The sequence below is a fragment of the Dyella sp. 2YAF14 genome (assembly GCF_052114725.1).
Classification (GTDB): domain Bacteria; phylum Pseudomonadota; class Gammaproteobacteria; order Xanthomonadales; family Rhodanobacteraceae; genus Dyella.
In genome coordinates, this window is sequence record NZ_JBFRFH010000001.1 from 1 (window position 1) to 55,986 (window position 55,986).

54 protein-coding genes and 1 tRNA gene (1 of these 55 only partly in view) are annotated in these 55,986 nt (G+C 64.7%); 14 read left to right on the forward strand and 41 right to left on the reverse strand.

Features of this window, described 5'->3' with window-relative positions:
- Nucleotides 1-232: 232 nt before the first annotated feature.
- The 12 genes from truD to cyoA all read right to left on the reverse strand — a co-directional run bounded on the left by truD (nt 233) and on the right by cyoA (nt 12,484).
- Entirely contained in the window at nt 233-1,249 is a 1,017-nt protein-coding gene (gene truD, locus AB4Y82_RS00005) for a tRNA pseudouridine(13) synthase TruD (protein WP_441603367.1), read from the reverse strand.
- Between the two features lie 52 nt (nt 1,250-1,301).
- Nucleotides 1,302-2,720, reverse strand: coding sequence for a magnesium transporter (gene mgtE / locus AB4Y82_RS00010; protein ID WP_441603368.1), 1,419 nt, complete (start codon nt 2,718-2,720; stop codon nt 1,302-1,304).
- The gene (gene ispF / locus AB4Y82_RS00015) at nt 2,717-3,190 is read right to left on the reverse strand and encodes a 2-C-methyl-D-erythritol 2,4-cyclodiphosphate synthase (RefSeq protein ID WP_441603575.1); all 474 of its coding nucleotides are present in this window, start codon (nt 3,188-3,190) and stop codon (nt 2,717-2,719) included. Before ispF ends, mgtE begins: the two co-directional genes overlap by 4 nt.
- A 28-nt stretch (nt 3,191-3,218) precedes the next feature.
- Nucleotides 3,219-3,911, reverse strand: coding sequence for a 2-C-methyl-D-erythritol 4-phosphate cytidylyltransferase (ispD, locus tag AB4Y82_RS00020; protein ID WP_441603369.1), 693 nt, complete (start codon nt 3,909-3,911; stop codon nt 3,219-3,221).
- Nucleotides 3,908-4,234: a cell division protein FtsB gene (ftsB, locus tag AB4Y82_RS00025; RefSeq protein WP_204635621.1), complete on the reverse strand. Its 327-nt coding sequence runs from the start codon at nt 4,232-4,234 to the stop codon at nt 3,908-3,910. The genes ispD and ftsB overlap by 4 nt, the downstream gene beginning before the upstream one ends.
- 18 nt (nt 4,235-4,252) lie before the next feature.
- Nucleotides 4,253-5,566, reverse strand: a complete 1,314-nt coding sequence (gene eno, locus AB4Y82_RS00030) for a phosphopyruvate hydratase (protein ID WP_441603370.1) — start codon at nt 5,564-5,566, stop codon at nt 4,253-4,255.
- A 102-nt stretch (nt 5,567-5,668) separates the two neighbouring features.
- Complete coding sequence (gene kdsA, locus AB4Y82_RS00035) at nt 5,669-6,502, reverse strand: 3-deoxy-8-phosphooctulonate synthase (protein ID WP_441603371.1); 834 nt, start codon at nt 6,500-6,502, stop codon at nt 5,669-5,671.
- Nucleotides 6,499-8,169 (reverse strand): CTP synthase, encoded by a 1,671-nt coding sequence (locus AB4Y82_RS00040; RefSeq protein ID WP_441603372.1) that lies wholly within the window; start codon nt 8,167-8,169, stop codon nt 6,499-6,501. The genes kdsA and AB4Y82_RS00040 overlap by 4 nt, the downstream gene beginning before the upstream one ends.
- Nucleotides 8,170-8,453: 284 nt before the next feature.
- Nucleotides 8,454-8,822, reverse strand: coding sequence for a cytochrome o ubiquinol oxidase subunit IV (gene cyoD / locus AB4Y82_RS00045; protein WP_441603373.1), 369 nt, complete (start codon nt 8,820-8,822; stop codon nt 8,454-8,456).
- A complete protein-coding gene (gene cyoC / locus AB4Y82_RS00050; RefSeq protein ID WP_441603374.1) occupies nt 8,822-9,454 on the reverse strand; it encodes a cytochrome o ubiquinol oxidase subunit III in 633 nt (210 codons plus the stop codon). Before cyoC ends, cyoD begins: the two co-directional genes overlap by 1 nt.
- Before the next feature lie 3 nt (nt 9,455-9,457).
- The gene (gene cyoB / locus AB4Y82_RS00055) at nt 9,458-11,482 is read right to left on the reverse strand and encodes a cytochrome o ubiquinol oxidase subunit I (RefSeq protein ID WP_441603375.1); all 2,025 of its coding nucleotides are present in this window, start codon (nt 11,480-11,482) and stop codon (nt 9,458-9,460) included.
- A gap of 3 nt (nt 11,483-11,485) precedes the next feature.
- Entirely contained in the window at nt 11,486-12,484 is a 999-nt protein-coding gene (gene cyoA / locus AB4Y82_RS00060; RefSeq protein ID WP_441603376.1) for a ubiquinol oxidase subunit II, read from the reverse strand.
- A 224-nt stretch (nt 12,485-12,708) separates the two neighbouring features.
- On the opposite strand from cyoA, the gene AB4Y82_RS00065 reads away from it, so the two are divergent.
- The 3 genes from AB4Y82_RS00065 (at nt 12,709) to AB4Y82_RS00075 (ending at nt 17,456) form a co-directional block, all read left to right on the forward strand.
- On the forward strand, nt 12,709-14,508 hold the full coding sequence (locus tag AB4Y82_RS00065) for an aminopeptidase P family protein (RefSeq protein WP_441603377.1): 1,800 nt from the start codon (nt 12,709-12,711) through the stop codon (nt 14,506-14,508).
- A gap of 151 nt (nt 14,509-14,659) precedes the next feature.
- The gene (gene parE, locus AB4Y82_RS00070) at nt 14,660-16,549 is read left to right on the forward strand and encodes a DNA topoisomerase IV subunit B (RefSeq protein ID WP_204635612.1); all 1,890 of its coding nucleotides are present in this window, start codon (nt 14,660-14,662) and stop codon (nt 16,547-16,549) included.
- A 373-nt stretch (nt 16,550-16,922) separates the two neighbouring features.
- A complete protein-coding gene (locus AB4Y82_RS00075) occupies nt 16,923-17,456 on the forward strand; it encodes a 3-hydroxyanthranilate 3,4-dioxygenase (RefSeq protein ID WP_046971474.1) in 534 nt (177 codons plus the stop codon).
- 9 nt (nt 17,457-17,465) lie between these two features.
- Here AB4Y82_RS00075 and AB4Y82_RS00080 read toward each other — a convergent pair whose 3' ends face one another.
- Nucleotides 17,466-17,999: an NUDIX hydrolase gene (locus AB4Y82_RS00080; RefSeq protein ID WP_441603378.1), complete on the reverse strand. Its 534-nt coding sequence runs from the start codon at nt 17,997-17,999 to the stop codon at nt 17,466-17,468.
- A 245-nt stretch (nt 18,000-18,244) separates the two neighbouring features.
- On the opposite strand from AB4Y82_RS00080, the gene AB4Y82_RS00085 reads away from it, so the two are divergent.
- Together AB4Y82_RS00085 and AB4Y82_RS00090 are read left to right on the forward strand one after the other, a co-directional pair.
- The gene (locus AB4Y82_RS00085; protein ID WP_441603379.1) at nt 18,245-19,750 is read left to right on the forward strand and encodes an amino acid permease; all 1,506 of its coding nucleotides are present in this window, start codon (nt 18,245-18,247) and stop codon (nt 19,748-19,750) included.
- Nucleotides 19,751-19,825: 75 nt separating this feature from the next.
- Complete coding sequence (locus tag AB4Y82_RS00090) at nt 19,826-21,268, forward strand: amino acid permease (protein ID WP_121879474.1); 1,443 nt, start codon at nt 19,826-19,828, stop codon at nt 21,266-21,268.
- A 469-nt stretch (nt 21,269-21,737) separates the two neighbouring features.
- Here AB4Y82_RS00090 and AB4Y82_RS00095 read toward each other — a convergent pair whose 3' ends face one another.
- On the reverse strand, nt 21,738-22,070 hold the full coding sequence (locus AB4Y82_RS00095) for a high-potential iron-sulfur protein (protein WP_441603380.1): 333 nt from the start codon (nt 22,068-22,070) through the stop codon (nt 21,738-21,740).
- Between the two features lie 163 nt (nt 22,071-22,233).
- Between AB4Y82_RS00095 and AB4Y82_RS00100 the strand changes: the two genes are divergently transcribed.
- The 4 genes from AB4Y82_RS00100 (at nt 22,234) to AB4Y82_RS00115 (ending at nt 25,299) form a co-directional block, all read left to right on the forward strand.
- Entirely contained in the window at nt 22,234-22,881 is a 648-nt protein-coding gene (locus AB4Y82_RS00100) for a methylthioribulose 1-phosphate dehydratase (RefSeq protein WP_441611055.1), read from the forward strand.
- Complete coding sequence (locus tag AB4Y82_RS00105; RefSeq protein ID WP_441603382.1) at nt 22,878-23,444, forward strand: 1,2-dihydroxy-3-keto-5-methylthiopentene dioxygenase; 567 nt, start codon at nt 22,878-22,880, stop codon at nt 23,442-23,444. The genes AB4Y82_RS00100 and AB4Y82_RS00105 overlap by 4 nt, the downstream gene beginning before the upstream one ends.
- 119 nt (nt 23,445-23,563) lie before the next feature.
- Entirely contained in the window at nt 23,564-24,250 is a 687-nt protein-coding gene (gene mtnC, locus AB4Y82_RS00110; RefSeq protein WP_441603383.1) for an acireductone synthase, read from the forward strand.
- 17 nt (nt 24,251-24,267) lie between these two features.
- Complete coding sequence (locus AB4Y82_RS00115) at nt 24,268-25,299, forward strand: C13 family peptidase (protein WP_441603384.1); 1,032 nt, start codon at nt 24,268-24,270, stop codon at nt 25,297-25,299.
- A gap of 12 nt (nt 25,300-25,311) precedes the next feature.
- Here AB4Y82_RS00115 and AB4Y82_RS00120 read toward each other — a convergent pair whose 3' ends face one another.
- The 14 genes from AB4Y82_RS00120 to AB4Y82_RS00185 form a co-directional block, all read right to left on the reverse strand.
- Nucleotides 25,312-26,430 carry a sulfate/molybdate ABC transporter ATP-binding protein gene (locus AB4Y82_RS00120; RefSeq protein ID WP_441603385.1) on the reverse strand — a complete coding sequence of 373 codons (1,119 nt, stop codon included), beginning with the start codon at nt 26,428-26,430 and terminating at the stop codon, nt 25,312-25,314.
- A 9-nt stretch (nt 26,431-26,439) separates the two neighbouring features.
- Nucleotides 26,440-27,303 (reverse strand): sulfate ABC transporter permease subunit CysW, encoded by an 864-nt coding sequence (gene cysW / locus AB4Y82_RS00125; protein ID WP_441603386.1) that lies wholly within the window; start codon nt 27,301-27,303, stop codon nt 26,440-26,442.
- Nucleotides 27,300-28,124 (reverse strand): sulfate ABC transporter permease subunit CysT, encoded by an 825-nt coding sequence (gene cysT, locus AB4Y82_RS00130; protein WP_441603387.1) that lies wholly within the window; start codon nt 28,122-28,124, stop codon nt 27,300-27,302. Before cysT ends, cysW begins: the two co-directional genes overlap by 4 nt.
- A gap of 4 nt (nt 28,125-28,128) precedes the next feature.
- A complete protein-coding gene (locus tag AB4Y82_RS00135) occupies nt 28,129-29,130 on the reverse strand; it encodes a sulfate ABC transporter substrate-binding protein (RefSeq protein ID WP_441603388.1) in 1,002 nt (333 codons plus the stop codon).
- Nucleotides 29,131-29,256: 126 nt separating this feature from the next.
- On the reverse strand, nt 29,257-30,651 hold the full coding sequence (locus tag AB4Y82_RS00140; protein ID WP_441603389.1) for an FAD/NAD(P)-binding protein: 1,395 nt from the start codon (nt 30,649-30,651) through the stop codon (nt 29,257-29,259).
- 257 nt (nt 30,652-30,908) lie between these two features.
- Nucleotides 30,909-31,541, reverse strand: a complete 633-nt coding sequence (gene hisIE, locus AB4Y82_RS00145) for a bifunctional phosphoribosyl-AMP cyclohydrolase/phosphoribosyl-ATP diphosphatase HisIE (RefSeq protein WP_441603390.1) — start codon at nt 31,539-31,541, stop codon at nt 30,909-30,911.
- 23 nt (nt 31,542-31,564) lie between these two features.
- Nucleotides 31,565-32,335, reverse strand: coding sequence for an imidazole glycerol phosphate synthase subunit HisF (gene hisF / locus AB4Y82_RS00150; RefSeq protein ID WP_441603391.1), 771 nt, complete (start codon nt 32,333-32,335; stop codon nt 31,565-31,567).
- Nucleotides 32,329-33,057 carry a 1-(5-phosphoribosyl)-5-[(5-phosphoribosylamino)methylideneamino]imidazole-4-carboxamide isomerase gene (hisA, locus tag AB4Y82_RS00155; RefSeq protein WP_441603392.1) on the reverse strand — a complete coding sequence of 243 codons (729 nt, stop codon included), beginning with the start codon at nt 33,055-33,057 and terminating at the stop codon, nt 32,329-32,331. The genes hisF and hisA overlap by 7 nt, the downstream gene beginning before the upstream one ends.
- A complete protein-coding gene (gene hisH, locus AB4Y82_RS00160; protein WP_441611056.1) occupies nt 33,054-33,644 on the reverse strand; it encodes an imidazole glycerol phosphate synthase subunit HisH in 591 nt (196 codons plus the stop codon). Before hisH ends, hisA begins: the two co-directional genes overlap by 4 nt.
- Complete coding sequence (gene hisB / locus AB4Y82_RS00165) at nt 33,644-34,708, reverse strand: bifunctional histidinol-phosphatase/imidazoleglycerol-phosphate dehydratase HisB (RefSeq protein ID WP_441603394.1); 1,065 nt, start codon at nt 34,706-34,708, stop codon at nt 33,644-33,646. The genes hisH and hisB overlap by 1 nt, the downstream gene beginning before the upstream one ends.
- Entirely contained in the window at nt 34,705-35,802 is a 1,098-nt protein-coding gene (gene hisC, locus AB4Y82_RS00170; RefSeq protein ID WP_441603395.1) for a histidinol-phosphate transaminase, read from the reverse strand. The genes hisB and hisC overlap by 4 nt, the downstream gene beginning before the upstream one ends.
- On the reverse strand, nt 35,799-37,106 hold the full coding sequence (hisD, locus tag AB4Y82_RS00175) for a histidinol dehydrogenase (RefSeq protein ID WP_441603396.1): 1,308 nt from the start codon (nt 37,104-37,106) through the stop codon (nt 35,799-35,801). The genes hisC and hisD overlap by 4 nt, the downstream gene beginning before the upstream one ends.
- 27 nt (nt 37,107-37,133) lie before the next feature.
- Nucleotides 37,134-38,027, reverse strand: a complete 894-nt coding sequence (hisG, locus tag AB4Y82_RS00180) for an ATP phosphoribosyltransferase (protein ID WP_441603397.1) — start codon at nt 38,025-38,027, stop codon at nt 37,134-37,136.
- The gene (locus AB4Y82_RS00185) at nt 38,024-38,359 is read right to left on the reverse strand and encodes a YerC/YecD family TrpR-related protein (protein WP_441603398.1); all 336 of its coding nucleotides are present in this window, start codon (nt 38,357-38,359) and stop codon (nt 38,024-38,026) included. Before AB4Y82_RS00185 ends, hisG begins: the two co-directional genes overlap by 4 nt.
- A gap of 285 nt (nt 38,360-38,644) precedes the next feature.
- Here AB4Y82_RS00185 and AB4Y82_RS00190 point away from each other — a divergent pair, with 285 nt between their 5' ends.
- From AB4Y82_RS00190 to AB4Y82_RS00205, 4 genes are read left to right on the forward strand one after another with little or no spacing between them, the layout of a single operon-like run.
- Nucleotides 38,645-39,103 (forward strand): MarR family winged helix-turn-helix transcriptional regulator, encoded by a 459-nt coding sequence (locus AB4Y82_RS00190; RefSeq protein ID WP_441603399.1) that lies wholly within the window; start codon nt 38,645-38,647, stop codon nt 39,101-39,103.
- On the forward strand, nt 39,100-39,864 hold the full coding sequence (locus AB4Y82_RS00195) for an MFS transporter (protein WP_441611057.1): 765 nt from the start codon (nt 39,100-39,102) through the stop codon (nt 39,862-39,864). The genes AB4Y82_RS00190 and AB4Y82_RS00195 overlap by 4 nt, the downstream gene beginning before the upstream one ends.
- A complete protein-coding gene (locus AB4Y82_RS00200) occupies nt 39,804-40,646 on the forward strand; it encodes an MFS transporter (protein WP_441611058.1) in 843 nt (280 codons plus the stop codon). Before AB4Y82_RS00195 ends, AB4Y82_RS00200 begins: the two co-directional genes overlap by 61 nt.
- 9 nt (nt 40,647-40,655) lie before the next feature.
- Complete coding sequence (locus AB4Y82_RS00205) at nt 40,656-41,282, forward strand: DUF998 domain-containing protein (protein ID WP_441603401.1); 627 nt, start codon at nt 40,656-40,658, stop codon at nt 41,280-41,282.
- Between the two features lie 125 nt (nt 41,283-41,407).
- Here AB4Y82_RS00205 and AB4Y82_RS00210 read toward each other — a convergent pair whose 3' ends face one another.
- Together AB4Y82_RS00210 and hisS are read right to left on the reverse strand one after the other, a co-directional pair.
- Nucleotides 41,408-43,300 carry an HAL/PAL/TAL family ammonia-lyase gene (locus AB4Y82_RS00210; protein WP_441611059.1) on the reverse strand — a complete coding sequence of 631 codons (1,893 nt, stop codon included), beginning with the start codon at nt 43,298-43,300 and terminating at the stop codon, nt 41,408-41,410.
- Between the two features lie 88 nt (nt 43,301-43,388).
- Nucleotides 43,389-44,774, reverse strand: a complete 1,386-nt coding sequence (hisS, locus tag AB4Y82_RS00215; protein WP_441611060.1) for a histidine--tRNA ligase — start codon at nt 44,772-44,774, stop codon at nt 43,389-43,391.
- Nucleotides 44,775-44,974: 200 nt separating this feature from the next.
- On the opposite strand from hisS, the gene AB4Y82_RS00220 reads away from it, so the two are divergent.
- Nucleotides 44,975-45,051 (forward strand) — tRNA-Pro (locus AB4Y82_RS00220).
- A 90-nt stretch (nt 45,052-45,141) separates the two neighbouring features.
- On the opposite strand, the gene AB4Y82_RS00225 is transcribed toward AB4Y82_RS00220, so the two are convergent.
- The 11 genes from AB4Y82_RS00225 to AB4Y82_RS00275 all read right to left on the reverse strand — a co-directional run.
- Nucleotides 45,142-45,951, reverse strand: a complete 810-nt coding sequence (locus tag AB4Y82_RS00225) for a ferritin-like domain-containing protein (protein ID WP_441603404.1) — start codon at nt 45,949-45,951, stop codon at nt 45,142-45,144.
- A gap of 110 nt (nt 45,952-46,061) precedes the next feature.
- Nucleotides 46,062-47,537, reverse strand: a complete 1,476-nt coding sequence (purF, locus tag AB4Y82_RS00230; RefSeq protein WP_046971130.1) for an amidophosphoribosyltransferase — start codon at nt 47,535-47,537, stop codon at nt 46,062-46,064.
- A 16-nt stretch (nt 47,538-47,553) separates the two neighbouring features.
- Nucleotides 47,554-48,159, reverse strand: coding sequence for a CvpA family protein (locus AB4Y82_RS00235; RefSeq protein WP_441603405.1), 606 nt, complete (start codon nt 48,157-48,159; stop codon nt 47,554-47,556).
- Nucleotides 48,160-48,194: 35 nt separating this feature from the next.
- Nucleotides 48,195-49,259, reverse strand: a complete 1,065-nt coding sequence (locus tag AB4Y82_RS00240; protein ID WP_441611061.1) for an SPOR domain-containing protein — start codon at nt 49,257-49,259, stop codon at nt 48,195-48,197.
- A gap of 61 nt (nt 49,260-49,320) precedes the next feature.
- Entirely contained in the window at nt 49,321-50,613 is a 1,293-nt protein-coding gene (gene folC, locus AB4Y82_RS00245) for a bifunctional tetrahydrofolate synthase/dihydrofolate synthase (protein ID WP_441603407.1), read from the reverse strand.
- 11 nt (nt 50,614-50,624) lie between these two features.
- Nucleotides 50,625-51,221, reverse strand: a complete 597-nt coding sequence (locus AB4Y82_RS00250; protein WP_441603408.1) for a GNAT family N-acetyltransferase — start codon at nt 51,219-51,221, stop codon at nt 50,625-50,627.
- A gap of 3 nt (nt 51,222-51,224) precedes the next feature.
- Nucleotides 51,225-51,629, reverse strand: a complete 405-nt coding sequence (locus tag AB4Y82_RS00255; RefSeq protein WP_441603409.1) for a ketosteroid isomerase-related protein — start codon at nt 51,627-51,629, stop codon at nt 51,225-51,227.
- 85 nt (nt 51,630-51,714) lie between these two features.
- Nucleotides 51,715-51,873 carry a hypothetical protein gene (locus AB4Y82_RS00260; RefSeq protein WP_441603410.1) on the reverse strand — a complete coding sequence of 53 codons (159 nt, stop codon included), beginning with the start codon at nt 51,871-51,873 and terminating at the stop codon, nt 51,715-51,717.
- Between the two features lie 98 nt (nt 51,874-51,971).
- The gene (locus AB4Y82_RS00265) at nt 51,972-54,389 is read right to left on the reverse strand and encodes a heavy metal translocating P-type ATPase (RefSeq protein ID WP_441603411.1); all 2,418 of its coding nucleotides are present in this window, start codon (nt 54,387-54,389) and stop codon (nt 51,972-51,974) included.
- Entirely contained in the window at nt 54,386-54,811 is a 426-nt protein-coding gene (locus AB4Y82_RS00270; RefSeq protein WP_441603412.1) for a MerR family DNA-binding protein, read from the reverse strand. The genes AB4Y82_RS00265 and AB4Y82_RS00270 overlap by 4 nt, the downstream gene beginning before the upstream one ends.
- A gap of 152 nt (nt 54,812-54,963) precedes the next feature.
- A protein-coding gene (locus tag AB4Y82_RS00275; RefSeq protein WP_441603413.1) for an acyltransferase family protein crosses the window boundary here: on the reverse strand, nt 54,964-55,986 show its 3' portion. The gene runs 96 nt beyond the window's last position; the window shows 1,023 of its 1,119 coding nt (coding positions 97-1,119); the start codon falls outside the window, past its right edge — the gene reads right to left on this strand; the stop codon is at nt 54,964-54,966.

A 55,986-nucleotide genomic window follows, 5' to 3' on the forward strand; every position in this document is an offset into this window, starting at 1 on the left:
GTTCGGGCTTATCCCAGCACGATGCTGCGGGCGTTATCAGGCCATTTTCTTTGGGTTACTTTCGACGCGAAGCTAGTCCCGTGGGATCTTTTGGGCCAGCAAAAGAAAAGTGACTCGAGCGGCGGCAGCCGATCGAAACGCCCGCCGCGTAGGCGGCACGCTGGCGGTAACGCGACAACCGCAGCGCACCGCATCTGGATCCCGGCCCACGCCAGGATGACGACCCAAAAAATCACCCGGTGATCGCCAACTCCCTAACAACGGTCGTCGCATACGCCCCAGCCGCCAACTCAAAACTCAACTCCAACGCCCCATCCTCCAACCACCGCCAGGACAGGTTTTGCGGAATCATCCGCAACGCCCGACGCTCCTGATCCATCTTCGCCCCCACCAACCCATCGGCAAGATCCGCATTGTCGGCAGCTACGGCGTTCTCCAGCGACGCCACCTCACCCTGCGCAGGCGTCTCGCCACGCCCCCACAACGGCCCCGACGGATGAATATCCCCCGTAGCCAATCGCTGCGACAACGTCGCGTCGAACGGCTCCGGCCCAAACCACGAGCGCGACCCCGCCAGCGACCAGATCTCCCCTTCCATCGGCGAATCCCACGCATCGCGCTCAACACGCGCAGCCAGCACAGCATTGAAAATATGCGAGCGTGCAGCCGACAACAGGAAGTGTCGCTTGTCGCGATCCACGCGCCGCCCGGCAAACATCGCACGGGCCTGCGCCACGTTGCCTCCCTCGCGACCAAACCGCTGCTCGCCGAAATAATTGGGCACGCCACGCTGCGCGATCTGCTTGAGGATCTGATCGGCCACCGCTCGATCACCGTCGACCTGACGCAACACCAGCACGAAGCGGTTGCCACGCAGCGCGCCGCGCTTGAGCTTGCGCGTATGACGCGTCGCCGCCAGCACCTTCACGCCCTCGGCGGCAAAGGTCGACCAATCGGGATCAGGCTTGCCCGCCAGCTGCACGGAGAAGGTCTGGCGCGTCACCGCATGGCGATCCTTCAGTCCCGCATAGCCCACGTTGAGCGGCGGAATGCCGGCGAACTTCGCGAGTTCGCGCGCCACCCAGTCGGTGTTCGCGCCACGCTTTTCCACCCATAGCAAGGCATGTTCACCTTCACCGTCGGCGTCGTAACCCAGAATTTCCTCGACCTGAAAGTCTTCGGGCGCACTGCGCAGCACGGCGGTCAGCGGCGGGTTGCCATAGGCATAGGGCAGTTCGAGATCGGACATGGGACTCCACCGGCGGGACCGGCAACAAAAAGAAGAAAAGCGCGGGGGCGCATTACATCAGGAACAGCGTGGCGAGACCGAGAAAGATGAAGAAGCCGCCCGAATCGGTCATGGCGGTAATCAGCACGCTGGAGCCCAGCGCGGGATCGCGCCCCATGCGCATCATCAGCAACGGGATGCCGACACCGCAGAACGCGGCCAGCACGAGGTTGAGCGTCATCGCGGTGGTCATCACCAGGCCTAGCGGGAAATTGCCGTAAAGCCACCACGCCACGGCACCGATCACGCTGCCCCACACCAGGCCGTTGATCAGGGCCACGGCGATTTCCTTGCGCCACAGCCGCCGCGCACTGGCGGCGGTGATCTGATCGAGCGCCAACGCGCGCACGATCATGGTGATGGTCTGGTTGCCCGAATTGCCGCCGATGCCGGCCACGATGGGCATCAGCGTGGCCAAGGCCACGAGGTGCTGGATGGAGCCTTCGAACAATCCGATCACGCGCGATGCGATGAATGCCGTGACCAGGTTGATGGCCAGCCACGCCCAACGGTTGCGGATCGACTTCCACACCGAGGCGAACACGTCTTCCTCTTCGCGCAGACCGCCGCGGTTCAAGGCCTCGCTTTCGCTCTCTTCACGCAGCACGTCGACCATCGCATCGATGGTGATGCGGCCGATCAGGTGGCCATTGCCATCGACCACCGGTGCGCTGACCAGGTCGTAGCGTTCGAACGCCTGGGCGACTTCATACGCGTCATCGGTGGGATGGAACGTGTTGACGTCCGGCGCCATCACCTCGCTCACGCGCTTCTCGGGCGAGGTCACCAGCAACCAGTTCAGCGGCAGCACGCCGGTGAGCAGGTTCTCGTGGTTGATCACGAACAGCTTGTCGGTCTGCGCGGGCAGCTCGTCGAAACGGCGCAGGTAGCGCAGCACGGTTTCCAGGCTTATGTCGTCGCGGATGGTGACCATCTCGAAATCCATCAGCGCGCCGACCTGATCGTCCGGATACGACATCGCGGCCTGCACGCGCTCGCGCTGTTGCGCATCGAGGCTGGCCATGAGTTCGGGCAGCACTTCGCTGGGCAGGTCGTCGACCAGGTCGGCCAGTTCATCCGCGTCCAGCGGTTCGACGGCCGCGAGGATCTCGTGGTCGTCCATGTCGGCGATCAGCGATTCGCGCACTGCATCAGAGACTTCGAGCAAGATCTCGCCATCGCGATCGGCCTTCACGCGCTGCCAGACGGCCAAGCGGTCGACCAACGGAAGCGCTTCGAGCACGTAGGCGATATCGGCCGGATGCAGCGCATCGAGCAGGCGTTGCAGCTCGACCTGCGCTTCGCGGAAGCCCTGGTCGCTGTCGGGTTCCGGCAGCTGGCCGAGGCCGCGCAGTCGCCGCAACAGGTCGGCAATGTTGTCCAGCTGATCGTGTAGACGCGAGGCCGAACTGCGGCCTCCTATCTCGCTCATGCCAGGACCAGCAGCACGCAGGCTTGCGCCGCAATGCCCTCGCCGCGGCCGGTGAAGCCGAGCTTTTCGGTGGTGGTGGCCTTGATGCTGATGCGGCCGAGTTCGCAACGCAGCTCCTCGGCCACGGCCTCGCGCATCGCCAGCGAGTGCGGACCGACCTTGGGCGCTTCGCAGATCACGGTGACATCGGCGTTGCCCAGCGTGTAGCCCTGTTCGCGCATCAGCTTGGCGGCATGACGGAGAAAGACGCGGCTGTCGGCATTGCGCCACTGTTCCTGGCTGGGCGGGAAATGCCGGCCGATATCACCCAGCGCCAGCGCACCGAAAATGGCGTCGCACAGCGCATGGATCACCACGTCGCCATCGGAGTGCGCCACCACGCCGTGGGTGTGCGGCACGCGCACGCCGCCCAGCATCACGTGATCGCCTTCGCCGAAAGTGTGGACGTCGAAGCCCTGTCCGATGCGCATCATGGGTACTCCTTGGAGCCTCGCGGGCTCATTTCATACGCGACAACAGGAACTCCGCAAGCGCGAAATCCGTTGCCGTGGTGACCTTGATATTGTCTTCGGCGCCCTCGACCAGCAATGGCGCGAAGCCGGCGCGCTCCATCGCCATGGCCTCGTCGCTCACCGTCACGCCGGCAGCGTAAGCCGCCTTCAGCGCGGCCGAAAGCTCGCCGCGACGGAACATCTGCGGGGTGAAGGCGCGCCAGCGATGATCGCGTGGTTCGGTGACTTCGCTGCGTCCCGCGTCATTGGCTCGCTTGAGCGTATCGCGCAGTGGTGCTCCCAGCATGCCGCCGCCGGCAGGCATGCCCAGATCGAGCAGACGCGTGATGTCGCCTTCGCGCACGCAGGGGCGTGCTGCGTCGTGTACCAGCACGAAACCGTCGTCGCTTACTTCGGGTGGCAAGGCGCGCACGCCGGCGAGCACCGAGTCGCAACGCTCCGCACCGCCCAACGTGGTGAGCACGGGTTTGCCGTAGAGAAGATCGACACCCGGCCAGTGACCGTCGTTGTCGCCCAGCACCACCATCAGGCCGGCGATGCGGGGATGCGACGCCAGCCGCTCCAGCGTGTGCAGGATCAGCGGCCGGCCGGCCAGCGGCAGGTATTGCTTGGGGATGCTGCCACCAACGCGCGTGCCGCGCCCCGCCGCCGGCACGACGCACCAGAGCGGCGCGTTCATGGGTTGCCGTTGGTGGAGGTTGCGGACGCGGGCGCCTGCGTGGCGCCCGGCTTTTCAACGACCTGGTAGAACGTCTCGCCTGGCTTGATCAGGCCAAGCTCGGCGCGGGCGCGTGCCTCGACGGCTTGCTCGCCGTGCTTGAGGTCGCTCACATCCGCGCCCAGCGCCTGGTTGCGCTGGGTCAGCTTGTCGTTGTCCTCGCCCTGTTTTTTCACGGCGGCACGCAGCGTTTCCACGCCGTGCACGCCGCCCGTGCCGCTCCACAGTTTTACCTGCAGAGCGATCAGGACCAGGACCAGGATCAGGGCAACCCAACGCAGCATCGGCGTAGTGCGCTCCTATCAGCCCGGCAGCTTGGCCAGGTTCGGGAACGCGTCGCGACCGGCATAGCGCGCGGCCGAGCCCAGAGCCTCTTCGATACGCAGCAGCTGGTTGTACTTGGCCACGCGATCGGTGCGGCACAGCGAACCGGTCTTGATCTGGGTGGCGGTCGTAGCAACAGCGATATCGGAAATCGTGGTGTCTTCCGTTTCGCCCGAGCGGTGCGAGACGATCGCTGCGTACTTGGCCTTATCGGCCATGGCGATGGCTTCCAGCGTTTCGGACAGCGTGCCGATCTGGTTGACCTTGATCAGGATGGCATTGGCGATCTTCTTGTCGATGCCTTCCTGGAAAATGGTCGGGTTGGTGACGAACAGATCGTCGCCGACCAGCTGGATGTTCTGGCCGAGCTTGTCGGTCAGGTGCTTCCAGCCGTCCCAGTCGCCCTCACCCATGCCGTCTTCGATGGTGACGATGGGGTACTGCTTGGCCCAGCTGGCCAGCACGTCGACCCACTGTTCCGGCGTGTAGACCTTGCCTTCGCCTTCCAGGTCGTACTTGCCGTTCTTGAAGAATTCCGAGCTGGCCACGTCGAGGCCGAGCAGGATCTCGCTGCCCACCTTGTAGCCGGTCTTGCCGATCGCTTCGAGGATGGTGTCGAGCGCTTCGATGTTGGAACGCAGGTCCGGCGCGAAGCCACCTTCGTCACCCACCGCCGTGTTCAGGCCCTTGCCCTTGAGCACGCTCTTGAGCGCGTGGAAGATTTCGGCGCCGGCGCGCAGCGCCTCGCTGAAACTGGACACGCCCACCGGCAGCACCATGAATTCCTGCACGTCGACGTTGTTGTCGGCATGCGCACCGCCGTTGATGATGTTCATCATCGGCACCGGCAGCGAACCGGGCTTGCCAGTGGTGCCGTTGATGCTGGCGAGGTACTGCCACAGCGGCTGGCGGTTCTGCGCCGCAACGGCATGCGCGGCAGCCATCGAGACGCCGAGGATGGCGTTGGCGCCCAGCTTGCCCTTGTTCGGGGAGCCGTCGAGGTTGATCAGCTTGGCGTCGAGACCGCCCTGGTTGGCGGCGTCAAAGCCCTTCAGCGCGCTCGCGATGGCGCCGTTGACATTGCCAACCGCGTTCTTGACGCCCTTGCCCAGGTAGCGGGCCTTGTCACCGTCGCGCAGCTCCACCGCTTCGCGCGAACCCGTCGATGCACCGCTCGGCACGGCAGCGCGGCCAAAGCCGCCGCCGGCCAGCGTCACTTCCGCTTCAAGCGTGGGGTTGCCGCGGGAATCGAGGATTTCACGTGCGTGGATGCGGGTGATTTCGGTGCTCATGGGATCCGTTGCTTGATGAGGTGAATGAAGCGAGGGGGAGACATCCTGCCTGATCTGCGGGGGATGCGCTTCATTCGCCTCCCCCGAGGCGGATCAGAGCCGTTACAGCGTGTCTTCGAGGAACCGGTGGCGCTTGGTGACCTGATCGAGTTCGAGCAGGGTTTCCAGCAGCGCTTCCATCTTGTCCAGCGGCCAGGCATTGGGGCCGTCGCTGAGCGCCTTGGAAGGATCGGGATGCGTTTCGGCAAACAGGCCGGCCACGCCCACCGCCACCGCGGCACGCGCCAGCACCGGCACGAATTCGCGCTGACCGCCCGAGCTCGTGCCCTGCCCGCCCGGCAACTGCACCGAGTGGGTGGCATCGAACACCACCGGGCAGCCGGTATCACGCATCACGCTGAGCGAGCGCATATCCGACACCAGGTTGTTGTAGCCGAAGCTGGCGCCGCGCTCGCACACCATGATGTCGTTGTTGCCGACGGCCTTGGCCTTGTCGGCCACGTTCTTCATCTCCCACGGCGAGAGGAACTGGCCCTTCTTGATGTTCACCGGCTTGCCGGCGCGCGCCACGTTCTGGATGAAGTCGGTCTGGCGGCACAGAAAGGCCGGCGTCTGCAGCACGTCGACCACGGCGGCCACTTCGTTCATTGGCGTGTATTCGTGCACGTCGGTGAGCACGGGCACGCCGAGCTGGCGCTTCACTTCGCCCAGGATCTTCAGGCCTGCTTCCAGGCCGGGGCCGCGGAAGCTGTTGCCCGACGAGCGATTGGCCTTGTCGAAGCTGGACTTGAAGATGAAGTTGATGCCGAGCCGGCCAGTGATTTCCTTAAGCTTGCCGGCGGTGTCCATCTGCAACTGCTCGGACTCGACCACGCAAGGGCCGGCGATCAGGAACAGCGGCTGGTCCAGGCCGACCTCGAAGCCACACAGCTTCATGCGACCGACTCCTTCGCAAGACGCTCGCCTTCGCGCACTGCCTTGAACTCACGGGCGGCCTGCACAAAACCAATGAACAGCGGATGGCCGTCGCGCGGGGTCGAGGTGAACTCCGGATGCGCCTGGCAGCCGAGGAACCACGGATGCTTCTGCTGCGGCAGCTCGACGATCTCGACCAGCAGGTCATCCATCGACTTGCCCGAGATCACCAGGCCGAGGTCTTCGAAGGTCTGGCGGTAGCGGTTGTTGAATTCATAGCGGTGACGATGGCGCTCGCGCACCACGTCCTGGCCGTACAGCTCGCGCGCCAGCGTGCCGGCCTTGAGGCGGCATTCCTGCGCGCCCAGGCGCATGGTGCCGCCCAGGTCGGAGCGCTCGCTGCGCTGCTCGACTTCGCCCGTGGCGGTGGTCCACTCGGTGATCAGGCCGATCACCGGATCGGGGCTGTTGCGGTCGTTTTCGCTGGAGTCGGCTTCGGTCAGACCCGCCACGTTGCGGGCGAAGTCCACCACGGCTGCATGCATGCCGTAGCAGATGCCGAAATACGGCACGCCCTTCTCGCGGGCGTACTTGGCCGCCAGCACCTTGCCTTCGAAGCCGCGCTTACCGAAACCGCCCGGCACCAGGATGGCGTCGGCATTGCCCAGCGCCTTGGCGGCGCCTTCGGCTTCGACCTGCTCCGAATCAACCCAGTTGAGATTGACGCGGGTCAGCTGCTTGATGCCGCCATGGCGCAAGGCCTCGCCCAGGGACTTGTATGCGTCCTTGTGCTCGACGTACTTGCCGACGATGGCCACGGTGACCTCGTCCTTGGGATGCTCCACCGCTTCGACGGTACGCACCCACGAGGAAAGATCCGCCGGGCCGACCTGCAGGCCCAGGCGCTTGACCACGATCTCGTCGAGGCCCTGCTTGTGCAGCCACAGGGGCTGCTTGTAGATGACGTCCACGTCGGCCGCGCTGATCACGGCGTTCTCGGGCACGTTGGTGAACAGCGCGATCTTGCGGCGCTCGCCATCGGGCAGCGGCTGCTCGCAACGGCACAGCAACACGTCCGGCTGGATACCGATGGAGCGCAGCTCCTTCACCGAATGCTGGGTCGGCTTGGTTTTGATCTCGCCGGCGGCCTTGATGTAGGGCACCAGGGTCAGGTGCATGAACATCACCTTTTCCGGGCCGTGCTCGATGCGCAGCTGGCGGATCGCCTCCAGGAACGGCAGCGACTCGATATCGCCCACGGTGCCGCCGATCTCGACCATCGCCACGTCGTAGCCGCGGGTGGCCTCATGGATGCAGTGCTTGATCTCGTCGGTGATATGCGGAATCACCTGCACGGTGGCGCCCAGATAGTCGCCCCGGCGCTCCTTGCGGATCACCGATTCGTAGATCTTGCCGGTGGTGATGGAGTTCTTGCCCGTCAGGCGCGTATTGACGAAGCGCTCGTAGTGACCCAGGTCCAGGTCGGTCTCGGCACCGTCGTCGGTCACGTAGACCTCGCCGTGCTGGAAGGGGCTCATGGTGCCGGGATCCACATTGATATAGGGATCGAGCTTCATCATGGTGACCGAGAGGCCACGCGCTTCCAGGATGGAAGCCAGCGACGCCGCGGCGATGCCCTTGCCAAGAGAGGACACCACACCGCCGGTGACGAAAATCAGGGGGGTCATGGGATGCAGCCGTGCTGGAAATCGGCATTTTAGAGGAAGAACGGTTCTACCGCGAGGGTTTGCGGTGGCTAAATGACTGGGGCGTTCAAGTTGGGGGCTTTTGCCCGTCATTCCGGCGCAGGCCGGAATCCAGTAGCGGGACGGCGCGGTTTTAGCGACAGCAGTGGCGGCGGCAGGCTAAGACCGGGCCTTGCCGCTACTGGATTCCGGCCTGCGCCGGAATGACGGGCTAAAAACAACAAAGGCGCCCGAGGGCGCCTTGGTCGTCACGCAGCAGCCCCGGCTTACTCCACCGGCACCATCTGCGACGTCGGGTGCATCATGTTCACATTCATGTTGTGCAGCACCCACAGCGAGCCGACCACCACGATGGCCAGGATCAGCAAGGTGAACAGCATGATGGCGAGGTTGCCGCGCTGCGAGGGCGAGGTGCCCATGTGCAGGAAGTAGACCAGCTGCACGATCAGCTGGGCCACGCCGAACACGATGATGCCGGGCATCATCAGGTCGTGCGGGACCTTGCCGCTCATGACTACGCCGAACGAGGCCAGGGTCAGCACCACCGACAGCACGAAGCCGATCAGGTAGGACTTGGTGCTGCCGTGGGCGGCGTCGTGATGGGCCGCGTCGTGGGGGGAATGATTGGCGGACATCAGATGGCCCCCCGCAGGTAGACAAAGGTGAAGACGCAGATCCAGACGATGTCCAGGAAATGCCAGAACAGGCTCAGGCAGGACAGACGGCGACGGGTCGCGTCGGTCAGGCCGTAGCGGCGCATCTGGTCCATCATCACCACCAGCCAGATCAGGCCGCAGGTCACGTGCAGACCGTGGGTGCCGACCAGGGTGAAGTAGCTGGACAGGAACGCACTGCGGCTCGGACCGGCGCCGTCGGCGATCAGCTTGGCGAACTCATGCACTTCCATGCCGATGAAGCCGGCACCAAACACGAAGGTCACCGCCAGCCACGCCAGCAGCTGGTTCTTCTTGCCGGCGTGCATGGCGAGCATGGCCATGCCGAAGGTGACCGACGAGATCAGCAGCAGCATGGTCTCGCCGAGCACGTACGGCAGTTCGAACAGCTCCTTGCCGCTGGGGCCGCCGGCGGTGGCGTTGCCCAGCACGGCGAAGGTCGCGAACAGGCCCGAGAAGATCAGGCAGTCGCTCATCAGATAGATCCAGAACCCCAGCAGGGTCTTGGATCCATCGTCGTGGTGATGGGCATCTCCCCCGTGGGAGATGCCGTCGAGCGCGCCGTGGGCGGCGCTTACTGCAGGACTGCTCATGACTTACGCCACCTTCTGACGCTGCGGCGCCGCCACCGGAGCCACCTGCGTGGTCTGGAACTGCTTGAGCTGGGCGTGACGCGAACGCTCGATGCGCTCCACTTCGGCCGCCGGCACCCAGTAATCGACGTCGCGGTCGTAGGCGCGCACGATGAAGGACGCAATCATGCCGAGCAGGCCGATCGCCGCCATCCACCAGATGTGCCACACCAGGGCAAAACCCAGGACCGTACCGAACGCGCCCATGACCACACCGACGCCGGTGTTGCGGGGCATGTGAATGTCTTCGTACTTGGCAGGTTGCACGTAGGCGACTCCGTTTTGTTTGTCTTCCCAGAACTGGTCCAGTTCACGGACCTGGGGGAGCGTTGCAAAGTTGTAGAACGGTGCGGGCGAGCTGATCGACCATTCCAGGGTGCGGCCACCCCACGGGTCGCCGCTGGGATCGGTGAGCTTCTTGCGGTCGCGCACGCTGACGTAGAACTGCACCAGGATGCAGAAAATGCCGGCCGCGATGATCGCCGCGCCGATGGCGGCGACGATCAGGTAAGGCTGCCAATCGGGGTTCGCATAGTGGTTCATGCGACGCGTCATGCCCTTGAGGCCGAGGATGTACAGCGGCACGAAGGCCACGTAGAAACCGACCAGCCAGCACCAGAACGACGCCTTGCCCCAGGCCTCGTTCAAGCGGAAGCCAAACGCCTTGGGAAACCAGTAGTTGATCGCCGCCAGGCAGCCGAACACCACGCCGCCGATGATCACGTTATGGAAGTGCGCGATCAGGAACACGCTGTTGTGCAGGACGAAGTCCGCACCCGGCACCGCCATCAGCACGCCGGTGACGCCGCCCACCACGAAGGTAACCATGAAGCCGATCGTCCACAGCATCGGCACGGTCATTTCGACGCGGCCGCGGTACATGGTGAACAACCAGTTGAACAGCTTCGCGCCGGTAGGCACCGAGATGATCATCGTCATGATGCCGAAGAAGGCATTGACGTTGGCACCCGAACCCATGGTGAAGAAGTGGTGCAGCCACACCAGGAACGACAGCACGCCGATCGCCGAGGTGGCGTACACCATCGACTTGTAACCGAACAGCGGCTTCTTGGAGAACGTGGCGACGATTTCCGAGTACGCGCCAAAGCACGGCAGCACCAGGATGTAGACCTCGGGGTGGCCCCAGATCCAGATCAGGTTCACGTACATCATGGCGTTGCCGCCAAGATCGTTGGTGAAGAAGTGCATGCCGAGATAACGATCAGCCGTGAGCAGCGCCAGCGTCACCGTGAGGATCGGGAACGCGGCCACGATCAGGATGTTGGTGACCAGCGCCGTCCAGGTGAACACCGGCATCTTCATCAGCGTCATGCCGGGCGTGCGCATCTTCATGATGGTCACGATGAAGTTGATGCCGCTCAGCGTGGTGCCCAGGCCGGATAACTGCAGTGCCCAGATGTAGTAATCGACGCCAACCGTTGGACTGTAATCAAGCCCCGACAGCGGCGGATACGCCAGCCAGCCGGTCGCGGCGAAGTCGCCGACGAACAGCGACACCATCACCAGGAACACGCCCGACAGGAACAGCCAGAAGCTGAGCGAGTTGAGGAACGGATACGCCACGTCGCGCGCGCCGATCTGCAGCGGCACGACCATGTTCATCAGGCCGGTGATCAGCGGCATCGCCACGAAGAAGATCATGATCACGCCATGGGCGGTGAACACCTGATCGAAGTGGTGTGGCGGCAGGTAACCGGCCGAATCGGCCGCAGCCGTCGCCTGCTGCAAACGCATCATCAGCGCATCGGCGAAACCGCGCAGCAGCATGACCAGCGCCACGATGATGTACATGATGCCGATCTTCTTGTGGTCCACCGAGGTGAACCACTCCTTCCACAGGTAACCCCACAGACGGAACTTGGTAAGAGCCGCGAGCATCGCCAGGCCGCCAAGGATGACGGCGGCGAGCGTCACCATCACGATCGGCTCGTGATAGGGAATCGCGTCAAGGGTGAGCTTTCCAAACATGGCTTACTTCTCTGCCTTGGCCGGGGTGATGTTCGAGGACACGCTGTTCGACAGCGGGGCGCCCCCGTCCTGGTGTTCGTGCATGTCCATCTGCATGCTTTCTTCCGGCGCGTCGTGGTGCATGTCCATCGACATCGCTTCGTGCGTGCCGGCGTCATGCGACATGCCGTCCATGTGTTGGTTGAGCACGCTGGAGAACAAGCCGTTGCTGACGTTGCCGTAGTAGGCAACCGGCGTCTTCTCGCTGGGCTTGGCCAGCGTCTTGTAGCTGTCGGCGTCGAGCGTGGTCGGCGTGGCCTTGGCCTTGGCGATCCAGTCCTTGAAGCCATCTTCCGAGGTGGCGATGGCCTTGAAGTGCATGTCCGAGAAGCCTTCGCCGCTGAAGTTGGTCGACAGGCCGTCGTACGCACCCGGCTCGCGGGCGATCAGGTGCAGCTTGGTTTCCATGCCCGCCATCGCGTAGACCTGGCTACCCAGCTGCGGGATGAAGAAGGCGTTCATCACCGAATCGGAGGTGATCTGGAAGTTGACCGGGCGATCGACCGGGAAGGCCAGCTCGTTGACCGAAGCCACGCCGTATTCCGGATAAACGAACAGCCACTTCCAGTCCATCGACACGACCTGCACCGTCACCGGCTTGGCCTCGGACTCCAGCGGCTTGTACGGATCGAGCGCATGCGAGCTCGTCCAGGTGATCACGGCCAGGATGGCCACGATGATCGCGGGGATGGTCCACACCACCACTTCGATCTTGCTCGAGTGCGACCAGGTCGGCGCGTAGGTGGCCTTCTTGTTGGCCTTGCGGTAGCGCCAGGGGAACCACAGCGTCATCGCGATCACCGGAATGGCCACAATGGCCATCAGGCCCAGCGCGATCAGGATGAGGGACTTCTCCTGGGAACCCACGTCGCCCTTGGGCGTGAGGACTTCCAAGTTGCAACCGCTGAGCAACACAGCGGCGCCAACGCCTGCGTAGCGCAAGCGCGAAATAAGGGCATGCATGTTCACTGACTACCTGGGGTACAGCGTGGGGACGGGCGGCATGGTAGCGATTTGTCCGAGCGTTTTCGCCTCCTAGAGACACAATGCCGCACATGCAACATTTTGCGCACGAGGTCGCGACCACTTGACTTGAAAAAGCAAGCTCGCGCACCCGCATTCCATCGTCGACCTTGGTCGACATTTCAGGAAAATCGACGACGCCGCGCCCCTGCTAACATGCGCCGATGGACCTCACCACGCCGATGAAACTGGCCGCCCTGCGGCAAGCCATGCAGCAACACGGCATCGCCGCCTGCCTCGTGCCCAGCGCCGACCCTCACCTTTCCGAATATCTGCCCGCGCACTGGCAGGCTCGCCAATGGCTGTCCGGGTTTACGGGCTCGGCCGGCACGCTGGTGGTCACGGCCGATCACGCGGGCTTATGGACCGACAGCCGCTATTTCGCGCAGGCCGCCACGGAATTGGCCGGAAGCGGCGTCGAACTGATGAAGCAGCGCGTGGCGCATGCGCCGGAACATATCGAGTGGCTGCTCGAGCGCTTGAGCGAGGATCAGGTGCTGGCTGTTGCCGGCGACAGCTTTTCGTTGTCCGCAGCGCGGCAGCTTGAGCGGCGCCTGGAACGCAACGGCGCAAAGTTGCGCACGGATCTGGACCTGCCGGGGCTGATCTGGCCGGATCGTCCCGCTCTGCCCGCTGCGCCGGTGGTGGAACATCCGGCCCGCTACGCCGGCCAGCCACGTAGCGACAAATTCGGTCGCCTGCGCACCGCCATGCGCAAGCTGGGAGCCACTCATCATCTGGTGTCCAGCCTCGACGACATCGCCTGGCTGACCAACCTGCGCGGCAGTGATGTGGAGTGCAACCCGGTGTTCCTCGCGCATCTATTGGTGCAGGCCGAAGGACACGCCACCCTGTTCGTGGATCGGGGCAAGCTCAGCGACGCCCTGGTGCAGGCGCTCCACGCCGACCAGGTGCGCATCGCCGATTACGCGACGGTGACCGATGCGCTGGCCGAACTGACCGCGCAAGATCGACTATTGCTGGACGGCAACCGCGTTGTGGTGGCCGTGGCGTCGGCGATTCCGGCTGCCGCGCCGCCGATCGAGGCGGCCAATCCGTCGACGCTGTTCAAGGCGCGCAAGACAGAAGGCGAGCTGGAACATGTCCGCGACGCCATGCGCCGTGACGGCGCGGCCCTGGTGCGCGCGTTCCGCCGACTGGAGGAACGCGTCACCGCCGGCATGAAGCAGACCGAGCTCGACGTCGATGCCCTGCTGCGCGAAGAACGTTCCGCACAACCCAATTTCGTCGGCGAGAGTTTCTCGACCATCGCCGGCTATCAGGCCAATGGCGCCCTGCCCCACTACCGCGCCACGCCGGAAGCCCATAGCACGCTGAAGCCGCAGGGCCTGTTGCTGGTCGATTCCGGGGGCCAATACCTGGGCGGCACCACCGACGTCACCCGCGTGCTCGCCCTGGGCGACACCACCGCCGAGCAGCGCCGCGACGCCACTTTGGTCATGAAGGGCCTGATCGCTCTCAGCCGCGCCCGCTTTCCCAAGGGTGCCAGCGGCCCGCAGCTTGATGCGCTCGCTCGCGCGCCGCTTTGGGCCAGCGGCATGGACTACGGCCACGGCACCGGCCATGGCGTCGGTTACTTCCTTAATGTGCACGAAGGCCCGCAAGGCATTCGCCCGCCCGCCTCGGGCGCCACCCTGGTGCCGCTGGACCCGGGCATGATCACCTCGATCGAGCCCGGCCTGTACAAGCCGGGCCGCCACGGCATCCGCCACGAGAACCTGGCGGTGGTGATCGAGGCCGACAAGACGGAGTTCGGCGAGTTCTACGCGTTCGAGACGCTCACTTTGTGCCCCTTCGACCGCCGCGCACTGGAGCCGGAACTGCTCAATCCTGAGGAACGGGCCTGGCTGGACGACTACCATGCCACCGTACGCGCCGCGCTGGCGCCGTTGCTGGAAGATGCGGACCTAGTGTGGCTGGAGCGGCACTGCGCGCCACTCTAGACGCCACAACCTCCTTGTAGGAGCGCACTTGTGCGCGACCCGGCCTTCGGCCGGGCCGGTTCGCGCACAAGTGCGCTCCTACAAAGGGACGCTTGACCTTCCCGCCCCCGGCAACCCATCCTCCCCGTCTTAGCCAACCCGATCCTTCCCCATGAGCAGTCGCTACAACGCCGCCGACATTGAAGTCCTCTCTGGCCTTGACCCCGTCAAGCGCCGCCCGGGCATGTATACCGACACCTCGCGCCCGAACCATCTGGCGCAGGAAGTCATCGACAACTCGGTGGACGAGGCCATTTCCGGCCACGCCAAGACGCTGGACGTAATCGTCCACACCGACGGTTCGGTGGAAGTGAGCGACGACGGCCGCGGCATGCCGGTGGATATCCATCCGGAAGAAGGTGTGCCGGGTGTCGAGCTGATCCTCACGCGCCTGCATGCGGGCGGCAAGTTCTCCGGCAAGAACTACAACTTCTCCGGCGGTCTGCACGGCGTGGGCGTGTCGGTGGTCAATGCGCTGTCCAACCGCGTGGAAGTCACCATCCGCCGCGACGGCAACGAATACCGCATGGCGTTCGAAAACGGTGACCGCGCCAGCGATCTCGACATCATCGGTTCGGTGCCGAAGAAGAAGACCGGCACCACCGTGCGCTTCTGGGCTGACCCGAAATACTTCGACTCGCCGAAGATCTCGCTGTCGAAGCTGCGCCACCTGCTGCGCGCCAAGGCGGTGCTGTGCGCAGGCCTGAGCGTGAAGCTCACCGACGAGGCGACCGGCGAAGTCAACGAGTGGTACTACGAGGACGGCCTGCGCGATTACCTGCGCGACGAGCTGGACGGCGCGGAAGCGATTCCCGCCGAACTGTTCGTGCACCATATCCAGCGCGAAGCGGACGGCCTCGACGTCGCCCTCGCCTGGCTGCCGGAAGGCGAGCTGGTGCAGGAGAGCTACGTCAACTTGATTCCCACCGCGCAGGGCGGCACGCACGTGAACGGCCTGCGTTCGGGTCTCACCAATGCGATCCGCGAGTTCTGCGACATCCGCAACCTGCTGCCGCGCGGCGTGAAGCTGGCGCCGGAAGACGTGTGGGAGCGCCTCGCCTTTGTGCTGTCGACCAAGCTGCAGGACCCACAGTTTGCCGGCCAGACCAAGGAGCGCCTGTCCTCGCGCAACGCCGCGGGCATGGTCGAGAACGTCATCCACGACGCTTTCAGCCTGTGGCTCAACCAGCATGTGGATCTGGGCGAACGCATCGCGCAGCTCGCCATCGAGCGCGCCAGCGCCCGCCTGAAAGCTGCCAAACAAGTCGTCCGCAAGAAGATCACCCAAGGCCCCGCCCTGCCCGGCAAGCTGGCCGACTGCACCGCCACCGACCTCACCCGCACCGAGCTGTTCCTGGTCGAGGGCGATTCGGCCGGCGGCAGCGCCAAGCAGGCGCGCGACAAGGAATTCCAGGCGATCCTGCCGCTGCGCGGCAAGATTCTGAATACCTGGGAAGTGGAGTCGGGCTCGGTGTTGGCTTCGGAGGAAGTGCACAACCTCGCCGTGGCGATCGGCTGCGATCCGGGCAAGGACGATCTCTCCGGCCTGCGCTACGGCAAGGTGATCATCCTGGCCGACGCGGACTCCGACGGTCTGCACATCGCCACCCTGCTGAGCGCGCTGTTCCTGCGCCACTTCCCGTCGCTGGTGCGCGAGGGCCATGTCTTCGTCGCCATGCCGCCGCTGTTCCGCGTGGATGTGGGCAAGCAGGTGTTCTACTGCCTGGACGAGAACGAGAAGAACGCGATGCTCGAACGCGTGCAGCGCGAGAAGATGAAGGGCCAGGTCAACACCACCCGCTTCAAGGGCCTGGGCGAGATGAATCCGCCGCAGCTGCGCGAGTCCACCATCCATCCCGACACGCGCCGCCTGGTGCAGCTCACCGTGGATGGTGACGACGGCACGACCAAGCTGATGGATATGTTGCTGGCCAAGAAGCGCGCCAGTGATCGCAAGGCGTGGCTTGAGGAAAAGGGCGATCTGGCGACGCTCGAGGTCTGAGTCCGCTCACCCAGCTGCAGACCGCTGCTTGTCTGTGGGAGCGCACCCTGTGCGCGACAGCCACGCCCGGGTGTATCGCTCCGTAGGTTTGTCGCGCACAGGGTGCGCTCCCACAAAGATCCGCATTCCAGATTCTGCGCACCCCTTGTAGGAGCGCACTTGTGCGCGACCGCAGCGCGGAGGTGTACCGCTCCGTAGGCTGGTCGCGCACAAGTGCGCTCCTACAAAGAGCGGGCTGGCTGTGGCCCTGAGGGGTTCCGAGGCGCCACGGCCTCGATCGTTCGCTTGCCCCAGCGCAACTACACCGTGCGACACCCTTTCCCAAACGATGCCGCCGGCGCTATCTTGATGATCTCCCGCCCCCGGAGCACCCATGGCCCTCACGCCTCCCATCGACCTGCAGCGCTGGATCGACGAGCACCGGCATCTGCTCAAGCCGCCGGTCGGCAACAAGTGCATTGTCGACGGCGACTTCATCGTGATGATCGTGGGCGGGCCGAACTCCCGCACCGATTACCACTACGACGAAGGTCCGGAGTTCTTCTACCAGCTCGAGGGCGAGATGGTGTTGAAGGTGCAGGATGAGGGTGTGGCACGCGACATTCCTATCCGCGCCGGCCAGATGTTTTATCTGCCGCCGTGCGTGCCGCATTCGCCGCAACGCCTGCCCGAATCCATCGGGCTGGTGATCGAACGCCGCCGACTGGCGGGCGAGAAAGACGGCCTGATGTGGTACTGCGAGCGCTGCAACCACAAGCTGTACGAGGAATATTTCACCCTCGACAGCATCGAGCGGGATTTTCCGCCGGTATTTGAGCGTTTCTATCGCTCGATCGACGCACGTACCTGCGTCGAATGCGGCCACCTCAATCCGGCGCCGGCGAAATATTCCGGGCAGCCCGCCTGAGGCAAGCGATCAAGCGCGCAACAACCACTTGCGCGCCATGCGTGCCAGCGATGCATCCGCCGATGGATCTTCGGCGATATCGCGAATGGAGCGCCATGCCAGCGCGTTCGATTCCTCATTGATCACATAGGCTTCGCTGGCGCCCGCACGAACGACGTAACGCACGTCGTAGTGCCAGTGCTCGGGCTCTTCGCCGCGCGCAGGAATGCGATGGCGATCCAGGTCGAACGGCTCCGCCTCGACACTCAGGTCAACCAGACCGGATTCCTCTTCGGCTTCGCGCAGCGCGACGCGCGCGAGATCCGCATCGCCGTCGGCATGACCGCCCAACTGCAGCCAGCGGCCCAGCTTGCGGTGATGGGTGAGCAGAACACGCTCTCCATCGGCGCTCACCAGCCACGCTGAACCGGTGAAATGACCTTCCAGCGCCTCCCGAAAGAACACACGCTGGCCCTCGCCCAGAAATGCCTCGAAATGCCCGGCATCGCTCTCCTGCGGCCATTGCTGGCGATAGTTCTGGAGCTGTGCAAACAACGTGTCCATCGATAGTCCGTGTCAGTCAAAACCGGCCGCGCAGCTGCGGCACGGCGGGCCGCATTATTCCAGACGCCGCCGAGACTGGCACGGGCCGGCAGCGCGTTCCCGCCCAGCCGCAATGCAGCTTGTACCCCCAAGGCCCGCTGGGCTATGGTTCCGCGTCGTCGCAGGGGAAGCGACGTTAATGGCCATGGCGAAAGTCACGGTTTCACGCTTTTAAGAAACGAGAATTCCGGCGGTAGGGGAGAAACATGCTTAAAAACCTGTTCGCGACGCACCCGATTGAGGCGTCGCCACACGTCGACGCGGGCGAGCTGCCCCACGACGGCCTGCAAGGCGAAACCAGCCTCAAGCGCGTACTCACCGCGCGTCATCTCGTGACGCTGGGCATCGGCGCAGTGATCGGCGCGGGTATCTTCGTCATCACCGGCCAGGCCGCCGCCGAACACGCGGGCCCTGCCCTGGTCATCAGCTTCATCGTCGCCGGCATCGCCTGCGCATTTGCGGGCCTGTGCTACGCCGAGTTCGCCGCGATGATCCCGGTATCGGGCAGCGCCTACGCCTACTCCTATGCCACGCTCGGCGAGATCGTCGCCTGGTTCATCGGCTGGAATCTCGTCCTCGAGTATCTGTTTGCCGTCGCCACGGTGGCGGCAGGCTGGTCGGGATATTTCAACGAGTGCCTCTCCATCCTCGGACACTGGACCGGGATCCCGATGGCGCTGCCTGACTATCTGGCAAGCGCGCCGCTGAAGTTCACCGACACGCACCAGATCGTGACCACCGGTGCGCTGATCAACCTGCCGGCCGTGCTGATCGTGTCCGGACTCACCTGGCTCTGCTACGTGGGTATCACCCAGTCCACCTTCGTCAACTCGCTGATTGTGACGATCAAAGTGCTGGTGATCTCGCTGTTCCTGATCTTCTCGTTCCGCTATATCAATCCGGCCAACTGGCATCCGTTCATTCCGCCGGAAGAAGGCCCGGGCCGCTTCGGTACGAGCGGCATCTTCCGCGCCGCGGTGCTGGTGTTCTTCTCCTACGTCGGCTTCGATGCGGTTTCCACCGCCGCCGGCGAAGCGAAGAACCCGCAGCGCGACATGCCGATCGGCATTCTCGGTTCGCTCGCCATCTGCACCGTGTTGTACATCGCGATGGCGCTCACGCTCACCGGCATTGCCCCTTATCACATGCTGGGCACGCCGGAACCGGTGGCCACGGCGTTGAGCCTCTATCCGCAGCTGACCTGGCTGAAGGCCATCGTCTCGTTCGGTGCGCTGGCGGGCCTGTCCTCGGTGATCCTGGTGATGTTGCTGGGCACCTCGCGCATCTTCTTCAGCATGGCGCGGGATGGCCTGCTGCCCAAGGGCATGTCGCGCGTACACGCCTCGCACCGCACGCCGCACGTCGCCACCATCATCGCCGGCGTCGCTGCGCTGGTGATCGCCGGCCTGTTCCCGGTGAGCATCCTGGGTGAGCTGGTCTCGATGGGCACGCTGCTGGCCTTCACCACCGTGTGCATCGGCGTGCTGATCCTGCGCTATACGCGTCCGGAACTGCCGCGCTCGTTCCGCGTGCCGGGCGGCATGATCGGCGTATGGACGGTGGCGGTGCTCGGTTCGGTGATCTGCCTGTATCTGTTCTGGCAGTCGTTCCGCGCCAATTGGCCGCTGATGCTGGGCTGGACCATCATCGGCATGCTCATCTATTTCCTCTATGGGTATTCCCATAGCAAGCTACGCAAGCAAAACTCCTGATCTGACACGAAGGGCCGGCTTAGCGCCGGCCCTCTCGTTTTGAATCCCGCGCCTCTCGTGGCACCAGGCCGACGCATGCTCAAACAGTTATTCGCTCGCAAAACCGATTTCTCCGACGCCGACGACGCGTCCCACGGCCCCACTCTGCGCCGCACCCTCGGCCCCTGGGGCATCACCGCGCTAGGCATTGGCGCCGTGATCGGCACCGGCATCTTCGTGGTGACCGGACAGGCCGCCGCCGAACACGCCGGCCCTGCCGTGCTGATCTCCTTCATGCTGGCGGCGCTGTGCAGCGGCTTTACGGCGCTGTGCTACGCCGAGTTCGCGACGCTGATTCCGGTCTCGGGCAGCTCCTATTCGTACGCCTATGCCACGCTCGGTGAGCTGCTGGCCTGGTTTATCGGCTGGAACATGGTGCTGGAATACGGCATCTCAGCCTCGGCCGTTGCGGCCAGCTGGACCGGTTACTTCACCAGCATGCTCGATCAGGTGGGCATCCACCTGCCCACCTCGCTGACCGAAGCGCCGCTGGCCTTCACCGACGGACACCTGGTCACCACCGGGCATCTGATGAACCTGCCCGCGGTGGCGATCGTGCTCGCCCTCACCTGGCTGTGCTACGTCGGCATCCGCGAATCGGCGGGCCTCAACGTGTTGATGGTGGCGCTCAAGGTGGGCCTGATCATCGTGGTGGTGGTGGCCGGTTATCGCTACATCGATCCGGCCAACTGGCATCCGTTCATTCCCGCCAACGAAGCACCGGGCAAGTACGGCTGGTCCGGCATCATGCGCGGCGCGGCGATGGTGTTCTTCGCCTATATCGGCTTCGAGGCCACTTCCACGGCCGCGCAGGAATGCAAGAACCCGCAGCGTGATCTGCCCTTCGGCACCCTGGTGTCGCTGGTGATCTGCACCATCCTCTATCTGGCGATGGCGGCGGTGCTGACCGGCCTGATCTCCTACACCGAGCTGGGCACCAGCGAACCGGTGGTGACGGCGATCAAGAACCATCCGGAACTGGGCTGGCTGCGCTGGGTGGTGGAAATCGGCGCGATGATCGGCTTGTCGTCGGTGATCCTGGTGATGATCATCGCGCAGCCGCGCATCTTCATGATCATGTCGCGTGACGGCCTGTTGCCGCCGATCTTCAATCGCATTCATCCCAAGCACCGCACGCCGCACATCAACACGGTGATCACCGGCATTGGCATCGCGGTGCTCGCTGCCGTGTTTCCGCTCGACCTGCTGGCCGACCTTACCTCGATGGGCACCTTGATCGCCTTCGTGGCGGTATGCGCCGGCGTGCTGATTCTTCGCTACACGGCACCCCAGCTGCATCGCGGCTTCCGCGTGCCGTGGGTGTGGTTTATCTGCCCCGCCGGCGTGATCAGCTGCCTGGCCCTGCTGGGCGCCATGGCCTGGTTCAATTGGCTGTTGATGATCATATGGACGGTCATTGGCCTGGCCATCTACTTCGGCTACGGCATCCGCCACAGCCGCCTCCACCGCCCTTCCTGAAGGGCCTGGCGATCTTGGCGGCGATCTGCCGCCAACGTCGCCGAAAATCCAAAAAGCCACACCCTGCTCCCCAGGAAGGAATGATCGACCCTGGAAGGCTATTCGTGATCGCCAATCTCTAATAGTCTAGCAAGTTATTGTTTTTATTGGATTTAACGAGACTTTTTCGAGAAAATTTTGGCCGCCACGGGCCCAAAAATGCCCGGCCGGGAGTATCATCTGTGCTCCGTGGGTTGATCACTTGGCAGTGGGCCCCGGATTGCCGCCCGGCGCGTCAGGCGGGTCAGCTCCTCGGCCTGACGCGTCTGGGCAGCATCTTCTCTCTCACCGAGTTCTTCGGTTCGAGTTGTTACCCATAAGTAGTAAAACCGTCGATGCCATGTGCGTCGCCGCGTGCGTGACGCTGATGTCTCGCGCAAAGAAAAGCCGGCACGCATGCCGGCCTTCGATTGCGTGATGTGTGCTGCGATCAGGCTTTCTTGGGTGCGTGCGATACACACCAGCCCTTCGCATTCACCGCCTTGCCCGGGAACAGCTGACACGGACCGTAGCCGGTTGCCGCGCCGGTATAGAACTGGCAGTTGGAGCAGACATCGCCCGCCTTGCGCTTGGCATCGGTCGATTTGCTGGCATCTTCGACGTAACCGAGCGCCTTGGCCGTCGGATCGGAGTCAGCCAGGTGCGGCAGATCGGCAGCACGCGATACGCGCGGCAGCGAGCCGATCATGGCCGCGGCGACAGCCGTCCCGGCTGCGGCCTTGAGAAAACGGCGACGCGATTCGATATCTTTCTCATGCGACATAGGTCCAACCTCCGTCTTGAAACATTCATGTTCGCCACGCCCGTGGCCAACCTTCTGCCGATGCTACTCGCGCCAGCGATAAGTCGTGAGAATGGATCGCATTTTCGGCATATGCCGGAAACCGGCGTGGTATAGTGCCAACTCATTTGGACGTCCATACATCATGAGCCAGGTTCTCCCCGACACGATCTCCACCGCGCTGTTCGCCGAGCGTTCCGACGCCATTGCCGATGCGGCGCGCGAGCTTGCCGCTGCCGGCTGGACGCCTGCCACCAGCAGCAATTTCTCGATGCGCATCGATGGCGATCACGCCGCGATCACCATCTCCGGTCGAGACAAGGGCAAGCTCGGCCGCGACGACATCATGCTGATCGACATGAACGGCCAGGCCGTGGGCACCAGCGCCCGCCCCAGCGCCGAAACCGACCTGCACACGCAGATCTACCGCCGCTTTCCCGAGATCAACGTGGTCCTGCATACGCATTCGCGCACGCAGAGCGTGGCCTCGCGCCTGTTCGCCCGCGACGGCGTGGTGAAGCTGGAAGGCTGGGAGCTGCAGAAGGCCATTGCCGGACAGACCACCCACGATGCCGAGCTGGCTATCCCGGTGTTCCCGAACACGCAGCACATGCCGGAGCTGGTCGCGCAGGTGGAGGCCTGGCTCGACAGCGGCCGCTCGCTGCACGCCTATCTCATCAACGGTCACGGCATCTACACCTGGGGCCGCGACATGGCCGAGACGCGCCGCCATCTGGAGGCGCTGGAATTCCTGCTCGGCTGCGAACTCGACTTGAGGAGCCTCTCCGCATGAGCCGCCTGCGCATTTTCAACGACACCCAACCGCAAGCCCCGCTGTCGGTGCATACCGAGCACGCGGACATCTCGCGCGAACTGGCGAAGATCGGCGTGCGTTTCGAACAATGGGAAGCGAACCAGCCGATCGCTCCCGGCGCCAGCCAGGATGAAGTGATCGCCGCCTACCGCAGCGACATCGACCGGCTGATGGCCGAGGCGGGTTATCAGGCGGTCGACGTGATCAGCCTCAGGCCCGACCACCCGGACCGCGCGACGCTGCGCCAGAAATTCCTCAGCGAGCACACCCACAGCGAGGACGAGGTGCGCTTCTTCGTCGCCGGCGCCGGCCAATTCACCCTGCACGTGAACGGCAAGGTGTACGACGTGCTGTGCGAACAGGGCGACCTGATCGGCGTGCCGGACGGTACCCGCCACTGGTTCGACATGAGCGAATCGCCCTATTTCGTGGCCATTCGCCTGTTCACCAACAAGGAAGGCTGGGTGGCGCAGTTCACCGGCGAAGACATCGCCCTGCAGTTTCCCCGCATGACGCCGCACGCCTCGACGGCGGCTGCCTGAGACGATTCCCGGCCGCCGTCGCGGCCGCCGGGTGAACGGGATCATGAACCGGCGTACCGGCGCTCGCCCGGGGACCCGGCGCCGGGTAAGCTTGTCGCTCCTGTTTCCCGGTTTTGTGTATGACCGTCATCCGCGCCATCGTCACCGATATCGAGGGCACCACCAGCTCGATCAGCTTCGTCAAGGACGTACTTTTTCCGTACGCCTATAAGCGGCTGCCTGCCTTCATCGAGACGCACGGCGACAAGCCCGAGGTGCAGCACTGGCTGCACGAGGCGGCCAAGGAAGAAGGCATTGTCGAAGCGCCGCGCCAGGAGGTGATCGAGCTGCTGCTGCGCTGGATCAAGCAGGACCGCAAGTCCACCGCGCTCAAGGCGCTGCAGGGCATGATCTGGCAGGAAGGCTATGAGGCCGGCGACTACCAGGCCCACGTCTATCCGGAAGTGTCGGCCAAGCTGCATGCCTGGCGCGCGGACGGTCTGCACCTGTATGTCTATTCGTCAGGCTCGGTGCCGGCGCAGAAGCTGTTCTTCCGCTATAGCGACGCGGGCGACCTCTCGCCGATGTTCTCCGGTTACTTCGATACCGAGACCGGTCCCAAGCGCGAGCGCCGCTCCTACGAGCTGATTGCCGAAGCGCTCGGCGAGCAACCCGCGCATATCCTGTTCCTTTCGGACATCGTTGAAGAACTCGACGCCGCCCGCGACGCAGGAATGCGCACCGGCTGGCTGTTGCGCGAGCCGCTGGAAATTCCCGATGCGCCGCGCCATCCGGCCTATCGCACGTTCGACGACATCGTTCTCTGACCTCACGGGCTCCCGCCATGCGTACCGCTCTGATCGCCCTGCTCGCATTTGCAGCCGGCGTTTTGCTCATGGTTGGCCTGTCCCATCACCTGCCCCTGGCGCCCGTCGCCGAGCAAGGGCAGCTGCCCGCGGCTGGCGCGAGCGCGCCGACACCGGCGACCACCAGCGCGACCACCGACGACGACAGTTCCGCCGGCGACAACTGGCCGGCGCAGGCGCCATCGCCCGAGCAGGTGATGTACGGCCAGCGGACGATGGTGCAGAAGGCGCTGGCTGAACTTGGCCCGCGCACCGCCGGTCGCCCCAACCTCTACGTCGTCGCGTTCGGCGCCGATGGTGGCGAGGATGTGTTCCGCAATGAAGCGGAATATGCCGCCAAGATGTTCCCCCAGCGCTTCGGCGCCGACACCCACGTGATGGTGCTGGAGAACAATCCCGGTTCGCTGGAAAAACACCCGCTGGCCAGCTGGAGCAATCTGGAAGCCACGCTCGACGGCCTCGCCACGCTGATGAAGCCGGATGAAGACATCCTGCTGCTCTACCTCACCACCCACGGCGACGAAGACCACAACCTGCTGGTGGACATGGATCCGCTGCCGCTGGACCAGATCGGCGCGAGCGATCTGTCGGACATCCTCAGCAAGCGTCCCTTCAAGTGGAAGGTCGTGGTGGTCAACGCCTGCTACTCGGGCGGCTTTGTGCCACCACTGCAAGGAGGCGGCACGCTGGTGATCACGGCGGCACGCTCCGATCGCAGCTCGTTCGGTTGCGGCACGGATTCGGACATCACCTATTTCGGTCGCGCCTGGCTGGTCGATGGACTCAATCGCACGCCGGACTTCATGGAAGCATTCCGCCAGGCATCCGCTGAAATCGCGCAGTGGGAAGCGAAGGACAAGCTGACGCCGTCCGAGCCGCAGATGAACGCGGGCGACGGCATTGCCGCGCAGCTCGCCTTGTGGCGCAAGCACGTGACGCCCGGACCGGCGGTGGCATTCAAGCCGGCCGCCCCGGCAGCCGTGTTGGACCGCCCCACCGGTTCGCGCTGAGTCCGCAGTTCTTTAAGCAGGCACGGGACTGCGCGCCTGCCAGATCCAGCGTTCCGCGCTCAGCGGCCGTCCATCGCGATCGAGCGGAAACAACACCGCACCGCGCGGCGCGACACGCAGCTCCATGCCGGCCTGCAGGCCCAGTCGCGACAGATCTTCACTGGCCACGTCCGCTTCCAGCGAGAGGTCGAGCGAGGCCACATAAAGATCCAGGTGCGCCACGCTGCCAGCGAGGTAGATATGGCGCAGGCGCGCCTCCCAGGCCGGTTGCGAGGCCGGCGCCGCCAGCCGTAGTTGTTCGGGCCGCACATAGGCCACGGCCTCGGTGAAGCGCCCTTGCCACGGGTCATCCTGCAGCGACCAGCTGCCGGCCGCGAAGCCCTGGCTACCGCTCCACACGTTGAAGCGGTTCACCTTGCCGATGAACTCGCACACGAAGGGCGTGGCCGGCTGCTGATAGATGACTTCGGGCGTGCCGACCTGCTCGATGCGCCCGTTGTTCATCACGGCCACGCGGTCTGCCAGTTCGAGCGCTTCTTCCTGGTCGTGCGTAACGAATACGGTGGTGAGCTCCAGTTCCTCGTGCAGCTCGCGCAGCCAGCGCCGCAGCGTCACGCGCACCTGCGCGTCGAGCGCGCCAAAGGGCTCATCCAGCAGCAGCATGTCGGGCTCGACGGCGAGAGCGCGCGCCAGCGCCACGCGTTGGCGCTGGCCACCGGAAAGCTGCGCCGGATAACGCGTACCCAATCCTTCCAGTTGCACGCGGCGCAACAGACGGTCGACGCGTGCGCGAATCTCGCTGCGTGACGGGCGCAACCGCCATGGCCGCACGCGCAAGCCGAAGGCGATGTTCTCGATCACCGTCAGATGCCGGAACAAGGCGTAGTGCTGGAACACCATGCCGATGCGACGCTCGCGTGCCGGCTGCGCAAGAAAATTCTCACCGTCGTTGTGCACGCTGCCGCTATCGGGATAGTCCAGGCCGGCAAGAATGCGCAGCAGCGTGGTCTTGCCCGAACCCGACGGCCCCAGCAAGGCCAGGAACTCGCCCGGGGCGATGCTCAGGCTCACGTCGTCCAGCGCCTGGAAGCCGGCGAAACGACGATGGAGTCGGGACAATTCAAGCGTCATGCCGCACTCTCAATGGCCACCGGGAGCGTGCGCGGCGATCTCGTCGCCGTAACGCCATTCCAGCAGGGATTTCAGCGCCAGCGTCAGCAGCGCGAGCATCGCCAGCAGCGAGGCGATGGCGAAGGCGCCGACGTATTCGTATTCGTTGTAACGCATTTCCACTTCCAGCGGCATGGTCGTGGTCAGCCCGCGGATATGACCGGAAACCACCGAGACGGCACCGAACTCGCCCATGGCGCGCGCATTGCAGAGCAGCACGCCATACAGCAGCGCCCAGCGGATATTGGGCAAGGTGACGCGAAAGAACATCTGCCAGCTGCTGGCGCCCAGCACGCGTGCGGCTTCTTCTTCCTCGCTACCCTGGGCCTGCATCAAGGGAATCAGTTCGCGGGCGACAAACGGCAGCGTCACAAAAATCGTGGCCAGTACCAACCCGGGCACGGCGAAGATGATCTTGATGCCATGACTGTCCAGCCACGGCCCGAACCAGCCTTGCGCACCGAACAGCAGCACATAGACCAGGCCCGACACCACCGGCGACACCGAAAACGGCAGGTCGATAAAGGCGCCAAGCAAGGCCTTGCCGGGAAACTCGAAGCGCGTCATGGCCCAGGCAGCTGCCACGCCAAACACCAGGTTCAACGGCACGGCGATCACCGCCACCAGCAGCGTGAGCTTGATGGCAGACAGCGCCTCGGGCTGCTTGATCGCCTCCAGATATGGCGCCACGCCCTGCCGAAAAGCCTCCACGAATACCGTTGCCAGCGGCAGCAGCAGGAACAGCACGAGAAAGACCAGCGCCAGGGCAATCAGCACCACGTGCACCACGCGGCGCGGCCACCCTACCGGGCGGGAACGCATCACGGCGCTCATAGCGATCGCTCCTGCCAGCGATGGCTCCAGCGCTGCAGCAGGGACACCAGCACCAGCAAGACAAACGATATCGTCAGCATGGCTACGCCCAACGCCGCAGCGCCCGCGTAGTCGAACTGTTCGAGCTTCTGCACGATCAGCAAGGGCGCGATTTCCGAGCGCATCGGGATATTGCCGGCGATGAAAATCACCGACCCGTATTCGCCGACGGCACGCGCAAGCGCCAACGCAAAGCCGGTCAGCAACGCCGGCGCAAGCATCGGCAGGATCACACGGAAGAAGGTTTGCCAGCGTTGTGCGCCGAGACTTTCGGCAGCTTCTTCGACATCGCTCTCCAGCGATGCCAGTACCGGTTGCAAGGTACGCACGACGAATGGAAAGCCCACGAACACCATCGCCACGAACACGCCCAGCGGCGTATAGGCCACCTTGATGCCCAAGGGTTCGAGCCACTGTCCCAGCCAGCCATTGGGCGCGTACAGCGTAGTGAGCGCGATGCCAGCTACGGCAGTCGGCAAGGCGAATGGAAGGTCTACCAGGGCGTCAAACAGGCGGCGTCCCGGAAAGCGATAACGCACCAGCACCCAGCCCACGAGAAGACCGACGACGGCGTTGACAAGGGCTGCGACCACCGCACCGACCACGCTCAGGCGCAGCGCGGCGAGCGTGCGGGGCGAAGACAGCAGGCGCAGCAGACCCTCGACACCAATCCCCGACGCTTTCCACGCCAGGGCCGCCAACGGCAGCAGGACGATCAGCCCGAGATAGGCCAGCGCGTAGCCCAGGCTGATGCCGAACCCCGGTAGCACGCGTCGACGCATGAACTCAGCTACCCACGCCCAGCTGATCGAAGACACCGCCATCGTTGAAGAACTTCGCCTGCGCCTGGCGCCAGTCGCCGAACAGATCGCTCAACGTGAAGGTATGCGTGACCGGGAACTGGCTGGCGTAGCGCGCAGACAGCTCGGGCGAACGCGGGCGATAGAAATTCTTCGCGGCGATCTCCTGGCCCTGCGGCGAATACAGGAACTCCACATAAGCCTGCGCCACCGCACGCGTACCGTGCTTGTCGACATTGCTGTCGACCACCGCCACGGGCGGCTCCGCCACGATGGTGATCGACGGCACCACGATCTCGAACGCGTTGTTGCCCAACTGCCGCTGGGCCAGCAGGGCCTCGTTCTCCCAGGCGATCAGCACGTCGCCGATGCCACGCTGCACAAAGGTATTGGTGGCGCCGCGCGCACCGGTATCGAGCACGGGCACGTGCTTGAAGAGCTCTTTCACATAGGCCTTGGCGGTCGCATCGCTGCCGCCGGGCTGCTTGAGCGCATAGCCCCAGGCCGCCAGGAAATTCCAGCGCGCGCCGCCGGAGGATTTCGGATTGGGTGTCACCACCTGCACACCCGGGCGCACCAGATCGGCCCAGTCCTTGATGCCCTTGGGATTGCCTTTGCGCACCAGGAACACGATGGTCGAGGTATAGGGCGTGGCGTTGTTCGGCAGCTTCTTCTGCCAGTCCTTGGCCAGCAGGCCGCGATCGGCAATGGCGTCGATGTCGTAGGCCAGCGCCAGGGTCACCACGTCGGCGGGCAGCCCATCGACCACCGAACGCGCCTGCTTGCCCGAACCGCCATGCGACATCTGGATGGCGACGCTGTCGCCGTGCTGCGCCTTCCATTGCGCGGCAAACGCCGTATTGATCTGGCGGTACAGCTCGCGCGTGGGGTCGTAGGAAACGTTGAGCAGCGAGACATCCTTGGCGGCAGCGGCGGCCGTGAGCAGCACGCCGATGGCGACCAGCAGTACGAGGATGGACTTCTTCATGGCGCCTCCTGCGGAAGGGTGAAACGGCAGACTAGCGTTGGCGGAGGAACGGACGAAATCGCAATATGGCATATCCTCATGTCGCGACCCTGCGCAATATCAGCGCAGAATCGTCTGATTTGCGCTTCAGGGCAGCTCGCTCGCACTCTCGCGCGTGACAACGGCTGGTGACAGATGGACGGCCAGACGATGCGCTGCCGCGCGTATCTCCGGCATGGCCGTGCATTCCCACAGGTTGCCGCGCAACAACGATCCGATGGCGTACAGGCCGCGTTGCAGGCGGCCGTCGGCATGCACCAGCTGGCCGTCGGCCTGGGCCAGCACGCCCAGCTGCAAGGGGTCGGCGGTGGCAAGACCATCGCGCAGCAATTGCGACAACAGGTCGTGGGCGCCGTACGCCACGGCGGTGTCCAGGCCCGTCGCCTGGATCACCAGGTCCGCCTCCAGCACGCTGACCAATTGGGTCGCCCGTTCGCGCAAACTCACCTGCAGCGGCGCGGAGCCGTCTACATCGAGCACGCGTGCCGCCAGCACCTGCAACCTGCCCTCTTCCTGCAGCTGGTAAATCGCCTCGCCCGTGGCCGGCGCCATGCGATGACGCGCTGCTTCCCAGATCCAGCGCGCATGCCGCAGGAACTGGCGGCGCCGCGCATGCGTGAGCTGCTGCCAGAGCCGGGCATTGATCGGACGCATGCCGTCGATGATGCTGCGCCAGTCGGTGTCGCCAGCGTCGCTCAGTGCACGACGCACCAGATGGAACATGGCCGCGGCCCCGTCGCTGGCCAGCAGAGCCTGATTGAGCGCCTCCTGCTGCGCATACGGCGCCAACGGCAGCGCCGAATGGTTGAACGGCAGCAGGCCATGGCGCGATACCGCCACCAGTTCGGCGTGCGGCCATCTGATGGCCGCCGACAGCAGCGTATCAACCGCCGTCAGGCCGGTGCCGATCACCACCACCCGACGAGGCGCCTGCGGGTGGCGATCAAGGCGCCACGGGTCAAGTTCATAGGCGCCGCTGGCAAGCGCCGTGGTCGAGACGGTGCGCAACGGACGTTGGGCCAGCGCGCCCACCGCCAGCACCACATCACCCACTTCCAGCCAGCGATCGGCTCCCACGCGTACCGCATAGCCGCCTTCGCCGCGCGGCACGATTTCGCGCGCGCTCTGCGGGTGAATACGAAAACTGCGTCCGGCACGGCGCGCCGCATCGATACGCGCGCCAACCTGCGCCTGGATGAAATCGCCAAACAGCCGGCGCGGTAGAAAATCCGTACCCTTCACCTGGCCCAGCTGCCGCGATGCATGCTGGAGAAAATCCTCGGCATGCTCCTGGAACACGCCCATGGAGGCCGCGCGCACGTTCAACAGGTGCTGGTTGTCGCTGGTGCCATAGGCCACGCCGCGACCCGGTGCGTGCTGACCGACGATCCAGTGAACCGTGCCGCCATCGAATCGCGCGAGCAGCTCGCCGAACGCCGCCGCGCCTGCCGCCCCACCACCGATCACTGCCACATCAGCCATAACGCGATCCTCGAATGGGACACCAACCCCTGGCGGTCTGCCCGCAGGCAGATCACTACGCGTTGCGTCCCCCAGAAAGAAATCCCAGGTGAAAACAGCCTTCACATCCCAAGACCGTGATGCGGCTCGGTCGCCTCATCGGCTTCGTGCCGCATGCAGTGCAAGCACGTCAATGCATGGGGTAACAAGAAATCACAGCAGCCGTTAAGGCCGTGCTAGCCAACCGTGCAGTTGTGAAGCGGCTCATTCCCGGGAGGTTATGACGACACACTCGTCGCATGTCGCTGGGCAAGCACGGCGGATACGTCGGAAAGGCCTAGTCCGCGGGCCCGCAGCGTCACCGTGAGGTGGTAGATCAAATCGGCCGCTTCGCTGAGCAAGGCTTCGTCGTCCTGCGCCACGGCGGCAAGCGCCGTCTCCACGCCCTCCTCGCCCACTTTCTGCGCCATGCGACGTATGCCGCCTTCAAACAGCTTGGTGGTATAGCTGCCAGCGGGACGCTGCGTGTGTCGCTGCTCGATCAACGCATCCAGTTCAGCAAGGAAACCCAAGGGCGGTCGCACTTCTTCGCCGAAGCAACTGCTGGTGCCCTTGTGGCAGGTCGGTCCATGCGGCGCGGCTTGCAGCAGCAACGTATCGGCATCGCAGTCCATGCGCACCGATTTGAGCGTCAGCACATGCCCGGACGATTCGCCCTTGGTCCACAGGCGCTGCTTGCTGCGGCTGTAGAAAGTGACCTGGCCGATGCGCTGGGTCGCCTCCAAGGCCTCGGCATTCATATACCCCAGCATCAGCACCTCGCCCGTCAGCCAATGCTGGACGATGGCGGGCAACAGGCCGTCGCCTTTGTTCCAGTCGAGTTGGTCGGGATCGAGCGTAGTGGCGTTCATGGTGATTACCGGATATGGCGTGGTTACGTGCGTACAGCGACGCCCCACGCAGCAAGCGACTGCTTGAGCGCGGGAATGGCAATGGCGCCGGAGTGGAATACGCTGGCGGCCAGCGCACCGTCGACGTCGGCGGTGAGGAAGGCATCGCGAAAATGTTCCGGCGTGCCGGCGCCGCCGGACGCAATCAACGGCACCAGGCAAAACTTGCGCACGGCGGCAAGCTGCTCCAGATCGTAGCCCTGGCGCACACCATCGCTGCCCATGCAATTGAGCACGATCTCGCCGGCGCCGCGTTGCTGGGCTTCGACCAGCCAGTCCAGCGTGCGTCGCGGCAACGCCTGCGTGCGCGAGGGATCGCCGGTGTACTGGCGCACATGCCACTCCCCATCTGCATCGCGCAGGCTGTCGATGCCGACCACCACGCACTGCACGCCGAACGCTGCGGCCAGCTCGTCGATAAGATCGGGGCGCTCCAGCGCCGGCGAATTGACCGAGATCTTGTCCGCGCCCGCATGCAGCACGGCACGCGCTTCTTCCACGCTGCGAATACCGCCCGCGACGCAGAACGGAATATCGATGACGCTGGCGACCCGCTCGACCCAGCCGCGATTGACGCTGCGCCCTTCCGGACTGGCGGTGATGTCGTAGAACACCAGTTCGTCCGCGCCTTCGTCGCGATAGCGCAGCGCCAGATCCACGATCTCACCCATCACCACGTGATCGCGGAAGCGCACGCCCTTCACGACCTTGCCGTCGCGCACATCGAGGCAGGGAATGATGCGACGACTCAGCATGCCAGTGCCTCCTTCACGGTGAAGCGGCCTTCGAGCAGCGCACGACCAAGGATGACGCCCTTCGCGCCTGCATCGCGTGCGGCCCGGATGTCATCGAGCGAGCGGACGCCGCCGGAGGCCTGCACCGCCATCGTCGGCACCGTTGCTGCCAGATAGCGGTACAAGTCGAGATTGAAGCCGGCGAGCATGCCGTCGCGATCGATATCGGTGCACAGCAGGTGTTTGGCGCCGCGCTGTGCATACCACGGCGCGAGCTCGTCCAGCGTGCTGGACTCCGTCTCCGTCCAGCCGGCGCTGGGCAAGCGCCAGGCGCTGTCGCGATACAAGGTGTCCAAGGCCAGCGTGAAGCGATGGACGCCGCGCGCCGCGAGCCATCCTTCCACCATCACCGGATCGCGAATCGCCAGGCTTCCAAGGACCACGCGCGACACACCGGCGTCGAACAGCCGCTGCACGTCAGCTTCGCTTCGAACGCCGCCGCCAGCCTGGATATGCATGCCGTCGCTGGCAATCGCCTCGATCACCGCGAGATTTTCCAGGCTGCCGCCGCGGGCACCGTCCAGATCCACCAGATGCAACCATTGGGCGCCCGCTTGCGCGTAGTCGCGGGCAAGCGAACGCGGATCGACGTCATACGTCGTCTGCTGCTCGTAGTCGCCCTGCTTGAGGCGGACGACGCGGCCAGCGCGCAAATCGATGGCGGGGATGACGGTAAAGCTCATAGTTCGAGAAAGTTCTTCAGCAGACGGGCGCCGACCTTGGCCGAACGCTCCGGGTGAAACTGCATGCCGTGGAAGTTGCCGCGTGCGATGACCGAGCTGAAGTCGCCCCCAAAATCGGTGAGAGCCAGGGCGTAGTCGCCCGCGGGTACCGCATAGCTGTGCACGAAGTAGGCCCAGTCGCCGTCGTCCAGGCCATCCAGCAGAGCATGCTCACGTTGGCGCTGCAGGCGGTTCCAGCCCATGTGTGGCACGCGCAGGCCCGGTTGCTCGGTGAAGCGGCGCACGGTCGCAGGTATCACCCCGAGGCACGCGGTATCGCCCTCTTCCGAATGCTCACACAGTAATTGCATGCCCAGGCATACGCCCAGCACCGGCTGCGTCAGCGAACGCATCAGCGCCACCAAGCCGAGCTCATGCATACGCGCCATGCCGGGACCTGCTGCGCCCACGCCCGGCAGGATCACCTTGTCGGCCATGCGAATGGTGTCGGCATCCGCAGTGAGCGACGACTCCACACCCAGGCGCTGCAACGCATAGCGCACCGAGCCGATATTGGTGCCGCCGGCATCGACCAGCACCACGCTCATCACAGTGCTCCCTTGGTGCTGGGCAGCTCGCTGCCTTCGCGTCGTATCGCCTGACGCAGGGCGCGCGCCACCACTTTGAAGCAGGCTTCCACCATGTGGTGCGCATTGTCGCCCTGCACGCTCAGATGCAGATTGGCGCCCAGCGTTTCGCACAAGGATCGAAAGAAATGCGGAATCAGTTCGGTAGGAATATCGCCCACGCGTTCACGCGGGAACTGGCCTTCGAAGACGAAATACGGACGCCCGGACAGATCCAGCGCCGCGCTCGCCTGCGCTTCGTCCATGGGCAGCACGAAACCGTAGCGGCCAATGCCGCGCTTGTCGCCCAGCGCCTGGCGCAAGGCCTGCCCAAGCGCCAGCGCGCAGTCTTCGATGGTGTGATGCTCATCGATATGCGTGTCGCCGTCGCAGCGCAGCGCGAGGGCGAAGCCGCCATGCTTGCCGATCTGTTCCAGCATATGGTCAAAGAAGCCCAGGCCGGTGTGGATCTGCGGTTCCGCGGTCTGGTCCAGATTCACGCTCACCGCGATGCGCGTTTCGCGCGTGTTGCGCTCCACGGTTGCCCGGCGCGGCGCGTCGAGCAACAGGTGCGCGACCTCGTCCCAGCCGAGGCCATTGGAACCCACCTGGAAGCCGCGTACACCCATGTTGGCGGCGAACTGCAGGTCGGTCTCGCGATCGCCGACCATGGCCGATGCCGCGCGACTCCAGCCGTCGTCCGCCAGGTAGTGGCGCATCATGCCAATGCCGGGTTTGCGGGTGTCCTTGCGCTCATGCAGGAAGCTGCGGTCGATCAGCACCTCGCTGATCTTGATACCTTGCGAGGCAAGGATGCGCATCAGCAGTTCATGCGGTCCGATGAAATCCTCTTCGGGAAAACTGCCGGTGCCCAGGCCATCCTGGTTGGTCACCATCACCAGCTCGTAGCCGGCGGCCACGCAGCGCTGCAAGGCAGCGATCACGCCAGGCAGCAGGGCGAATTTTTCAAAGCTGTCGATCTGGAAATCTTCCGGCTCCTCGATCAGGCAGCCATCGCGATCGATAAAGAGAATCTTGCGGCTCATGCACGTTGTCCTGAGGCTGATCCGTCCACTGTTGCCGTCGCTGTCTGCTGCAGCACCTCGAGCACCCGGTCGTTCTCTTCAGGCAAGCCAACGGTGATGCGCAGTGCGTCGCCCAGCCGCGGATAGCGGCGGATGTCTCGCACCAGGATGCCGGCGTCTCGCAGGCACTGATAGACGGCGGCGGCGTCATCGTGGCGGATGGCCAGAAAATTGGCGTGCGAAGGGAGTACTTCGCGGACGCCAGGCATTTCCGCAAGCGCGCGACGCATGCGTTCACGCTGTTCGCGCACGATGGCCATATGCGAACGAGCTGCGGCCTGCCCCTCGTCAGACAGGGCTTGCATGGCCAATGCCACACAGGGGCGCGGCAAGGGATAAGGCGCGATGATGCTTCGAAGCAAGCCGATGACGGCCTCGTTGGCCACCAGGCTGCCGATGCGTGCGCCTGCCAGCGCCCATGCCTTCGACAGCGTGCGCAGCACGGCGAGGTTGTCGAACTGGTTCACCAGCGAGGCCGCACTGGGCGCATCAGAGAATTCGAGATAGGCCTCATCCACCACCAGCAGCGCGCGATCGGCCAGCGCCTGAGCAAGACGCGTCACGTCACGCAAGGGCACCAACTGCCCCGTCGGATTGTTCGGCGTGCACACGAACACCAGCTTCACCGCTGGCGTGACGGCGGCGAGCACCGCATCCACATCCAGCGTGAAATCCGCCTGCAATGGCACGGCTACGATGCCGGCGTTCTGAATCTGGGCGCTCACCGCATACATGCCGAATGTGGGGGGCTGGATCGCGATCGCATCTTCACCGGCGCGGCAGAACGCGCGCACCAGCAGGTCGATGACTTCGTCGCTGCCGCGCCCTACGATGATCTGCGCGGGATCCACACCGTACAGGCGCGCTAACGCTTCCACCAGATCGACGGGCTGAGGATCGGGATAACGGTTGCACGCCAGATCGCCATCACCCGGCGGCGCCCAGGCCGATTCATTCGCATTGAGGAAAATGCGGCCGCCGCTCGCTTCCATGCGCGCCGACGAATACGGCTGCAGCGCGCGGATCTCGGGGCGGGCCAGGTCGAGCACGCTCATGCCGCATCCTCCAGCGCCGCAAGGCGCAGCGTCACGGCACGGCGATGGGCTTCCAGCTGCTCGGCGGCGGCCAAGGTGGCCGTGCATGGACCAATGGTGCGCAGTCCTTCCGGCGACAGCTCCTGCACGGTGATCTGCTTCTGATAGCTCGCCACGGAGACGCCGCTATAGCTGCGCGCATAGCCATAGGTCGGCAATACGTGGTTGCTGCCGCTGCAATAGTCACCCACGGACTCCGGCGTCCAGGCGCCAAGGAAGACCGAACCTGCGCTTTGCACGGCATCGAGCAAGGCGCGTGGCTCGTTCACCTGGAGGATCAAGTGTTCGGGCGCGTATCGGTTGCTCACCTGCACCGCCTGCGCCAGCGACGACACGGCGATCAAGCGACTCTGCGCCAGTGCCTTTTCGGCAATCTCCGCGCGTGGCAAGGCGGCGCATTGACTGGCCACTTCCTTCTCTACGGCATCCAGCAGCGACGCGGACGGGCTGAGCAGGATCACCTGCGAGTCCGGCCCGTGTTCGGCCTGCGACAACAGATCGGCGGCCACGAATGCGGCGTTGGCCTGCTCGTCGGCTATCACCAGCACTTCGGATGGGCCGGCCGGCATATCGATGGCAGCACCCTCGGGATCGCCCGATACCTGCAGCTTCGCTTCGGTCACCCAGGCGTTGCCCGGACCAAACAGCTTGTCGCACTTGGGCACGGATTCGGTGCCATAGGCCATGGCGGCGATCGCCTGTGCACCGCCCAGCTTGAACACGCGGTGTACGCCGGTGATGCGCGCGGCGTATAGCACCGCATCATCGCAACGCCCATCGGGGCGCGCGGGCGAGCACAGCACCACTTCCGCGCAACCGGCGATGCGCGCTGGCACGCCGAGCATCAAGGCCGTGGACGGCAGCGGCGCGCTACCGGCAGGAACGTACAAGCCCACGCGACCAATCGGGCGCAGCATGCGTTCCACCCGCACCCCGCTGGCGGTGTCCAGTGCGACGGGTTGCGGCGCGGCAGCGCGGTGAAAAGCGTCGATGCGTGAGGCGGCTTCCTCGATGGCGGCCTTGAGTACCGGCGCCAGACGAGCTTCTGCCTCGCGCCATTCCTGCTCGGTGACCTCGATGGCGTGCAGCTCGCAGCGGTCGAGCTTGGCGGTGAGTTCACGCAGCGCCAGATCGCCGTCCGCGCGTACACGCGCAACGATCTGCTCCACGCCGGTGCGCAAACTCTCGGCGCGCGACTGCGCCGGTCGCGACAGCGCCGCGCGCTGCGCCTGCGTATCCAGGGCATTCCAATCTAGACGGTTCATACGGTGGGCTCGTTCATTGCACTTGCATCACGCAAGCATTTTCTCGACCGGCAGCACGAACATCTCGCGCGCACCTGCCTTCTTGATCTCTTCCAGCTGGCGCCAGCTGACCTCGCCGGCGCACAGCGCCTGCAACATGAGCTGATCCGGTTGCCCCGCCACCGGCAGCAGAGTCGGCTGGGGACCGCCGGGCAGGAGCCGGATCACGGCCTCGAGCGCGCCACGCGAGGTCTGCAGCAACAGCAGGCGCGACTCGCGCACCTGGATGACGCCGTCGAGGCGCTTTAGCAACAGCTCGATCATGTCGCCGCGCTCGTCCGTGGGCAGGGCCTGCGGCCCCGCCAGCACGGCTTCGCTCTCCAGCAGTACATCCGCTTCGCGCAACTGATTGGCAACCAGGGTGCCGCCGCTCTGCACGAGATCGCAGATGGCATCGGCTGTACCCAGGCGTGGCGCGATTTCCACCGAACCGGCCAGCGTGACCACGCCGGCATCGATGCCGCGCTCGCGCAGCCACTCGCCCAGCAGCCCCGGATACGACGTGGCGATGCGCTTGCCCTGCAACTGCGAGGCATCGCGATAATCCAGATCCTGCGGCACGGCCACCGAGAGGCGGCAACGCCCGAAACCCAGCGGCCGCCATTCGGCCAGCGCCGGACCGTCCAGGCCACCGGTGAGGCGGTATTCGCTCAGCACATTGCGGCCCACGATGCCCAGATCGCACACGCCCTGCGCGATCAGGCCGGGGATGTCGTCATCGCGCACCAGCAACAGGTCCACGGGCTCGCCTTCGCCAAAACAGAACAGCTTGTCGCGGCTCTGGCGGAAGGTGAGGCCGCAGCGGTTGAGCAATTCCAGTGCCGGTTCAGTGAGACGGCCGGATTTCTGCATCGCGATGCGCAGTCGGTCGCGCGGTTTCATGCCTTTGCCTTCTTGGTCGCTGCACGACGACGCGCCGCGCGGGCCGCCGCAGCGAGATAGCCGCCACTGCCCTGGTTGAGATAGCGCGCAACGCGTCCGATGGTGGTGATGCTCACGGCGGTGCGTTCGTGGATTTCGCGATACGACACGCCATCAAGCAGGTAGGGCACCACGCGCCAGCGGTCCACCATGACTTCGAGTTCGGCGGGGGTGCACAGGTCATGCAGGAAGGCCGACATTTCCTCGGCGTTCTTCAACGACAGCAGCGCCTCGCACAGACTCAGCTCGGCGGACTCGGCAGGTTGCTCGGGATCGATCGATCGGCGCTTCATAATGTACTAATGCGTTAATACAGTGGAACAGATGATACGTGCGTCGGACCGCCGGGGCAACCCCGCGCCGCGACGGCCACAAACAGGGCCCTGGACACCCCTCCGGCCGGCAACATCTTGCGGAAGGCCGCCGCGGTTTCGCTCGCCCGGAGCGGCTTCCGGGCCAATTGACGCCCTCTGTAGCTGACTCGGACGCAACCCTGCCCCGACCACCGCACTCGCCACCCGGCCCGATCTGCGCTAAATTAGATAGGTAGCCTATCTATCCACCCAGCCAAGCCGCCCATGAGCCAGAAGCCGTCCACCGAAGGCGATGCCCGCGAACTGGCCGAGCAGTTGCGACCGGCACTGCGCCGGCTCTTTCGCCAGCTGCGCCGCCACTCGGATCACCAGGACATCTCGCTGGTACAACTCCCCTTGCTGCTGCACGTCTTGGAGAACCCGGGCATCGGCGTGGGCGAACTGGCCCAGCTGGAAGGCCTGCGCAGCCCCACCATGACCGGGCATATCAACAGCATGGTGGCCGCCGGCCTGGTGAAGCGCACCGAGCCTGCCGACGGCGACCGGCGGCGTGTGGGCCTGGTGGCCACGGCGCATGGTCGTGCCGTGATCGAGGCCAAGCGCCGGCGCCGCACCGACCAGCTCACCAAGGCGCTGCTGCAGCTCCCGCCCTCGTCACGCGCTGCGCTTTGGGCCGCGCTTCCCGCCTTGAACGACATCGAATTGAACGACATCGACGCATGAGCACTCCCAGCGCCACTCTCGCGGCATCCACGGACACCATCCATCCCGCCACCGAGCACGAGATCCGCCGCGTCTTTGCCGGCCTGGTGATCGTGCTTGCGCTGGGCGCGATCGATCAAAGCATTGTCGCCACTGCCCTTCCCCGCATCGTGAGTGACCTGGGCGGCATGAGCCATCTGTCGTGGGTGGTCACCTCGTACATCCTCGCGTCCACGGCCACTATGCCGCTGTACGGCAAGCTGAGCGATCAATACGGCCGCAAGCCGGTGCTCTACTTCGCCATCTTCATGTTCCTGTTCGGCTCCGTGCTGTGCGGCGCAGCGAACAACCTGCTCGAACTGATCGTGTTCCGCGCCATCCAGGGCGTGGGCGCCGGCGGCCTGCTGCCGTTGGCGCAGATCATTATTGGCGACATGGTGCCGCCCACACAGCGCGGCAAACGACAAGGCGTGGTGGCCGGCATCTTTGCGCTGTGCAGCGTGGTAGGCCCGGTGCTGGGCGGCGTCATCACCGACCTGCTGTCCTGGCACTGGATCTTCTTCGTCAATCTGCCCGTGGGCGCGGTGGCGTTCGTGATCATCAGCCGCACACTGAGGCAATACACGCCGCTGCATGCGCGACGCATCGACTATCTCGGCTCCTTGCTGATGACGAGTTGCACGGTCGCGCTCCTGCTGGTGCTCACGCTGGGCGGCGGCCAATGGCCGTGGACGTCGACGCCGATCATGACGCTCAGCGCCTTGCGCTGGCCACCGGCGTGATGTTCGTGCGGCACGTGAAGCGCGAACCCGAACCGGTATTGCCGCTGGACCTGTTCCACAATCGCCTGTTCGTGATCGCCAGCCTGGTGATGGCGCTGACCTTCATGGGGTTGATGGGCGCGAGCCTGTTCTTCCCGCTGTTCTTCCAGCTGGTGATGGGCGTGAGCCCGGCAACCTCCGGGCTGCTCACCGGGCCGATGATGATAGGTATCGCGCTCTCTTCACTGTTCAATGGACGCGTGCTGATGCGCGCAGGGCGCTACAAGCCCACCGTGGTGGCAGGACTCGCGCTGGCGACGCTGGCGTTCGGTGTGCTGGCGTGGAGCGCGGCCACCGCGCAAAGCCTGGCGATCATCGAGCCCTCCATCTTTGCGCTGGGATTGGGTCTGGGCCTGGTGATGCCGAACGTGACGATTGCGGTGCAGAGCGCCCTGGCGCAGATTCATCGCGGCGTTGGCACGGCCACGCTCACCTTCTTCCGTTCGCTCGGCGGCCTGGTTGGCGTGGCGGGATCGGGCGCCATCCTCGCCTGGCAGCTGCGCAGCCACGGCAGTGCAGCAGCGCCGGTCGTGAGCATGACGCCCGAGGGCGGCGGCATGGCGGACCATGCGTTGCTGCATCAGGTTACCGATGCCGCGGTGCAAATGTATCGCCATGCGATTGCCTCCACCTTCACCTTGGGCGCGTGCATCGTGGCGTGCGCCTTCGTGCTGATCCTGCTGCTGCCGGAGGTGCCGTTGAGCGATCATCATCACCGGGCGCCCACTCCTGCCGCCGACTAAAGGAACCGCATGATCGCTTCGCGGCAAAACACATCGCTGGCGCTATCGGCCGGATGGATAGCTTTCGTCGTGATCGCGTTCGCGATGGCGGCTGGCGTGCTGCAAGTGACGCGCACGGACCTCGATCCAGTCGCCATGCCATTGAGCGCGTATCTGCGTGGCGCAGGCGGCGGCTGGCTGCGTGGCGCTTACTATCTGATGGCGAGTGCGCTGGCGTGCCTCGCGTGGTCGAGCTTCCAAGCCACGCGCGCAGACCTGCGCAGCGGCCTGGCGAGCACCCTCTTCCTTCTCGCCGCACTGGCGCTGCCGGTGGTCGCAGGGACGGTGCTGTACGAGCACACGCCCAGGGAAGATCTCGCGCGCCTCATCCATGGTCAAGCAGCGCAAACCACCTTCCTGTGCCTTGTGGTCGCCATGCTGGTGCTGTCGACACGCTGGCTGCGCGATGCGCATATGCGAAACGGTCGATATCTCGGCGTTGCGCTGGCATGGCTTTCTTTCGTGCAGATGTGGGTCTTGGCGCTGTGGAAAGGATTGCCGCCAGGACTCACGCAGAAGGCGCTGATCGTGTTGATACTGCTGTGGCTTGCCTGGGTGGCGCGGCAATTGTGGCGGGTGAGCTCGTCGCTGGATTGAGTCGCGCACAGGGTGCGCTCCCACAGAGGTTCGGCCAGCCCTGTGGGAGCGCACCCTGTGCGCGACTCAATCCGCCCAAACCCACCCAAAAAAAAGGCCGCCTGAGCGACCCTTTCTTTAGACGCTTACTTGGCAAACACCCGCTGCCGCACCAACTCGCAAATCGTGCGGACATCGCCATCCATCGCCCGGTCGCGCGGCATGAAATCAATGCGTCGACGCAAGGCATCGTGAGCCTTGCGCACAGCTTCTCCCGCATGGAAATCACCGACATTGGTCAGCGCCGCGGTGAGTTGCTGCACCTCTTCCACGAACTGCGCGTAATGCGCATGATCTTCGCGCGGCGCGTTGGCCACCTTGCCGGCCAGGGCCTGCCAGTCGCCACGCGAAGCAAGACGGCGCGCGGCGTTGAGCATGGCCTGGCGGAAATCCAGCGCCTGGGCGGCGGTGTACAGCTCCATCGCCAGCACATAGCCGAGATCTTCCATCATCTCGAGCACGTGACGCGCTTCATTGGCGCCCATCGACACGTGATCTTCCGCATTCGCGCTGGTCGGTACGGAGTACACGCTGGCCGGATGCGCGCGCGTGGCCAGATCGTTCACCAGTGCGGCGGCGGTGTACTGCACGATCATGAAGCCGGAATCGGTGCCATCCTCGTTGCCGGTAAGAAACGCCGGCAGACCATCATTGGTGGCCGGGTCGACCAGCTTGTTGAGGCGACGCTCGGAGATCGAAGCGAGCACCGGGATGGCCGCCTTCACATAGCTCATGGCCAAGGCCAGCGGCATGCCGTGGAAGTGGCCGGCGGAGATCACCTGCTCCTCGATGAACTGGGCGTCCTCGGCATCGGGGAAGATCAGCGGATTGTCGGTGACGGAGTTCAGTTCCACGTCGATCACGCGGCAGGCCTGCGCCCAGGCGTCGCGCACGGCGCCATGCACCTGCGGCATGCAGCGCAGGCAATAGGCGTCCTGCGGCTGGTGCTTCTTGCCGCCCTTGAACGGCAGGAAGCGGGCGTAGAACGCTTCGCGACCATGACGCTGGTTGGCCGGCACCCAGTCCCAGCCGATATCGAAGGTGAGTACCTGATCGGCGGGATCGGCCCACGCCTCGGCCGACCACTGCTTGAAGCGTGGCACCAGGTGATAGGGAATATCGACCAGGGTGCTGCCCGTGAGCAGCTCGCGCACGTGGGCGGCCGCGTCCACCTGGCCCGGATGCGGACGCAGCGCGTGCACTTCCGGACGCAAGGCGCCGCTGCGGCCAGCGAATGCATCCAGCGTCATCGCGGCAGCAAGATCGGCGAGCTCCAGCAAGTGCTCGAGCTCATCGAGCGCGAGCGCTGCAGTCGCCAGCATCTGCGCCGTGCCGTTGTTCAGCGCCAGACCTTCTTTGAAAGACAGGCGGATCGGCGTGAGGCCGGCGCGCTTGAGCGCCTGTGCGCCATCCAGGCGCTCGCCCTGATAGAACGCTTCGCCACCGCCCAGCAACACGATGGCCAGATGCGACAGCGGCGCCAAGTCGCCACTGGCGCCCACCGAACCCTTCTCCGGCACCACCGGCACGACGCCGGCATTGAGCATCGCGGTGAGCGCCTTCAGCGTTTCAACGCGGATGCCCGAATGGCCGCGCATCAGCGTGTTGATGCGGATCACCAGCATGGCGCGCACCACTTCCGGCGCGAACGGCTTGCCGACGCACACTGCATGCGTGGTGATCAGGTTGTGCTGCAGTTCTTCCAGCAGCGTGCCTTCGGGTTTGTCGGGATTGCCACCGGGCAGCTCATCGCGCAGGCGATGCGCGCCCAGCAGCTTGTCGGCATTGCTGCCGAAACCGGTGGTGACGCCATAGGTCGGTTCGCCGCAGCTCACCTTGTCGGCGAGGAAATCGGCCGCGCGCTGCACGCGCTTGAGCTGAGCTTCATCCAGCTCCACGCGCAGCCCCTGTCGGGCTACCGCGACCAGCTGGTCGCGCGTGAGGCTGTTGCCGTCCAGGAGTATCGTCTTTGCGGTCATGCTTGGCTCCAGCCCGGACGGGCCTTGAAGTCTATGTCAGCCGCCGCGCCTGGCGGCTGCGGCGGCATCTGATGAAAGCGAACCGCGCTCAGGCGCCGATTTCGGCCTGCGCCAGTTCCACGCGCAAAGTCTTGATGAGATCGGCGCGGGCCACTTCAAACTGGTCTTCGCGACGCAGATCCTTGACCGTCACCACGCCCTTGGCCAGCTCGTCTTCGCCCAGCACGATCACAAAGCGGATGCCGGCGCGATCGGCGTACTTGAATTGCTTGCCGAGCTTGCCGCCATCGAGCACCACTTCGGTGGCGATGCCGGCGCCGCGCAGTTCGCTGGCCACCGCCAGATAAGCCGGCAGCTGCGCCGGATCCATCTGGGTCACCAGCACATCGACCGTGCTGCGCGCGGTGCCGATCAGCCCTGCATCACGCAGCTGCCAATACAGGCGGGTGAGACCGATGGAAATGCCCACGCCCGGCAGGTGCGACTTGGTGTACTGGCCGGCGAGGTTTTCGTAGCGGCCACCGGAGCAGACCGAACCGATCTGCGGATGATCGTTGAGCGTCGTCTCGTAGACGGTACCGGTGTAATAGTCCAGGCCGCGCGCGATCGACAGATTCAAGGCGTAATGCGATTCCGGCACGCCGAACGCATGGATCAGCAGCAGCACTTCCTTCAGCTCGGCGCGGCCCTGCTCCATCGTTTCAGGACCAGGGCCGAGTGCGTCGAGCTTGTCCAACGCGTCCTGCAGCGAGGTGGAACGCACCTGCACGAAGTCGAGGATCTTTTGCGCGGTCTCGGCACTCAGCCCGAACGGCTCGGCGATCAGCGTGTCGCGCACGTAATCGGCGCCGCGCTTGTCGAGCTTGTCCACTTCGCGCAGCACAAGGGTCTGCTGTTCGCCATCGACCACGCCCAGGCTTTCGAAAAAGCCGCGCATCAGCTTGCGGTTGTTGAGCTGGATGGTGAACGCGCCGACGTTCAGTTCGCGGAACACGCTGTAGATCACCGCGGGCAGCTCGGCGTCGTAACGCACCGACAGGCTGTCCTTGCCGATCACGTCGATGTCGCACTGGTAGAACTCGCGGAAGCGGCCACGCTGGGCACGCTCGCCGCGGTAGACGCGCTGCATCTGGTAGCGGCGGAACGGGAACGACAGATCGCGCTCGTGCTCGGCCACATAGCGCGCCAGCGGCACGGTGAGGTCGAAGCGCAGGGCCAGTTCGGGTACGCCCTCGCCCTTGTCGGCGTTGTTCAAGGCGCCGGTGGACTGCACGAAATACACCTGGCGCTCGGTCTCACCGCCCGTCTTGGTGAGCAGCACGTCGGAGAACTCCATCACCGGCGTTTCCACCGGCAGAAAACCGAAGCGCTCATAGTTGCGGCGGATCACGTCGAGCATGCGCTGGAACGCGATCTGGTCGAGCGGCAGCAGCTCGAGCACGCCGGGCATGGTGCGGGCCTGGGTAAGCGCCATGAAGTCCTCTGCTTAGCGGTGTGAAAAACGTCGGCAAACGCCGGTTGGCAACCTGTCCGACAGAGCCGCATAGATTAGCAGAAGGCCGCCCCAAGACCCTGCTCAATCGCCCTGCGACGCGCCGACCGACGTTTGTGACGAAAATTTTCCGTGCAACTGTTGCCAAGCCTCCGAGGTGTCATTAAGATACGCGGCTCCCACGGGGTGTAGCTCAGCCTGGTAGAGCGCTACGTTCGGGACGTAGAAGTCGCATGTTCGAATCATGTCACCCCGACCAAAATTCGATGAAAAAGCCGGCCCAGTGCCGGCTTTTTTATTGCCCGCCCGGCGTAGCGCGCTCAGCCGCTCGCATCCGCACCGGCCAAGCTCAGGATTGCAGCGCAAGCTCGGTGAGGCGATCGAGCTCTTCCTCATCGAAACCCGCTTCCAACCGCGCCGGCCGGTTGAACGGGCCGCGCAGGGTGGGACCCATATAGTCGCGCAGCAGGTCGAGGAAGGTCTCGCGCGGCTCCAGCCCGTCGCGTTCGCAGCAGTGGCGGAACCAGCGTGTGCCTGCCGCCACGTGGGCCACTTCCTCGCGCAGGATCACTTCGAGTATGGCTACGGTGCGATCGTCGCCCACCGAGCGCAGGCGCTCGATCATGCTCGGCGTCACGTCCAGACCACGTGCCTCCAGCACGCGCGGCACCAGCGCCATGCGCGCGGTGTCGTGGTGGGCGGTTTTTTCGGCCATTTCCCACAGGCCGTTGTGCGCGTCGAAGTCGCCATAGGCGTGGCCTAGCTCGGCCAGTCGGCCAGACAACAGCGTGAAGTGGCGTGCTTCGTCGTTCGCGCAGCTGGCCCAGTCGCGGTAGTAGGCCGACGGCTTGCCGCGAAAGCGGTAGACAGCATCCCAGGCGAGATTGATCGCGTTGAATTCGATATGCGCGACGGCGTGTACCAGCGCGGCGCGCCCCTCGTTGGAACCGAGGCCGCGGTGCGGCACTTGTCGTTGCGGTACCAGGCGGGGCAACTCGGGCCGGCCTGGCGCGCCGATCGGCTCGGGCGCGGGCGATGCGTCATCGGGGCGCAATTCGCCGGCGAGGAACGCTTCCCAGGTGGCGTGTGTTAGGCGCAGCTTTTCCGCGGGATCGGTGGCGTCGAGGCAGCGCTTGGCGGCAGCGTGGAGGTCGGTCATCGCTATGACTTTACTGTGGGAGCGCACCCTGTGCGCGACATGCGACACGTTGCGTCGAGGCAGTCGCGCACAGGGTGCGCTCCCACAGGGGTAGCAGAGGCAGACCGTACTTACGCGCTGCGGCGAGCCGCCTTGGCGTCGTCCGAGCGCAGCATTTCGATCTGCTGCAGATACTGCTTGTCCAGGCCGGTGACGTATTCGCCGGAGAAGCACGAGGTGTCGAAGTGCTTGAGGTTCTCGTTGCCGTCCTGCACGGCCCACACCAGGTCCTTCAGATCCTGGTAGATCAGCCAGTCGGCGCCGAGCACCTTCTCCACTTCCTTCTCCGAATGACCGGAAGCCACCAGCTCGGACGCGGCCGGCATGTCGATGCCGTACACGTTCGGGTAGCGCACCGGCGGTGCGGCGGAGGCGAAGTACACGTTGCGCGCGCCGGCCTCGCGGGCCATCTGGATGATCTGGCGCGAAGTGGTGCCGCGCACGATGGAGTCGTCCACCAGCAGCACGTTCTTCTTGCGGAATTCCAGCTCGACCGGATTGAGCTTGCGGCGCACGGATTTCACGCGCTCGCCCTGCCCCGGCATGATGAAGGTGCGGCCGATATAGCGATTCTTGACGAAGCCCTCGCGGAACGGCACGCCCAGCGCTTCGGCCAGGGCGGAAGCCGCGGTGCGCGCGGTGTCGGGGATCGGGATCACTGCCTCGATGCCGTGGTCCGGGCGCTCGCGCAGGATTTTCTCCGCCAGCTTCTGGCCCATGCGAAGGCGCGCCTTGTACACCGACACGTTCTCGATCATCGAGTCCGGACGGGCGAGATACACGTATTCGAAGATGCACGGCGCGTGCGTGGCGCCTTCGGAGCAATGGCGCGCATGCAGCTGGCCATCGTCGGTGATGATGACGGCTTCGCCCGGGTCCAGGTCGCGCAGACGCTTGAAGCCCAGGATATCCAGCGCCACCGACTCGGACGCCACGGCGTATTCGCGGCCTTCCGGCGTCACGCGCTCGCCCAGCACCAACGGACGGATGCCGTTCGGATCACGGAACGCTAGCAGGCCGTAACCCAGCACCAGGGCGATGCACGCATAACCACCAGCTGCGCGCTGATGCACGCCGGCTACCGCCTTGAAGATGTGGTCGGGCGTGAGCGCCATCCGATCCTGGATCTGCAGCTCGTGCGCCAGCACGTTGAGCAGCACTTCGGAATCGGAGTCGGTGTTGATGTGGCGGCGGTCGTCTTCGAACATCTCGCGACGCAGCTGTTCGGTGTTGACCAGGTTGCCGTTGTGGGCGAACGCGATGCCGTAAGGCGAGTTCACATAGAACGGCTGCGCCTCGGCCGAGCCTTCGGAACCGGCCGTGGGATAGCGGCAATGACCGATGCCGATGCGGCCACGCAGGCCGCTCATCGAGGTCTGGTTGAACACGTCGCGCACCAGGCCGTTGCCCTTGTGCAGGCGCAGGCGCGCGCCATCCACCGTGGCGATGCCGGCGGCGTCCTGGCCACGGTGCTGCAACACGGTCAAACCGTCATAAAGTGACGCGGCGACCTCACTGGTGCCGACGATGCCGATGATTCCGCACATGGTTTGAAAGCCTGTATTAGAAAGTCGCTGCCGGAGCGGCCGTGGTTGCGGTCGCGGGATGGGTTTCATGTCCAGTCGCTGGCGAAGCGCCTGGCATGCCCGCTGGCAAGGCGGGTAAATGGTCTAGCAGGGGCTGCGGATTGAGGTAGTGACGGACGTTGTCCGGCACGCGCTCACCCAGCCACGCAGCCATTCCCTTGAACTGCGGCAATAACACCGAATCGTGCCACCAAGGATCGCGCGTGAACGCGGTAAACCCGAGCAGGAACACCGCCAGCGTCACCAGCAGCACGCCGCGCACGAAACCAAACACCATGCCAAGCAGGCGGTCGGTGCCGGACAACCCGGTACTTTCCACCAGCTTGCTCACCAGGAAGCGCAGCAGCGCACCCACGATCAGCACCACGATGAAACAAAGGCCGTAGCCCACCAGGATCCGCGCCGACGGCAGCTGGATACTGTGTTCGAAATACGCCGCCACGCTGGGCCCGTAGGTCCAGGCCACCCAGAACGCGACGATCCAGATGGCCAGCGCCAACACCTCGGAAATGAGGCCGCGCCACAGGCCAATCAAGACCGAGACGCCCAGTACGGCAAGAATGATGTAATCGGCCCAATTCACCGGGTCACCTTACCGTCGCTGGTTCAGGTTGAAGTTCACGGAGCGGTGACGACGTTGCCGTCCACGCCCAGCTTGCTTTTGATCTGGTCACGCACGCGCACGGCATCGGCGCGCTGGGTCTGCGGACCCGCACGCACGCGCCACAGCTGCTTGCCGTTGGCATTGACCGTATCCACGTAACCATCGAAGCCGTTGGCGCGCAGCTTGTCGCGCAGCGCATTGGCGTCGTTCTGGCTGCCCATGGCGGCCACCTGCACGGCCCAGCCGCCGGGATGCGATGCGGGCGCCGCTGCCGTATTGGCCGCAGGCGTTGCCGGCTTGGCTGCCGGTGCATCGTCCTGGGTGGGCGTGGAGGCGCTGCCTTCCAGGCGTGCCGGCGCTCCCGGGATGGTCTGGGTGATCTTCAGGCGTGCCGCTTCGGCGGCGGCGCGGGATTCGAACGGACCGGCCGTCACCATCGTCAGCTGCTTGCCGCCCTGATTGATGGAGCGACCCGAAGCCGGGTAACCCAAACCGCGCACGCGCTGGATCAGGCTCTGGGCGCTGGCGCTGGACGCATAGGCGCTGAGATTGAGCGAATACGCACCGTGCGCGGCAGTCGCCGGCGGCATGGCCGGTTCCTGCTGGGCAGGAATGGCGGCCGGCGTGGTGGCCTTGCCGGCCGTGGTGGTGGCCGAACCCGTCACGCCGGTCGCGGCCTTGCCCTGCACCGGGATCACCGGCTGGGAGGCGCTGGAGCCCGGGCGCGTCACGGTGGTGGGTTCAGGCTTCTGGCCGGCGGTGGGGTCGGTTTCCACGTCCTTGGGACGGTTGGAACCGATATTCACCGTCGCCAGCTGATCAGACGAGCCCACCGGGGTGGCCGTGGCCGCCGGTGCCGGCACGACCGGCTTGGGCGCCGCCGCTGCCGTGGAAGCGGGAGCCGCGCCCGGCGTCAGGCTCATGGTCTTGGTCTGCAGGTCGCGATCGGGTGCCGGCGGGATCGCCAGGCTCACCGATTCGTCGCCACTGGTGGTCGGCGGGTTGCTGGAGATGAACATCGGCACAAACAGCACAGCCAACGCGATGAGAACGGCAGCTCCCAGCAGACGTGTTTTCAAGACGGGCTCCAAGCGGGCGGGGAAGCGAGAACGGGGCGATTATAGCCGGGCCAGCTGCCGCTCATGCCGAATCGGCCCCACCCGATTCAGCAAGCACCGCCGCCGCGACGAAAAACGAGCCGAAAGCGAGCACGCATTCGCCGGGCCTGGCTGAAGATCGCGCCGCCTTCAGTGCAGTGCCGACGTCGGCATGGACCTCATAGCCAGCACCGGGCAGCACAGCCGTCAGCTGCTCGGCCAGCGCTTCGGCAGTCAGTCCGCGCGGCGAGTCCTGAGCCAGCCCGGCCAGATGCCAGTGCGCGATGCGCGTGCCCAGCGCGCCGATCACGCCGGCCACATCCTTGTCGGACAGAGCGCCATAGACGGCATGCACACGGATGCCGGGACGCGCATCCAGCCACTCGGCCAACGCACGTGCCGCCTGCGGGTTGTGGCCCACGTCCACCACCAGGGCGGGATCGCCTGCCAGCACCTGCAGTCGCGCCGCTACCTGGGCGGTCCGCACGCCGATCGCGGCGGCAAGCGCGAGATCCTTCGTCGCCAGCACCGCATCTTGTTGTTGCAAGCCGTACAGCGCGGCAATGGCTGCAGCCGCATTCGCGTATTGCACGGGTGCGGCCAGCGCGGGATCGGGCAGCGTCCACGTCGTGCCATCGCGATGACGCCACTGCCAGCCGGACGATAGTCGCTCCACGCTGAATTCCACGCCGGCTCGCTCGACGTTTGCGCCGATACGTTCCAGCGCCTGCAGCAGACCCGACGGCGGATCGGCTTCACCGACTACGGCCAGGCGCCCCGCCCGCGCAATGCCCGCCTTTTCCCCGCCGATGCTGTCGCGGTCCGGGCCCAGCCAATCCATGTGATCGAGATCGACCGTGGTGATCACGGCCACGTCGGCGTCGATGATGTTCACCGCATCAAGTCGGCCACCCAGACCGACTTCGAGCACCGCTAGGTCCAGGCCGGCGCGCGCAAACAGATCCAGTGCGGCCAGCGTGCCGAACTCGAAATAGGTCAGCAAGATTTCGCCGCGCGCCGCCTCGATGCGCTCGAAACTGGCGACCAGGGCTTCGTCGTGCGCTTCATGTCCGTCGATGCGGATGCGTTCGTTGTAGCGCAGCAGATGCGGCGAGGTGTAACAGCCCACGCGCTGGCCCGCGGCGCTCAGCATGGCCTCGAGCATCGCGACGGTGGAGCCCTTGCCGTTGGTGCCGCCCACCGTGATGACGCGGCGCGCCGGCGCAGGAGCGCCCATGCGTTCCCATACGGCGCGCACGCGATCGAGGCCCAGCTCGATGCTGCGCACATTTACGCGTTCCTGGTAGGACAGCCATTCGTCGAGAGTGCGGGTCATAGGTGCCGTATTCATGCGTCCAACGGACGCAGCCAGAAACGCAGAAGATGAGTAGTAGGCGTGAGCGCGTCGAGCTCGGTCCAGTCCAGCTCGCAGAACATATCGTCCTGCCGCTGGTAGCCGCGCTTGCGCCAGAACGCGTCGTTGGGTCGGTATCCGGGCGGCTGGCGTGCATCGTTGCCGGCGCGTTCCACGGCGCAGAACGCCGTCCATCGATAACCCGGCTGGGAGCGCGCGTGGTGTTCGCGCGCATCAAAGAAACGGTGGCCGATGCCTTGCCCGCGATACGCCGGCAACAACACCGATTCGCCGAAATAGTACACGTCGCCCAGCACCATCCCGCGCGCCACGAACGGCTGCTGGATGGCGGGCACTTCGTCGACCAGCGGAATGCCGGTGGAGCAGCCCACGACATCGTCGCCATCGAGTGCCAGCACGAACACGCTGCGTCGCGAGCGCGCGTACGCTTCCAGATAGCGCTGCTCGTACGCCATGTCGCCGTCGTACAGATACGGATAGTCGCGGAACACCGAGATGCGCAGGCGCGCCAATGCTTCCAGGTGCGGCCTTACCGCCTCGCCGACACTGGTGAGGATGCGCACGCCCATGGCTCAGCCAGATACCTGCGCGATCCAATCGGACAGGTTGTAATAGTTGCTGATGCGCGCAATGCGACCATCGCGTATCTCGAAAAAGGCCCCGCCCGGCAGCACATAACGCTGGCCGCGGGCCGGCGGCAGGCCTTCGTCGTCGGCGAGATATTGACCATGGACAATGTATTCCGCTGCGGCATGCGCGCCGTCAGCGCTCTCCATCAGCACGATATCGCGCAGCTCTTCGCGGTAGCTTCGATTCATGCGCGCGAGGAAGGCACGGAAGGTGTCGCGCCCGGTTTCGCGATGGCCCTGGTTGATGTCGTGCGCCACGTCCTCGGTGAGGCAGTCGAGCATGGCCTCCCAGTCGCCGCGATTGAACGCATCGTAATAACGGGCGATCAAGGCGATGCTGGCGGACATGGCGGTTTCCTGGGGCAAGGGGCGCACAGCTTAAAGCATGTATCGCCACCTATCATGCCCTGCCCTTGGTCATGCACGCCGCGACTCAGAAGTGGATGCCCGTCGCCTTCAGCGCCCAATACATGCCGAACGCGGTCCAGAACATTTTCTTGATCGCCTTGCCGGCAAGCCACGCGGCGAGCAAACCCACCAGCAAGGGCATGTACTTTTCCAGCGTGCTGCGCGAGTTGTTGATCACGTTCATGATGATGTCTCCCCGCACCCCATCGGTGCGGGAGAGATCATCCGTCCGCGCCCATTCTGGCGGCAGGGCGCGGCGTCAACCATCGCAGGTGACAACTATCACGCCTGCCGCAGCCTCAGCGCGTTGCCCACCACCGACACCGACGACAGGCTCATCGCCAGGGCGGCCACCATCGGCGACAGCACCACGCCCAGCCACGGATACAACAGGCCGGCCGCCAGCGGCACGCCCACGGCGTTGTAGACGAAGGCGAAGAACAGGTTCTGGCGGATATTGCGCACGGTGGCCCGCGACAGCGCGAGTGCCCGCACGATGGCGCTCAACTCGCCCTTCACCAGGGTCACCTGGGCGCTTTCCATGGCGATATCGGTGCCGCCGCCCATGGCGATGCCGACATCGGCAACGGCCAACGCCGGAGCGTCGTTGATACCGTCGCCGGCCATCGCCACTCGATGGCCTTGTTTCTGCAGACGCTGGATCACCTCTGCTTTTTCGGCAGGCGACATGTCCGCATGCACTTCGTCGAGATCAAGCGCACTGGCGACGGCGCCGGCCGTGGCCAGGTTGTCGCCGGTGAGCATGACGATGCGCAGTCCTTGCGCCCGCAGGTCGGCAAGCGCCTGCGGCGTGCTGTGCTTGATGCGATCGGCCACGGCGACGAGGCCTTCGAGTGCGCCATCGATGGTGAGAAACATCACCGTGGCCCCTTCGCCGCGCAAGGCATCGGCGCGCGCGCCCACCTCGTCGTCGAGCGGCACGCAGGCATTGGACAACAGACGATGGTTGCCCAGCGTCACCGCGTGTCCGTCCACTTCGCCTTCCACACCGGCACCCGTCACGCTGCGAAATTGCGAGGCCTGCGGCACGACGATGCCTTCCGCTTCCGCGCCGACGACGATGGCTCGCGCCAGCGGATGTTCGCTGAGCCGTTCCAGGGCCGCCGCCATGCCAAGCAATTGCGCACGCGGCACCTCACCCAGGCTCACGACCACCTTCAGCGCTGGCTTGCCTTCCGTCAGCGTGCCGGTCTTGTCGACCACCAGCGTGTCGATGGCGCGGAGCGATTCGATGGCTGCCGCATCGCGGAACAGCACGCCGTTCTGCGCGGCGCGACCGCTCGCCACCATGATGGAAATCGGTGTGGCCAGGCCGAGCGCGCAGGGGCACGCGATGATCAGCACGGAGACCGCCGCGATCAACGCATAGGCAAGCTTGGGCTCGGGCCCGAGCCAAGCCCACAACACGAAGGCCAGCAACGCCACCGCGACCACGGCAGGCACGAACCAGGCGGCCACGCGGTCGGCCACACGCTGCAGCGGCGCCTTGCTGCGTTGCGCCTGCGCCACCAGCGTCACGATCTGCGAGAGCACGGTAGCGGCGCCAACTTTTTCCGCGCGCATGAGCAGCGCGCCATCCTGGTTCACCGTGCCGCCCGTCACCGGCTCGCCCTTGCGCTTGGCGACCGGCAGCGGTTCACCGGTGAGCATGGACTCGTCCACATGGCTGCTGCCGTCGAGCACGACGCCGTCCACCGGCACTTTTTCGCCGGGGCGCACGCGCAAGTGATCGCCGGCGTGGACGGCTTCGATCGGCACATCATGTTCGGTGCCGTCGGCTTCGATGCGCCACGCCGTCTTCGGGGACAGCCCCAGCAAAGCCTTGAGTGCGGCGCCCGTGCGGCGTCGCGCGCGCAGCTCGAGGAAATCGCCGAGCGTGACCAGGGTGACGATCACCGCCGCCGATTCGAAATACACACCGACCCGTCCATGCATGTCGTGAAACCCCGCAGGGAACCATGACGGCATGAGAAACGCAGCAGCGCTGTAGAACCACGCCACGCCTGTACCGAGCGCGATGAGCGTGTACATGTTCGGCGACCACGGATTGAGCGAATGCCAGCCGCGCGCGAAGAACGGCGCACCGCCCCACAACACCACGATGGTAGCCAGCACGGCCTCCGCCCACGCGGACCATGCATGCCATGGCGCCGGCAACTGCCATCCGAACAGATGCGGCCCCATCGCCAGCAGGAACACCGGCAGCGTCAACGCGGCAAGCGTCCAGAAGCGGCGCGACATGTCACGCAATTCGTGGCCGTCGTCTTCGAGGCTGGGCATCATGGGTTCCAGGGCCATGCCGCACTTTGGGCAATGGCCTGGACCTATCTGCTGCACTTCCGGATGCATCGGGCAGGTGTAGATCGCGCCTGCGATGACCGGCGTCGGCTCAGAGACTGGATTCAAATAGCGCGTTGGCTCCGCGAGAAACTTCTCTTTGCAGCGCTGCGCACAGAAATAGTAGGTCGCGCCACCGTGTTCGGCGTGATGCTTGGCGTGGGCCGGATCCACTGTCATGCCGCATACGGGATCTTTCAAAGCAGGCGCGTGGTGGTGAGATGAGCCGTGATCATGCTGGTGGTGTGCGGGCTCTGCCGCGTCTGTGCCGCAACAAGTCGATATCACCGCCGGCTCGGCCGCTGCGTTGGCGCTGCAGCATGCATGCTTCTCCCCGCTCATGCCTCGTCTTCCTGATCGGTCAACGCCTTCAGGATCGGACATTGATCCGGCGAGCCGTGGCCCGGGCATGCCTCGATAAGTTGTTCCAGGCCATCGCGCACGCGGGTCAGTTCGGCGATGCGCTCGTCGATGGCGGCCAGCCGTTCCTCCGCGCGTTTCTTCACCGCTTTGACGCCCCGATGGCGATCCGCCGACAAGGCCAGCAAATCGCGGATCTCCTCGAGCGTGAAGCCCAGATCCTTCGCGCGGCGGATAAAGCGCAGCTGCCGCACCGCTCCTTCGTCATAACTGCGATAACCCGATGCCCGACGCAACGGCTCGGGCAACAGCCCCTCGCGCTCGTAGTAGCGAATGGTGTCGATGGCGACGCCGACGCGCCGGGCAACGGCGCCGATGGTCATGGAGGTGTGGGGAGTGTTCATGGCACCAAGTCTAGACCTTTGATCAAGGTCCAGAGTCAAGCGGTCCGCGCCGGGGCGCCCCTGCTGGCCAAAGCCTCTTACCCCGGCATTGGCGCCTTTGGGCCTGGCGCTCGCGTGATCAGCCGGCTCGATGGCCTTGATCGCGCATGCAATCAAGCCAAACGGCAGTACTCGGCTGCCCCTTTCTCCTTGGGGCTGGACAGCTTCTTGCCGAAGTTGTTCACGGGGACTTCGACATACCTGTGGACAAGGAAGGCGACCAGGATGGTCAGGCCCAGGCTGATCATCCAGGCGAACGTGAAGGTTATGCCCCTGCTGATCAGGATGGGCATGGCGACGTAGCCGATCATGGAGTGAACCAGATAGAGCGGAAAGCTGATGTCGGCCAGGAAGTCGAGTATCGCGTTTTCCTTGAACCTGCCTCGGAGCAGATAGCACAGTGAAAACAGCATCAACGCATAAGTGTAGTTTTTCGTCAGCGCCCCGAAGAGTCCTGTCGCGTAGAAGGAATTGATCGTCACGAACAAGCCATAGATGATGACCCCGTAACCAAGCGCAACCTTTGCGCTGAGCTCGCGATAGAGAACGTAGTAAAACAGGCAGCCAAGGAACATGAATATGATGAACTTCATGTCCGATACCGCATATGAAACAAGGGATGGTGAATTCATTCCATGGGTCGAGAAGAAAGCAACCAGGCAACACACGATCATGAATCCAATGGACAGCCGCATGACTTGATGAGCACTTCTCCCGAGCATGTTTATCAGCGCAAAGACCACATAGAACTTGAGCTCCACCGCAAGCGACCAGCTCACGAAGTCCAATGAAGGCAAACCAGCCGCGCTATGGACGAGCGGGATATTTCTTGCCAGGAACAAGAGGCTGATTCTGTCCGACAACGGTGTCGACCAGTACCACGAGCAGATGAAATACAGGGCGATGCTGATCAACAGGCAGAACCAGTAGACGGGATAAATGCGGAAAAACCGCCTCGTCAGAAATTGACCGGTCGAAATATTCCTAAGGCTGATCGGTATGACCAATCCGCTTATCAGGAAAAACACGGCGACACCGAAAACGCCGTAGAAGAATCCGCCCCATGCCGGTGACAATACGTGCTGCGTATAGGCCGGCTTCAACGGCACAAAACTGGCCGGCGTCCCGATCAACGC

Excerpts from the sequence above, each read along its gene's own strand:
- AB4Y82_RS00200 (WP_441611058.1), top strand. The coding sequence starts at position 39,804 with ATGGCCGTGGACGTCGACGCCGATCATGACGCTCAGCGCCTTGCGCTG.
- hisA (WP_441603392.1), bottom strand. The coding sequence starts at position 33,057 with ATGAGCTTTACCGTCATCCCCGCCATCGATTTGCGCGCTGGCCGCGTC.
- AB4Y82_RS00260 (WP_441603410.1), bottom strand. The coding sequence starts at position 51,873 with ATGAACGTGATCAACAACTCGCGCAGCACGCTGGAAAAGTACATGCCC.
- AB4Y82_RS00255 (WP_441603409.1), bottom strand. The coding sequence starts at position 51,629 with ATGTCCGCCAGCATCGCCTTGATCGCCCGTTATTACGATGCGTTCAAT.
- AB4Y82_RS00115 (WP_441603384.1), top strand. The coding sequence starts at position 24,268 with ATGCGTACCGCTCTGATCGCCCTGCTCGCATTTGCAGCCGGCGTTTTG.
- cyoC (WP_441603374.1), bottom strand. The coding sequence starts at position 9,454 with ATGAGCAGTCCTGCAGTAAGCGCCGCCCACGGCGCGCTCGACGGCATC.
- cysW (WP_441603386.1), bottom strand. The coding sequence starts at position 27,303 with ATGAGCGCCGTGATGCGTTCCCGCCCGGTAGGGTGGCCGCGCCGCGTG.
- folC (WP_441603407.1), bottom strand. The coding sequence starts at position 50,613 with ATGACCCGCACTCTCGACGAATGGCTGTCCTACCAGGAACGCGTAAAT.
- AB4Y82_RS00225 (WP_441603404.1), bottom strand. The coding sequence starts at position 45,951 with ATGACCGACCTCCACGCTGCCGCCAAGCGCTGCCTCGACGCCACCGAT.
- AB4Y82_RS00120 (WP_441603385.1), bottom strand. The coding sequence starts at position 26,430 with ATGACGCTTGAATTGTCCCGACTCCATCGTCGTTTCGCCGGCTTCCAG.
- AB4Y82_RS00100 (WP_441611055.1), top strand. The coding sequence starts at position 22,234 with ATGAGCCAGGTTCTCCCCGACACGATCTCCACCGCGCTGTTCGCCGAG.
- AB4Y82_RS00210 (WP_441611059.1), bottom strand. The coding sequence starts at position 43,300 with ATGACCGCAAAGACGATACTCCTGGACGGCAACAGCCTCACGCGCGAC.
- hisS (WP_441611060.1), bottom strand. The coding sequence starts at position 44,774 with ATGGCGCTTACCCAGGCCCGCACCATGCCCGGCGTGCTCGAGCTGCTG.
- AB4Y82_RS00040 (WP_441603372.1), bottom strand. The coding sequence starts at position 8,169 with ATGACCCCCCTGATTTTCGTCACCGGCGGTGTGGTGTCCTCTCTTGGC.
- hisB (WP_441603394.1), bottom strand. The coding sequence starts at position 34,708 with ATGAGCCGCAAGATTCTCTTTATCGATCGCGATGGCTGCCTGATCGAG.
- kdsA (WP_441603371.1), bottom strand. The coding sequence starts at position 6,502 with ATGAAGCTGTGTGGCTTCGAGGTCGGCCTGGACCAGCCGCTGTTCCTG.
- hisC (WP_441603395.1), bottom strand. The coding sequence starts at position 35,802 with ATGAGCGTGCTCGACCTGGCCCGCCCCGAGATCCGCGCGCTGCAGCCG.
- hisD (WP_441603396.1), bottom strand. The coding sequence starts at position 37,106 with ATGAACCGTCTAGATTGGAATGCCCTGGATACGCAGGCGCAGCGCGCG.
- AB4Y82_RS00105 (WP_441603382.1), top strand. The coding sequence starts at position 22,878 with ATGAGCCGCCTGCGCATTTTCAACGACACCCAACCGCAAGCCCCGCTG.
- ispD (WP_441603369.1), bottom strand. The coding sequence starts at position 3,911 with ATGAACGCGCCGCTCTGGTGCGTCGTGCCGGCGGCGGGGCGCGGCACG.
- hisF (WP_441603391.1), bottom strand. The coding sequence starts at position 32,335 with ATGCTGAGTCGTCGCATCATTCCCTGCCTCGATGTGCGCGACGGCAAG.
- AB4Y82_RS00205 (WP_441603401.1), top strand. The coding sequence starts at position 40,656 with ATGATCGCTTCGCGGCAAAACACATCGCTGGCGCTATCGGCCGGATGG.
- ispF (WP_441603575.1), bottom strand. The coding sequence starts at position 3,190 with ATGCGCATCGGACAGGGCTTCGACGTCCACACTTTCGGCGAAGGCGAT.
- AB4Y82_RS00195 (WP_441611057.1), top strand. The coding sequence starts at position 39,100 with ATGAGCACTCCCAGCGCCACTCTCGCGGCATCCACGGACACCATCCAT.
- AB4Y82_RS00185 (WP_441603398.1), bottom strand. The coding sequence starts at position 38,359 with ATGAAGCGCCGATCGATCGATCCCGAGCAACCTGCCGAGTCCGCCGAG.
- parE (WP_204635612.1), top strand. The coding sequence starts at position 14,660 with ATGAGCAGTCGCTACAACGCCGCCGACATTGAAGTCCTCTCTGGCCTT.
- eno (WP_441603370.1), bottom strand. The coding sequence starts at position 5,566 with ATGAGCACCGAAATCACCCGCATCCACGCACGTGAAATCCTCGATTCC.
- truD (WP_441603367.1), bottom strand. The coding sequence starts at position 1,249 with ATGTCCGATCTCGAACTGCCCTATGCCTATGGCAACCCGCCGCTGACC.
- cyoB (WP_441603375.1), bottom strand. The coding sequence starts at position 11,482 with ATGTTTGGAAAGCTCACCCTTGACGCGATTCCCTATCACGAGCCGATC.
- AB4Y82_RS00095 (WP_441603380.1), bottom strand. The coding sequence starts at position 22,070 with ATGTCGCATGAGAAAGATATCGAATCGCGTCGCCGTTTTCTCAAGGCC.
- AB4Y82_RS00075 (WP_046971474.1), top strand. The coding sequence starts at position 16,923 with ATGGCCCTCACGCCTCCCATCGACCTGCAGCGCTGGATCGACGAGCAC.
- AB4Y82_RS00250 (WP_441603408.1), bottom strand. The coding sequence starts at position 51,221 with ATGGGCGTGCGCATCCTCACCAGTGTCGGCGAGGCGGTAAGGCCGCAC.
- AB4Y82_RS00190 (WP_441603399.1), top strand. The coding sequence starts at position 38,645 with ATGAGCCAGAAGCCGTCCACCGAAGGCGATGCCCGCGAACTGGCCGAG.
- cysT (WP_441603387.1), bottom strand. The coding sequence starts at position 28,124 with ATGCGTCGACGCGTGCTACCGGGGTTCGGCATCAGCCTGGGCTACGCG.
- AB4Y82_RS00065 (WP_441603377.1), top strand. The coding sequence starts at position 12,709 with ATGGACCTCACCACGCCGATGAAACTGGCCGCCCTGCGGCAAGCCATG.
- mgtE (WP_441603368.1), bottom strand. The coding sequence starts at position 2,720 with ATGAGCGAGATAGGAGGCCGCAGTTCGGCCTCGCGTCTACACGATCAG.
- ftsB (WP_204635621.1), bottom strand. The coding sequence starts at position 4,234 with ATGCTGCGTTGGGTTGCCCTGATCCTGGTCCTGGTCCTGATCGCTCTG.
- hisIE (WP_441603390.1), bottom strand. The coding sequence starts at position 31,541 with ATGAACGCCACTACGCTCGATCCCGACCAACTCGACTGGAACAAAGGC.
- cyoA (WP_441603376.1), bottom strand. The coding sequence starts at position 12,484 with ATGCATGCCCTTATTTCGCGCTTGCGCTACGCAGGCGTTGGCGCCGCT.
- AB4Y82_RS00270 (WP_441603412.1), bottom strand. The coding sequence starts at position 54,811 with ATGAACACTCCCCACACCTCCATGACCATCGGCGCCGTTGCCCGGCGC.
- AB4Y82_RS00265 (WP_441603411.1), bottom strand. The coding sequence starts at position 54,389 with ATGAGCGGGGAGAAGCATGCATGCTGCAGCGCCAACGCAGCGGCCGAG.
- AB4Y82_RS00135 (WP_441603388.1), bottom strand. The coding sequence starts at position 29,130 with ATGAAGAAGTCCATCCTCGTACTGCTGGTCGCCATCGGCGTGCTGCTC.
- purF (WP_046971130.1), bottom strand. The coding sequence starts at position 47,537 with ATGTGCGGAATCATCGGCATCGTCGGCACCAGTGAGGTCGCCGCGTCA.
- AB4Y82_RS00080 (WP_441603378.1), bottom strand. The coding sequence starts at position 17,999 with ATGGACACGTTGTTTGCACAGCTCCAGAACTATCGCCAGCAATGGCCG.
- hisH (WP_441611056.1), bottom strand. The coding sequence starts at position 33,644 with ATGAGCGTGGTGCTGGTCGATGCCGGCGGCACCAATATCGGCTCGGTG.
- cyoD (WP_441603373.1), bottom strand. The coding sequence starts at position 8,822 with ATGTCCGCCAATCATTCCCCCCACGACGCGGCCCATCACGACGCCGCC.
- mtnC (WP_441603383.1), top strand. The coding sequence starts at position 23,564 with ATGACCGTCATCCGCGCCATCGTCACCGATATCGAGGGCACCACCAGC.
- AB4Y82_RS00090 (WP_121879474.1), top strand. The coding sequence starts at position 19,826 with ATGCTCAAACAGTTATTCGCTCGCAAAACCGATTTCTCCGACGCCGAC.
- hisG (WP_441603397.1), bottom strand. The coding sequence starts at position 38,027 with ATGAAACCGCGCGACCGACTGCGCATCGCGATGCAGAAATCCGGCCGT.
- AB4Y82_RS00140 (WP_441603389.1), bottom strand. The coding sequence starts at position 30,651 with ATGGCTGATGTGGCAGTGATCGGTGGTGGGGCGGCAGGCGCGGCGGCG.
- AB4Y82_RS00085 (WP_441603379.1), top strand. The coding sequence starts at position 18,245 with ATGCTTAAAAACCTGTTCGCGACGCACCCGATTGAGGCGTCGCCACAC.